This is a genomic window from Kocuria sp. CPCC 205297 (assembly GCF_040981035.1).
GTDB lineage: Bacteria > Actinomycetota > Actinomycetes > Actinomycetales > Micrococcaceae > Kocuria > Kocuria marina.
Window position 1 is genome coordinate 115343 of the sequence record NZ_JAVKPY010000006.1, and the last position, 56410, is coordinate 171752.

The 56410-nt window shown below is 67.0% G+C and carries 61 protein-coding genes (2 of these 61 cut by a window edge); 57 read left to right on the top strand and 4 right to left on the bottom strand.

What is annotated here, in order from left to right; genetic code table 11:
- The 46 genes from RF650_RS07135 to glmM all read left to right on the top strand — a co-directional run.
- Positions 1–301 carry the 3' portion of an alpha/beta fold hydrolase gene (locus tag RF650_RS07135; protein WP_368814506.1) on the top strand. The gene continues 413 nt to the left of window position 1, outside the view, so 301 of the gene's 714 nt are visible here — the last part of the coding sequence; its start codon lies beyond the left edge, outside the window; the stop codon is at positions 299–301.
- The gene (locus tag RF650_RS07140) at positions 288–482 is read left to right on the top strand and encodes a hypothetical protein (RefSeq protein WP_368814507.1); all 195 of its coding nucleotides are present in this window, start codon (positions 288–290) and stop codon (positions 480–482) included. The genes RF650_RS07135 and RF650_RS07140 overlap by 14 nt, the downstream gene beginning before the upstream one ends.
- Before the next feature lie 164 nt (positions 483–646).
- Entirely contained in the window at positions 647–1738 is a 1092-nt protein-coding gene (locus RF650_RS07145) for an AMP-binding protein (protein ID WP_368814508.1), read from the top strand.
- A 2-nt stretch (positions 1739–1740) separates the two neighbouring features.
- Positions 1741–3570, top strand: a complete 1830-nt coding sequence (locus RF650_RS07150; protein WP_368814509.1) for a hypothetical protein — start codon at positions 1741–1743, stop codon at positions 3568–3570.
- Positions 3567–5453: a TOMM precursor leader peptide-binding protein gene (locus tag RF650_RS07155; RefSeq protein WP_368814510.1), complete on the top strand. Its 1887-nt coding sequence runs from the start codon at positions 3567–3569 to the stop codon at positions 5451–5453. Before RF650_RS07150 ends, RF650_RS07155 begins: the two co-directional genes overlap by 4 nt.
- Positions 5450–6907, top strand: coding sequence for a hypothetical protein (locus tag RF650_RS07160; protein WP_368814511.1), 1458 nt, complete (start codon positions 5450–5452; stop codon positions 6905–6907). Before RF650_RS07155 ends, RF650_RS07160 begins: the two co-directional genes overlap by 4 nt.
- 41 nt (positions 6908–6948) lie before the next feature.
- A complete protein-coding gene (locus RF650_RS07165; RefSeq protein ID WP_368814512.1) occupies positions 6949–9462 on the top strand; it encodes a lantibiotic dehydratase in 2514 nt (837 codons plus the stop codon).
- The gene (locus tag RF650_RS07170; protein ID WP_368814513.1) at positions 9462–10466 is read left to right on the top strand and encodes a lantibiotic dehydratase C-terminal domain-containing protein; all 1005 of its coding nucleotides are present in this window, start codon (positions 9462–9464) and stop codon (positions 10464–10466) included. Before RF650_RS07165 ends, RF650_RS07170 begins: the two co-directional genes overlap by 1 nt.
- A gap of 37 nt (positions 10467–10503) precedes the next feature.
- On the top strand, positions 10504–11454 hold the full coding sequence (locus RF650_RS07175) for a hypothetical protein (RefSeq protein WP_368814514.1): 951 nt from the start codon (positions 10504–10506) through the stop codon (positions 11452–11454).
- Between the two features lie 63 nt (positions 11455–11517).
- The gene (locus RF650_RS07180; RefSeq protein WP_368814515.1) at positions 11518–12381 is read left to right on the top strand and encodes a BTAD domain-containing putative transcriptional regulator; all 864 of its coding nucleotides are present in this window, start codon (positions 11518–11520) and stop codon (positions 12379–12381) included.
- 122 nt (positions 12382–12503) lie between these two features.
- Positions 12504–13349, top strand: coding sequence for a TrmH family RNA methyltransferase (locus RF650_RS07185; protein WP_368814516.1), 846 nt, complete (start codon positions 12504–12506; stop codon positions 13347–13349).
- 435 nt (positions 13350–13784) lie between these two features.
- On the top strand, positions 13785–14093 hold the full coding sequence (gene rpsJ / locus RF650_RS07190) for a 30S ribosomal protein S10 (protein WP_003803825.1): 309 nt from the start codon (positions 13785–13787) through the stop codon (positions 14091–14093).
- Positions 14094–14109: 16 nt separating this feature from the next.
- On the top strand, positions 14110–14766 hold the full coding sequence (gene rplC / locus RF650_RS07195) for a 50S ribosomal protein L3 (protein ID WP_035959743.1): 657 nt from the start codon (positions 14110–14112) through the stop codon (positions 14764–14766).
- A 5-nt stretch (positions 14767–14771) separates the two neighbouring features.
- Positions 14772–15395, top strand: coding sequence for a 50S ribosomal protein L4 (rplD, locus tag RF650_RS07200; RefSeq protein WP_368814517.1), 624 nt, complete (start codon positions 14772–14774; stop codon positions 15393–15395).
- A complete protein-coding gene (rplW, locus tag RF650_RS07205) occupies positions 15392–15697 on the top strand; it encodes a 50S ribosomal protein L23 (RefSeq protein ID WP_035959727.1) in 306 nt (101 codons plus the stop codon). Before rplD ends, rplW begins: the two co-directional genes overlap by 4 nt.
- 31 nt (positions 15698–15728) lie before the next feature.
- Positions 15729–16568: a 50S ribosomal protein L2 gene (rplB, locus tag RF650_RS07210; protein ID WP_035959718.1), complete on the top strand. Its 840-nt coding sequence runs from the start codon at positions 15729–15731 to the stop codon at positions 16566–16568.
- A 12-nt stretch (positions 16569–16580) separates the two neighbouring features.
- Positions 16581–16862, top strand: coding sequence for a 30S ribosomal protein S19 (gene rpsS / locus RF650_RS07215; RefSeq protein ID WP_035959716.1), 282 nt, complete (start codon positions 16581–16583; stop codon positions 16860–16862).
- A gap of 52 nt (positions 16863–16914) precedes the next feature.
- Positions 16915–17280, top strand: coding sequence for a 50S ribosomal protein L22 (gene rplV, locus RF650_RS07220; RefSeq protein ID WP_012397693.1), 366 nt, complete (start codon positions 16915–16917; stop codon positions 17278–17280).
- Positions 17281–18105, top strand: coding sequence for a 30S ribosomal protein S3 (rpsC, locus tag RF650_RS07225; protein ID WP_035959714.1), 825 nt, complete (start codon positions 17281–17283; stop codon positions 18103–18105). It begins immediately after the preceding gene.
- Entirely contained in the window at positions 18105–18521 is a 417-nt protein-coding gene (gene rplP / locus RF650_RS07230; RefSeq protein WP_064845210.1) for a 50S ribosomal protein L16, read from the top strand. The genes rpsC and rplP overlap by 1 nt, the downstream gene beginning before the upstream one ends.
- A 3-nt stretch (positions 18522–18524) precedes the next feature.
- Entirely contained in the window at positions 18525–18821 is a 297-nt protein-coding gene (rpmC, locus tag RF650_RS07235) for a 50S ribosomal protein L29 (RefSeq protein ID WP_368814518.1), read from the top strand.
- Positions 18818–19105 carry a 30S ribosomal protein S17 gene (gene rpsQ / locus RF650_RS07240; RefSeq protein WP_368814519.1) on the top strand — a complete coding sequence of 96 codons (288 nt, stop codon included), beginning with the start codon at positions 18818–18820 and terminating at the stop codon, positions 19103–19105. The genes rpmC and rpsQ overlap by 4 nt, the downstream gene beginning before the upstream one ends.
- Positions 19106–19658: 553 nt before the next feature.
- A complete protein-coding gene (rplN, locus tag RF650_RS07245; RefSeq protein WP_035959693.1) occupies positions 19659–20027 on the top strand; it encodes a 50S ribosomal protein L14 in 369 nt (122 codons plus the stop codon).
- Between the two features lies 1 nt (position 20028).
- Complete coding sequence (gene rplX, locus RF650_RS07250) at positions 20029–20367, top strand: 50S ribosomal protein L24 (RefSeq protein ID WP_035959685.1); 339 nt, start codon at positions 20029–20031, stop codon at positions 20365–20367.
- Positions 20367–20936 carry a 50S ribosomal protein L5 gene (gene rplE, locus RF650_RS07255; RefSeq protein ID WP_035959679.1) on the top strand — a complete coding sequence of 190 codons (570 nt, stop codon included), beginning with the start codon at positions 20367–20369 and terminating at the stop codon, positions 20934–20936. Before rplX ends, rplE begins: the two co-directional genes overlap by 1 nt.
- Positions 20937–21010: 74 nt before the next feature.
- Positions 21011–21409, top strand: a complete 399-nt coding sequence (gene rpsH, locus RF650_RS07260; protein ID WP_035959672.1) for a 30S ribosomal protein S8 — start codon at positions 21011–21013, stop codon at positions 21407–21409.
- Positions 21410–21440: 31 nt separating this feature from the next.
- A complete protein-coding gene (gene rplF / locus RF650_RS07265; protein WP_064845209.1) occupies positions 21441–21977 on the top strand; it encodes a 50S ribosomal protein L6 in 537 nt (178 codons plus the stop codon).
- Between the two features lie 2 nt (positions 21978–21979).
- Positions 21980–22351, top strand: coding sequence for a 50S ribosomal protein L18 (gene rplR / locus RF650_RS07270; protein ID WP_098054387.1), 372 nt, complete (start codon positions 21980–21982; stop codon positions 22349–22351).
- The gene (rpsE, locus tag RF650_RS07275; protein WP_368814520.1) at positions 22348–23076 is read left to right on the top strand and encodes a 30S ribosomal protein S5; all 729 of its coding nucleotides are present in this window, start codon (positions 22348–22350) and stop codon (positions 23074–23076) included. The genes rplR and rpsE overlap by 4 nt, the downstream gene beginning before the upstream one ends.
- On the top strand, positions 23076–23282 hold the full coding sequence (gene rpmD, locus RF650_RS07280) for a 50S ribosomal protein L30 (protein WP_035959642.1): 207 nt from the start codon (positions 23076–23078) through the stop codon (positions 23280–23282). Before rpsE ends, rpmD begins: the two co-directional genes overlap by 1 nt.
- A gap of 2 nt (positions 23283–23284) precedes the next feature.
- Positions 23285–23752 carry a 50S ribosomal protein L15 gene (rplO, locus tag RF650_RS07285; RefSeq protein WP_064845207.1) on the top strand — a complete coding sequence of 156 codons (468 nt, stop codon included), beginning with the start codon at positions 23285–23287 and terminating at the stop codon, positions 23750–23752.
- A gap of 230 nt (positions 23753–23982) precedes the next feature.
- Positions 23983–25296, top strand: coding sequence for a preprotein translocase subunit SecY (gene secY, locus RF650_RS07290; protein WP_098054382.1), 1314 nt, complete (start codon positions 23983–23985; stop codon positions 25294–25296).
- Between the two features lie 78 nt (positions 25297–25374).
- Entirely contained in the window at positions 25375–25941 is a 567-nt protein-coding gene (locus tag RF650_RS07295; protein ID WP_064847280.1) for an adenylate kinase, read from the top strand.
- A 153-nt stretch (positions 25942–26094) separates the two neighbouring features.
- Positions 26095–26928 (top strand): type I methionyl aminopeptidase, encoded by an 834-nt coding sequence (gene map / locus RF650_RS07300; protein ID WP_368814521.1) that lies wholly within the window; start codon positions 26095–26097, stop codon positions 26926–26928.
- Positions 26929–27027: 99 nt separating this feature from the next.
- On the top strand, positions 27028–28176 hold the full coding sequence (rlmN, locus tag RF650_RS07305) for a 23S rRNA (adenine(2503)-C(2))-methyltransferase RlmN (RefSeq protein ID WP_368814522.1): 1149 nt from the start codon (positions 27028–27030) through the stop codon (positions 28174–28176).
- A 382-nt stretch (positions 28177–28558) separates the two neighbouring features.
- Positions 28559–28780 (top strand): translation initiation factor IF-1, encoded by a 222-nt coding sequence (gene infA, locus RF650_RS07310; RefSeq protein WP_012397711.1) that lies wholly within the window; start codon positions 28559–28561, stop codon positions 28778–28780.
- 89 nt (positions 28781–28869) lie between these two features.
- Positions 28870–28983 (top strand): 50S ribosomal protein L36, encoded by a 114-nt coding sequence (gene rpmJ / locus RF650_RS07315; RefSeq protein WP_012397712.1) that lies wholly within the window; start codon positions 28870–28872, stop codon positions 28981–28983.
- Between the two features lie 157 nt (positions 28984–29140).
- Positions 29141–29509 (top strand): 30S ribosomal protein S13, encoded by a 369-nt coding sequence (rpsM, locus tag RF650_RS07320; protein WP_035959599.1) that lies wholly within the window; start codon positions 29141–29143, stop codon positions 29507–29509.
- A 59-nt stretch (positions 29510–29568) separates the two neighbouring features.
- Positions 29569–29973: a 30S ribosomal protein S11 gene (gene rpsK / locus RF650_RS07325; RefSeq protein WP_012397714.1), complete on the top strand. Its 405-nt coding sequence runs from the start codon at positions 29569–29571 to the stop codon at positions 29971–29973.
- A gap of 149 nt (positions 29974–30122) precedes the next feature.
- Positions 30123–31142, top strand: coding sequence for a DNA-directed RNA polymerase subunit alpha (locus tag RF650_RS07330; protein WP_064847278.1), 1020 nt, complete (start codon positions 30123–30125; stop codon positions 31140–31142).
- A 71-nt stretch (positions 31143–31213) separates the two neighbouring features.
- Positions 31214–31978 carry a 50S ribosomal protein L17 gene (gene rplQ, locus RF650_RS07335; RefSeq protein WP_035959585.1) on the top strand — a complete coding sequence of 255 codons (765 nt, stop codon included), beginning with the start codon at positions 31214–31216 and terminating at the stop codon, positions 31976–31978.
- An 83-nt stretch (positions 31979–32061) separates the two neighbouring features.
- Positions 32062–33042: a tRNA pseudouridine(38-40) synthase TruA gene (locus RF650_RS07340; protein ID WP_368814523.1), complete on the top strand. Its 981-nt coding sequence runs from the start codon at positions 32062–32064 to the stop codon at positions 33040–33042.
- 237 nt (positions 33043–33279) lie between these two features.
- The gene (gene rplM, locus RF650_RS07345) at positions 33280–33723 is read left to right on the top strand and encodes a 50S ribosomal protein L13 (RefSeq protein ID WP_368814524.1); all 444 of its coding nucleotides are present in this window, start codon (positions 33280–33282) and stop codon (positions 33721–33723) included.
- 32 nt (positions 33724–33755) lie between these two features.
- Positions 33756–34256, top strand: a complete 501-nt coding sequence (gene rpsI, locus RF650_RS07350) for a 30S ribosomal protein S9 (RefSeq protein WP_064847346.1) — start codon at positions 33756–33758, stop codon at positions 34254–34256.
- A 184-nt stretch (positions 34257–34440) separates the two neighbouring features.
- Positions 34441–35481, top strand: coding sequence for a polyphosphate kinase 2 (ppk2, locus tag RF650_RS07355; RefSeq protein ID WP_131332474.1), 1041 nt, complete (start codon positions 34441–34443; stop codon positions 35479–35481).
- Between the two features lie 48 nt (positions 35482–35529).
- Positions 35530–36879 carry a phosphoglucosamine mutase gene (gene glmM, locus RF650_RS07360; protein ID WP_368814525.1) on the top strand — a complete coding sequence of 450 codons (1350 nt, stop codon included), beginning with the start codon at positions 35530–35532 and terminating at the stop codon, positions 36877–36879.
- 86 nt (positions 36880–36965) lie between these two features.
- Here the strand turns inward: glmM and mscL are convergent, their stop codons facing one another.
- Positions 36966–37433, bottom strand: a complete 468-nt coding sequence (gene mscL, locus RF650_RS07365) for a large conductance mechanosensitive channel protein MscL (protein WP_242670606.1) — start codon at positions 37431–37433, stop codon at positions 36966–36968.
- A 36-nt stretch (positions 37434–37469) separates the two neighbouring features.
- Positions 37470–38426: a type I pantothenate kinase gene (gene coaA / locus RF650_RS07370; RefSeq protein ID WP_131332476.1), complete on the bottom strand. Its 957-nt coding sequence runs from the start codon at positions 38424–38426 to the stop codon at positions 37470–37472.
- A gap of 75 nt (positions 38427–38501) precedes the next feature.
- On the opposite strand from coaA, the gene glmS reads away from it, so the two are divergent.
- The 10 genes from glmS (at position 38502) to RF650_RS07420 (ending at position 53268) form a co-directional block, all read left to right on the top strand.
- Complete coding sequence (gene glmS / locus RF650_RS07375) at positions 38502–40385, top strand: glutamine--fructose-6-phosphate transaminase (isomerizing) (protein ID WP_131332477.1); 1884 nt, start codon at positions 38502–38504, stop codon at positions 40383–40385.
- A 144-nt stretch (positions 40386–40529) separates the two neighbouring features.
- A complete protein-coding gene (locus tag RF650_RS07380; protein WP_131332478.1) occupies positions 40530–40901 on the top strand; it encodes a holo-ACP synthase in 372 nt (123 codons plus the stop codon).
- Positions 40894–42579, top strand: a complete 1686-nt coding sequence (locus tag RF650_RS07385) for a bifunctional ADP-dependent NAD(P)H-hydrate dehydratase/NAD(P)H-hydrate epimerase (protein ID WP_368814526.1) — start codon at positions 40894–40896, stop codon at positions 42577–42579. The genes RF650_RS07380 and RF650_RS07385 overlap by 8 nt, the downstream gene beginning before the upstream one ends.
- Positions 42580–42662: 83 nt before the next feature.
- Entirely contained in the window at positions 42663–44855 is a 2193-nt protein-coding gene (gene glgX, locus RF650_RS07390; RefSeq protein WP_131332480.1) for a glycogen debranching protein GlgX, read from the top strand.
- A gap of 166 nt (positions 44856–45021) precedes the next feature.
- Positions 45022–47385 carry a malto-oligosyltrehalose synthase gene (gene treY / locus RF650_RS07395; protein ID WP_368814527.1) on the top strand — a complete coding sequence of 788 codons (2364 nt, stop codon included), beginning with the start codon at positions 45022–45024 and terminating at the stop codon, positions 47383–47385.
- A 3-nt stretch (positions 47386–47388) separates the two neighbouring features.
- Positions 47389–49212, top strand: coding sequence for a malto-oligosyltrehalose trehalohydrolase (gene treZ, locus RF650_RS07400; protein WP_368814528.1), 1824 nt, complete (start codon positions 47389–47391; stop codon positions 49210–49212).
- A gap of 170 nt (positions 49213–49382) precedes the next feature.
- The gene (gene mgrA / locus RF650_RS07405; protein WP_368814529.1) at positions 49383–50474 is read left to right on the top strand and encodes an L-glyceraldehyde 3-phosphate reductase; all 1092 of its coding nucleotides are present in this window, start codon (positions 49383–49385) and stop codon (positions 50472–50474) included.
- Positions 50471–51295 (top strand): LysE family transporter, encoded by an 825-nt coding sequence (locus RF650_RS07410; RefSeq protein WP_311254076.1) that lies wholly within the window; start codon positions 50471–50473, stop codon positions 51293–51295. The genes mgrA and RF650_RS07410 overlap by 4 nt, the downstream gene beginning before the upstream one ends.
- Positions 51296–51473: 178 nt before the next feature.
- Positions 51474–52559 (top strand): inositol-3-phosphate synthase, encoded by a 1086-nt coding sequence (locus RF650_RS07415; protein WP_368814530.1) that lies wholly within the window; start codon positions 51474–51476, stop codon positions 52557–52559.
- A 361-nt stretch (positions 52560–52920) separates the two neighbouring features.
- On the top strand, positions 52921–53268 hold the full coding sequence (locus RF650_RS07420; protein ID WP_368814565.1) for a flavodoxin domain-containing protein: 348 nt from the start codon (positions 52921–52923) through the stop codon (positions 53266–53268).
- On the opposite strand, the gene RF650_RS07425 is transcribed toward RF650_RS07420, so the two are convergent.
- Both RF650_RS07425 and RF650_RS07430 read right to left on the bottom strand, forming a co-directional pair.
- Complete coding sequence (locus RF650_RS07425; protein WP_206399397.1) at positions 53228–54025, bottom strand: phosphatase; 798 nt, start codon at positions 54023–54025, stop codon at positions 53228–53230. The two genes, RF650_RS07420 and RF650_RS07425, sit on opposite strands and share 41 nt — an antisense overlap.
- A 10-nt stretch (positions 54026–54035) precedes the next feature.
- On the bottom strand, positions 54036–55271 hold the full coding sequence (locus RF650_RS07430; protein ID WP_368814531.1) for a glycosyltransferase: 1236 nt from the start codon (positions 55269–55271) through the stop codon (positions 54036–54038).
- A 114-nt stretch (positions 55272–55385) separates the two neighbouring features.
- On the opposite strand from RF650_RS07430, the gene alr reads away from it, so the two are divergent.
- Positions 55386–56410, top strand: the 5' portion of a protein-coding gene (gene alr, locus RF650_RS07435; protein WP_368814532.1) for an alanine racemase. Its footprint extends 928 nt past the window's final position; only the first 1025 of its 1953 coding nucleotides appear in the window; it begins with the start codon at positions 55386–55388; the stop codon falls past the right edge of the window.

Consider the following 56410-nt stretch of genomic DNA (forward strand, 5'->3'; position numbering starts at 1 on the left):
ACAGACACTTCGGCATTTTGCCGCGGACCCTGGACTCGTGGCTGCCATGAGTGAGGTGAACACCAGCAGGCTTGCTTCGCTGGGTCTCCCCGTCCTGATCTGTAACGGAGACCTCAAGCAGGTCGAGCGCGAGTCGGTCGAACGGCTTGTCTCGGAAGAACGCGACATTGAAGGCCGGGTGGTCGCCGGGACGGGACACCTGCCATCCGTGGACAGGCCGGAGAGATTTGCCGAGATCGTGGAGGAATGGCGTGCACGGTCCGGGAGGCCAATGTTGGCGGGGCGCCATGCGCGATCTTGAGTCGGAGCTCATGAAGGCGATTGGTGAGGAGGATCCGGAACGTCCCCTGGACTCGCTCGAGGCAATGGTCCTGCACACCCGGCTCGTGGAGCACGGGTATCCCGAGGTGCCCTACACGATGAGACCGAACACATTGAAGGAGTGGTTCCGATGGGCAGCCGAGCATTCACCGGATTCCTGAGGGAAGCTCACGAACCGCCCGGCCTGGTCACCTGGGGCGGAGAGCAGTCGGGTTGGGACGAGATCGCGCACAAGGCACACGGGCTCGCCTCCCATCTGGAACCGGGGGGCACTTATCATGTGGACCCCCGAGAGGGACTCGCCTCCCTCGTGGGACTCATGGCCGTGAGACAGGTCGAGCGCACACGGATCCTGTGGGTCGCGGCCGATCTGGGTGGGTCCGCCCCCGTCAGCGGCATCGCAGAGCTCAACGTACCGGGCATGCCGGGGGTGGACCGGCCGCTGTGGGGCGTTGCCACGTCAGGGACCACCTCTTCCCCGAAGATTGCTCTGGGATACAGTGACGAGTGGGAGGACATCGTGCGCTTGCAAGCGAAGGGCATTTACGATCCAGCGTTCCCCTCCGGTGAGTACGGTTTCGCGACTCACCTGCCGATACAATTCTCGGCCGCTTTTTTCATGCTCGTCCTGCCGGCCATGCTCCTGCGCAGGGATCTCACCGTGACAACTCCTGTGGATTGGGCACCGGTGCTAGCGGCCCAGGATCGCGCTGAGCTATTCTTTCTTTCTGCGCCATCGGTGATGGCAGCAGCATGCTCGAGCGAAACGAGTTCCCCGCAGCTGCACCGGACCGTAGTGGTGCTCGGTGGGGGCCACCTGGGGCGGGGGAGGGTGCAGATGATCCGGGAACACACTGGGGCGAAACGGGTGTGGAACATCTACGGGACTGCGGAAACCGGGTGCTTGAGCATCGACGAGGACCCCGGGCACGGTACGCACGTGGGTCGGCCGATTCCGGGGAAGAAGATTTGGGCGCATGGGGACGGGCAGGACTCACGAATTGCCGCAGAAGGAGCCGACTGTTGCGCCTTCCTCTGGACTCCGGGTACGGAAGTAACCGCTGTCGACCTGCCGGTGAGCGCGGATCTGGGACGGCTCGACCCGCACGGCCATATCGTGCTCGAAGGCCGCGTGGACGGAACCGTCAAACTACGAGGGCGGCTGGTGGACTTGCGGTCCATCGAGCGCCACCTGCTTCGTCTCGAGGGCGTCCACGATGTGTCCGTCAGGGTGGTTGAACGCGCCGATGGACTTGACGGCCTGGCCGCCCGCGTCGTCGGGACGGTCACGTCCAAGAACATCTGGGCTCATGGGACCGGAACCGATGGCGTGGTGCTCAACGAGATCGAGTGTCTGGCGGAGCGGGACGCCGCGCATCTCTATTCCGACAACGGCAAGTTGCAGAGGAAGGCATAGGGATGGTCGTCGGAGATGTACACATCGAGTCGGAGCGCAGCGAGGAGATCATACTGGTCCGCTCCGATGCCTACTACGTCAGAGAGGGAGCCGGCGTCAGGCTCACCAACCGCGACGGGACGTTCACACTCAGTGGCGATGGTGCCTACGGACTGGTGGAGGCCTTGTTCAACGGCTTGGAGAACCCCTGCCGGCTCAGCGATCTGTGCCGCGGTCTGACCCCCCAGGCTGCGGCGTCGGTCGAGAGGCTCGTGGATCTGCTCAAGGACAGGGGGGTCGTCCGGGGCCGTCATGACGCGGACGACGACATCCTCCCGCCGTGGCAGGCGGAGCGTTATGCGGGGCAGATCGCCCTCCTGGACCGGGAGGGGGACTATCCGGTGCGACGATTTCTGCGAGCACGTGCCACTCCGGTCCACTGCATCGGACGGGGTCCGCTGCTGCGTGCAGTTTTGTCCGCGCTGGCCGACTTTGGGTTCCGGGACGTCACAGTCACCACACCGGGCCCCGAGATCGTGGGAGTCAGACAACTGGTCAGAGATGTCACCGAGCGCGACGCGGAGATGTGGTGGGCCGTCCACGATGCGGGCGCCGTCGCCATCGTGGAACCTAAGGACGGCGCCCACATCATCCTGGCGGGGGCGATGCAGGACGACGACGTCGGCTCCGCACCGGGCAGAGACCATGCCAGGCATGTGCTCGCAGCCGTCGGGGATGTTCTGGTGGCCATGCCCCACGCGGATGGCGCAGATGGGGTCCGCGGATGCTGGAGGTGCCTGCAGCTGGGTCCACTCGGATCCGCGTCACACTGTCCCCAGGATGCGCCGGGTGAGGTCGCCGCAACGCTCGGGGCGCTGAACCTTGCGCAGGAGATCTTCCTTTCGACCGCAGATGGAACGGTGCGGCAGCGGACGGTGACCGTGGACTGCTCGGCACCTATTGTCCGGTCCCACAAAACACTACGGCATCCGGTCTGTCGGGAACACGCATCGGTGGTCATCGGTGATCACCATCCCACCCACGTGTACGGTCCTGTTCGTCCGGATATCGGCTCCGCCGAGGACCCGGCCCTCCTCACCGAGGAGTACGACCGAATCGTCCAGGCCACGCGCCACCTGACCGACGCACTGGTCGGCCCTCTGTTCTATGTGGGGGAGTCGGATGATGATCAGGTTCCCTTGGCGTCCAGCACGTGCCGAATCACTGACCCCTTGGTCTCGGGTGACCGTGGAGGCCGCGCGTTCAGGTGCCTGGGGATCGCACCACGGGAAACACGCAGCCAGGTGGTCCTACAAGCACTGGAGTGGGCGGCCCAGTCCGTCTTAGGCCGTCATGATGCGTCTCGACCGGTGATCGTCGCGGCCGGGTGGAGCAGGGACGAGGCGTTATGGCGCCTCGCGCTGCGGGCGGCGACCGGTGGAGGTCCCACACAGGCGTGGCGGCCAGTACACATGGCAGACGAACTGCCGTGTGGAAGGTTCTTGCGGGAGGCTCTGGCAGCAGAGGGCGCTGAGGTGGTGGCCGCCGAGGCTGCGCCGACATCGGTGGACGGGGTGGCCATCGCCCGCCTGCGTTTGGCCTCGGGGTCCGTGATTCGGGGGGTGGGGCGTGGGGTGGCCCATGCTGTGGCGCAGGCTGAACTGTCCGCCCTCGTCGAATGCATTCCCGGACGGTCCTCGGCGGCGCTCTTGGCGCCCGAGGGGGATGCCTGGTCTGACCTGACGGGCGCTTTCGCACCCAGAGGTCTGATGGACGTGACGCGGTGTCTGCCCTGGGTGGACGGCTCCGTGCATCTGATCGCGGTCCCCGTGGAGAGGAGGCGGACGGTATGAACCTCTCGGATGAACTTCGCATCGAACGGCCCGGTGCGGCACAGCTCCTGGGGCAGACCCTCCCTCGTGACGCCCAAACCTCCAGAGGCGTGGTGCGAGTGGTGTGCCGTGAACTCAATGGTCTGGGTATCCACGACGAAGATCTCGTCGACGCGGTCGCTGGTGGCCGCCACGTGCTGTTCATCGGTGTATGGCGTGATGCGGTGCTCGTGGGCCCCACATGGTCGCCGCAGGGAACGGGATGTCCGCTGTGTCTTCTGACGCGGATAGCCGATGCCTCGACAGGCACTGCTGGAGCCCCCGGGTCGTCCACACCCGCCCACGGCCCCGGTACTAGCGGCGACACGTTCGGGCCCGCAGCCCTCGGCATCGCCAAGTCTCTGGTGGAGGATCGTCTCAAGCGCACCCGTGGTTCGGACCTCACGGTCCTCGTCGTGCAGGACCAGGGCCGAACCGTCACCAGCCACCAGTTGCTGCCCGACTCGACGTGCCGTCTCTGCGCCCCCACACTGCCGTCCGAAGTTCCTCCCCTGATACCGTCCGACGTCCGGCTGACCAAACTCTCAGCGCGTACGCTGCGCACACGTACCCTGGACAGCGCCCGGTTGCGTCAGGACTACATGCACCCGACCCTCGGACTTTTCACCGAGATGAAGCAAGACCTGCAGAGTCCCTTCGGGGCCTGTTCGGTGGACCTGCGGTCCCGATCGGGGCGCCGTGAGCCGGGAATCGGCCGGGCAATGTCATATGACGCGAGCCAGGCTGTAGCCATCCTGGAAGGACTGGAGAGGTACGCGGGGTTCCACCGAGGCGGTCGAGCTGCGGTGACCCGGGCTTCTTACGGGGATGTCGAGGAAAGGGCCGTGGACCCGCGCAGTATGGGCACCCATCCGGAAGAGAGCTACAACATTCCGGGTTTTCCTCACCGACCCTTCGACCCCGACACCGTGGTGGACTGGACACCGGCCATCTCCCTGTTGGACGGGCGTGAGCGGCTCATCCCCGAACGCGCCGCGTTCTGGGGACCCCGTCACGACGGCGAACCGTCCTTCTTCTACGATACGTCCAACGGGTGTTCGCTCGGGTCGAGCACGGAGGAGGCCGTCATCCACGGTCTGCGTGAAGTGGCCGAGCGGGACGCATACCTCATGACGTGGTACCGGGGATTGAGGCTACCCGAAGTCGATTGGAAGGGCAGGGACACCGAACTCGACTCACTCGTGAGCAGGTCCCGGCTGTTCACGGGCTTCGACGTCAGGGTCTTCCTCGCAACCATGGAGTACGGGATCCCGAGCTTTCTGATAGTCGCACAGCGGCCGGACAGTAGCCATGAGCGCCCGGTGACGTTCATGGGGGCGGGTGCCCATCCCGATCCGATCCAGGCGATCGTGGGGGGACTTTATGAATTGATCGGGACCATCATGGCAACGAGTTACGCGTTCGAGTCCAGTAGACCCGAAGCTTTAAAGATGTTGAGAGAACCGTGGCTCATGCGACGGATGGAGCACCACTCGATGGTCGGGGCGCTACCCGAGGCGCGGGAGCGGTTCGATTTCCTCCTCGCCCATCCCCCCGCCATGGTGGCTCTCGAGAACGTGCCGTGCACCCGTTCTCCAGAACCGGATCTGAGGGCGGACCTGCGCATCATGCTGCAGGGCATGCGATCAGCGGGCTTGGACGTCCTCGTGGTGGATCAGACCATGCCTGAGTTGCAGCGGGCCCAGGCGCATTGCGTGCGTGTGCTCGTTCCGGGGCTGCTTCCCATGACATTCGGCCATTGGAACCGCCGCACCGAGGGCCTTCCTCGGCTGCACTCACCAGCCCCTTACGCCCACTCTGTGAGTGGATCGGCCGTGGGCGCGACTCCCCATCCCTTCCCATGAACTCCGCCGATGTGGCGGATTACCTGGAACGCCTTCGCACGGCTTCGACATCCGTAAATCCGCCAGGGTGGGAAGTGGATTGGAATGCAGCACCGTGGACGACAACGGTCCTCCACGGAGGCACCAGAATTCCGCTGAAATCCCTGATGGGGACGCCCGCGCGTCCGCTCGCGGAGACGCTGTATGCAGCGGTGTGCATCCACCGTGTGCGTGTGGGACGCCTGGCGAATGAGGCGCGGGCGCATGCCAAGACGTCGTCGGTGGCTTCTCCGCCGTTCACTTTGAGGCGCCCGGTGGCGTCCGGGGGCGCCCGTTACCCGGTGGATGTGTATGTTGTGGAACTGTCCACTGGCACTGCCTGGCTGGTGGATCCGTACCGGCATGAACTGGTATGTGCGACTGCCGATAGCAGGGGGGGGGCTGCTCCCTCGGGAAACAGCCCGGTAACCCTGATGCTGGTTGTTTCCTTCTGGAGAAGTGCCTGCAAGTACGGAGAGTTCTCCTATCGACTCACCGCCGTCGACGCGGGCCTCATGATGGGTCGGCTTCGACGGCTCGTGGCCGGGGCGCAGGGTGACGCACATGTCCTGATGAACATCGAAGAGGACGAATGGGCTGCACGGCTGGGATTGACTCAGGACGAAGATATCTACGCGAAGGTTGACGGCCTGGTCTGTCCCGCCCTCGAAGACCCGTTCGGGGGGCCGCCCCAACCTGCGGTGGGCCGTCGGGAACGCGACGGTGTTCGCCCGGTCGAGTTACCTTTTCTTGCAAGCGCACGAAAGGCGGCGGCGGAGAGTCGATTGCCACCGCCCCTCCACGAGGGAGTGGGGCAGGCAGCCGCGGAGGTGACTCCGGAGGTAATTCCGGTTCACGCGCCCGCCCGGCGCTCGGCCATCACGGACATGCTGCCCCACCCGGTGCAGAAAAACACGGCGATCCGGATCCTCGCTGCCATGTCGACCGAGGCGGAGGCAGTGCGGCGCAGCACAGATAGCCGACTTCCAGAGGTCGAATTGCACTGTTGTGTGGTCCGGGTACACGGCGTGCCCGCCGGATGGTACCGGTTTGATGCTCAGCGCTCGCTCCTGGTGCCTGCCGGGGATCCGGGCGACGGTTACGTCTCTGCTCAGCTCCAGCGGGCGCAGTTCAGCACCACTGTGAATACGGAGCTTGCCGCCTTGACCATCCATCCCGTCTCCGATGTGGCTCCGTGGGAGTCACCCGGTGGGGTCCGGTTGTACCGGGCCCAGCAGCTGCTCATCGGAGCGGTTGTGGACGCCTGCACTGTGGTGGCGGTGAATGAGGGACTGGGCAGCCACATATTTCTGGGCGTGGATGCGACTGCTCTTGACCACCACTACGGGGTGTCGACGAGTGGCCGTGGAGTGCAGGCACAGGTGTGCATCGGCCCGGTGCGCTCCTGCCCGGACCCCGAGATCACGGTGAGGTGAGGCCAATGATGTCCCCCTACGTCCTGTGTCGACGCGGTGCTGTGAGCATCGATGCCTTGGAACAGTTGAGGTACAGCTCTGCCTGGGACACCGCTGTGCGGGCGTCCGAGCTCGACCGTCAGGCGCAGCTGATTCTTTCCGGGGTACTTGATGATCTCCATGACAGGGTCCCGGCATTGGCTGGAACAGCGCGCAGGGCGGCCGTTGAGACCCATCGGAGGCTGCGTCGGGGTCTCTGTCCGCCCGACGACCTGAATCCGGAAGTGGCGGAGGTGGTGCGACCCTATATGGAGGTGCGCGCGCTGGCCGAGCACACTCGGAAGGAGGCCGGTGTTCGCGCGAGGGAGGAGCTCTGCCTGGCGCGGGACTCGTTGGTGCGTTTGGGGAAAACGGAGCCGATCCGAAAGGGCATGCAGCTCTCCGGTCAGGCCCAGTACCGGGAGGCAGCGGCTCACGTCCAGGACCCCAACCGCAGGGTGAAGAAGAGCAGGCAGCGCAGGATCGAAAGTAGCTTGACCAGCTACGCCCTGCGGGCTGCGCTCAAGCCTTCCCCTTTCGGTGCCTTCACAGAGTTGTCGGCCTTTCCTCCGGGCTGTCCAGACTTCGGGCCTCGAGATGCTCGTTCGCTCGTGCGACTGAACGTGGGGCTCGTGGACTGGCTGGCCGCGATCGCGGCTTCGCGCCACGAGGACCTGCACCACCTGTGGATTACGGGAGCCGCCCACCGGCGGGCGGGGAATGTGGCTGTGGTGACCCGAAACCTCTCCGACCCCGATGGATATCTCTCCTCCGAACGGGTACGCGAGCTGCCTGAGAACGACCTGTTCGGTTTCCTACTGGACACCGTGCCCCCGGCGGGATGTCCGGTGGACCACGTGGTTTCGACACTCACCGAGGTGGGTCTGTCGGAACTGGACGCGCAGCGTGCGTTGAGGATCGCTTGCGCGGCCGGGCTATGCCGTCGTGGCTTGGATCTACCGGACCACGACCCGGGCCGGATTGACTCGCTGGCCAGGTTGCTCGAACGGCAGGGGGATTCTCTGGCGAACCCTGCGCGACGGCTGGCCGACGTGGAGCGAAACTTCGGTGCGGCGCCGGCCGCTGAGCGTGAGGCGCTTCTCGACGAGGTGGACCGGAGCATTGCCGCCGTCGTGGAAGAGTCAGGTGCGGAACGACCCACGGAGCACATGATGAAGTCGCCGCTCTTCGAAGACGTTCGAGCGAGGAGTGGTCCCAGCACATGGGAGTGGCGACCGCCCGAGATGGAGTCCGCCATAGCGACGTACGCCTCCTTCATCCCACTTGTCGATGAGGCCGTCATGGCCAAAGTGGGGCTCCACGATTTCGCCATCCGTGCGCTCGGCCTGCGGCAGCGCGGGGCCGTTCCCGTCCTCGAATTGTTCGAGACTTTCTGTCGTCTGGATCCCGGAGCTCAGGGCGCGGTCATGATGGCGGACGGGAGCACGGTGGGTACGGCCGTCCGGGACCTCCGGGCCAGAACATGTCGATGGCTGGACGACGCAGCGAGACAGGCATCCGAATCACTCGACCTGACGAAGGACGACCTGGATCGGTGGTCGAAACGCCTACCCGAGGAGACCCCGCGTTGGTCGGCGCTGTCCGCCCGGTTCCAGACGACGCGGGACGGGTTCGCCGTATTGAACGGAGTGAGCACGGCTGGTGGGGTGTTTTTCTCCCGGTACGGCGACCTCTTGAGAAACTCGGAGGGATGGGATTTGACGGAGGCTGTTCGCTCGCATCTACGGGCCACCACCCCGCGTCTGACGGATCTGAGCGCAGTACTGGGTCTCAACTTCAACCTGCACCCGGTCTTGGCGCCACGTGAAATCGTCTACCCGGGCTGCTGGCGGCGTACCCAGGGAGCGCTCGGCCTCGAGGACCTCGATGCGGTGGAGGCTGAGGGGCGCGCGGAACTTCTGCTGGTAGAGCGGCGGACGGGGCAGGTCGTTGATCTGGTGCCCCAGAATTTCCTCTTCCCCGTAGCTGCTCCCTCCCTGTACCGGTTCCTGTGTGTGTTCGCGCCGCCGCGGACCTTTCGTGGCGGGCTCTGGGATCAGATGGACCGGGTGGGTGCGGCGGCCGGCTACCGTCCCCGTGCCGTCCTCAACGGACTCATCCTGGACAGGCGCTCCTGGCGCGTGGCCGGAGACGGTCTGCCGTCGGACTCTTCTTTGGACCCGGAGGACCTGGATGGGCAAGTGCGGCTGGCCGAATGGCTCGATGGCCAGGGTGTCCCGCCGCAATCCTTCTTTCGGGTCGAGCGAGTACTGGAGGCGGAAACCGCCGGAACGGCCACGGACGTCAATCTCAAGTGGGTGGAAAACGCACGCGCCGCCCGACTGCACAAGCCGCACTATCTCGACGTCAGGAATCCATTCACCGTGCACATCTTCAGTAAGCAGGTCGCCTCAGCCCCCGAGGCTGTTGTCCGGTTCCAGGAGTGCCTTCCGGATCCCCGGGAACTGCTCGGTCTCGGCCACGGTGCGGAGGAGTTCATGGTCGAGTTCGACCTGCCGCGGACGGAGGTGTCCTGATGGACGCACGGGAGGGCCGCTGGGCCTCAGTACACGTTTACCTTCGGGAACAGCAGGACAAATTCCTTTGCAGCATTGCGGCCCCTGCTCTTGATGGGCTTCAGTCCCAGGGCATGATCGATGGGTGGTTCTTCCTCCGCTACTGGACCGGCGGCCCGCACATCCGGATTCGGGCCCGCGGAGTCAGCGGGGCCGAAGACAGGGTCGCGGACCACATGGCGTCCCTGTTCCGTGAAGGGCTTTCCGATTGGAGTCCGGCCCCGCTGCCGGACGACTTTCCATCGGAGGTGCAGCCGGCGTTGGCGGCATTAGAGGATGCTGTGGTAGTGCCGATCCGACCACCCCTCACCGTGGAGCGGGACCGCTATTGTCCAGAGACGACCAAGTACGGCGGCGCTTCCGGGGTCCGGGTGGCCGAGGAAGTCTTCTGCGCCAGCACGACGGAAGTCATGGCCTGTCTGGGGGGGTCGCCAACGCCTGCCCAACGGCTTGGGCGTGCCCTCGTGGATATGTTGCGAGGTGTTCGCGCATGGGGGCTCGAGGAGGATGAGCGTTCGGCGTTCTTCGCCCGGTATGCGGCGCTCTGGTCGCCGTACGTTTTCGACTCTTTTCTGGACACCTGGGTGGACCTGTGGGACGCGCGTTCCGTGTCTGTGAGCCGTGTGGTCGCCGCGGAGGCAACTGAAGCCGGTGGTGGGTCGCTCGCCTTGGCCCTTCATGCAGCTGGCCGCGCCCGGGATGAGGACCCCTCCATTCTCCAGCATGTCACTCTCGGCGGGGCGGGGTTGTCCACCACCGAGCGAGCGGCGGTGGTTGCATCCAGCCTGCTTCATACTCACAACAATCGGTTGGGGCTCATCCCCGAGCAGGAGGCCTTTGTCGGTTATCTATTGGCTCTCGGGACAGCGCGGGACGGCTCTTTGGACCCATCCCGGCTTGTCAGTAATGTGTCGAGTGCTCGGTCGAAAAGGCTTGACGCTGTTTGGGGGACAAGCCTAATCTGACGCCATGAAGCCGACCTGTGAGGTTACTGACGGAGCTGTGGGTCTCGCTCTGCTGGCTGAGCGCGCGGTCGTGACCATGCAGCCCGATCAGGTGCTTTCTACGGCACCCGGGGACGTCCCGGATCTCTTCGGGTTGATGGCCCGCTGGTATTCGGTTCGACCAGATCACGCTGAGATTTCCGCACGGCTCAGGCGGGCTTTCACCCCGCGTCAGATGGAGCGACATCGTTCGGAGTTCACGGTGCGGTTTCAAGACCGTCTCTCGAATCTCCCGCCGGAGGGGGATCTGGTGAAGCAACTGCTCCGGCCCTTCTGCGACGAGGTGTTGTTGCACCAACTGGGAGTCCCTGTGCGGCTCTGGGACGATGCCTTGCGGGCGGCCGTACTCCTGGAGATGGCCCTGGACGGAGTGCCGATCAAGGCGAAGGTGGCCACGTGGACCGTCCACATGATGGCCGATGTGGCGGCAGAAACGATGACCGCCGGCATGTCCCCCTTTGCCAAGTCGCTCCAGGAGATCTGCGCCCACCCCTCGCAGCGTTGGGACGCTGCAGCAATCCTCAGCCAAGTTCTGGTTGCAGGTCGAACCCCCACTGTTTCACTGGCCGCGGCTGCGTGCGAGGTGGCGGCACACCGGGCGGGTGATGACGATGCACTGTCGGCCGTCGCCCGCGCCGAGTTCGAGACGCCGCCATTTCGATACCTCCGCCGAACAGCCACGCGAGAAGGTGCGGTTGCGGGGTGCCCTGCAGGAGCAGCGGTGAGCATCGACATTCGTGCGCTCCACGAGGCGGAACCTGCTGGGCGCAGCCATGCCTTTGGGATCGGGACCCACCGGTGCTTGGGATCAGCATTGGCCCGGATGACGGCCGCGATCGCCGCGGCAGCCGTATCCGGGACTGCGGGACTGTCCGTGGGCAGCGCGACTCGCCGGCGCACTGATGACATGCATTTGACGGATTGTCTGCCCTACCGACGCGTGCCCTGACCGGCCCGCGGTAGCAATCAACCAATTCAGAACTGTGTTCGAAGAAGAACAAGGGGAAAGACCATGGCAGAGATCATGAGGCGGCCGGTTGCGGTGAGTGTCCACGTGCTGGGAAGTTTCACTGTTTCCGTGGAAGGGGCAACGGTGCAGGAGCTGGCGCGCCTACCGACGAGCGTGCTGGCGCTGTTGAGCATGGGTCACGACAACGTTGTCGCGACGAGTGACCTGATTGAGGAGATATGGCCCCGGGATCCCTCCAAGAACACCAAGAACACGCTTCAGGCGTACGTCATGCAGATCCGGCGAGCGCTCGACCGGGCGCTGCGCACTGCCGGTTCGACAGGGGGATGCACGGACATCCTTACCACCGTCGGCGAGGGTTACCGCCTCAACACTTTCGGTGGTGAGGTTGATTTCCTGCAGTTCCGGGAGGATCTCGGTAACGGTCGTCGCGCTCTCAGTCGTGGAGCGGTGGAAACCGCCTCCGCACATTTTCGTGACGCACTGGATCGCTGGAAAGGGACTCCCTGGGCAGGGGTGTCAACCACCCCCAAGCTCGACGCCAGTGCATCCCGACTGCATGAAGAGCGGCTTTTGTGCGTGGAGTCCTGGGTGGAATGCGAGTTCCGGAGGGGTCGCTACCAGGAGATCCTGCCGCTACTCGCGGAATGTTTGGTCCAGTACCCCCACAACGAGACCTTGTGTTCCCGGTATATGTGGGCATTGAATCGAGCGGGACGCCGCGTTGAAGCCAAGGGCGCTTATGACGCGTTGCGTATGGCGCTCGCACGGGAGGATCTGAAGCCGTCTGCCGCCCTGTCTCGTCTGTTACGCAGTATCCGCGATGAGTCCGCGTCAGTGGGGACTGCGAGCGGGCCGCTGACGGAGGAGCTCGCCTGCGGTGATTGGTCATTGCACTCGGCCTGATGCTCCAGGCGCAGGACCACCAAAGCTTCGGACGTGCCGGGGATCGCCACGCTATACTTCGCTGGTGGCGTGCAACTCTCGGAGGTTGCGGCGCACCAGGGACCGGCCTGCGGGAGGGTGGTATGAAGCAGCACGAGACGACACAGCAGACTTCCGTGATCGACGACCGTGGTGACGAACGGATCTTCAAAGTCAATGAGTTGCTGCAGGGGAAGAACAAGCGTTCGCGGGCGATGATTGTGGATGACGACGAGAACATCGCCGAGGCGGTCCGGCAGGACATCACGGTGTTCACCCTTTTCGTATCCGAAAACGCTGAGCTGTCCGAAGAACTCACCTCTGTGCTGCCGGAGGACACGGACGTGCAGCGCGTCTCGACGCGCCTGTGCAAAGAGCTGTTCGGCGTGGACCGACGCTCCCGGGTTTTCGCGCTGGCTCGCAAGCCGCGTCCCTGGGATCTGGAGGAACTTCTGGACCTGCCCGGCGACATCGTCGTCCTGGATGGTGTCCGGCTCATGGGAAACATCGGCGCCATCGTGCGAACCAGCCGCGCGCTGGGCGCGTCGGGGATCGTCCTCATGGGTAGCGCACTGGACAGTGTGGTGGACCGTCGCCTCGTGCGTGCCAGCCGTGGAGGGGTGTTTTCCTTACCGATTGCCTTGGCTGATGCCGAGACCGTGCTCCCAGCCTTACACGAACGTGACATCCGGGTGGTAGCTCTCGACCCGCGCGCCGAGCATGAGGTCTCCAGCTTGGCCGGGCTCTCAGGTCGGATTGCTCTTTTACTGGGTAGTGAGAAGGACGGGCCGTCGGCGGCAATGAGCGAGGCGGCCGATGTGTCGGTGCGGATCGAGATCCATCCGGATGTGGAGTCCCTCAACGTCTCGGTCAGCGCGGCGCTGGGCCTATACGAGCGACGGCCGACTGCGCCAACCCTGACCGCTCGGGTGGACTCCACCGCGTCCTGACTTCCCCGACCGCACCCGAGACGGAGCAGCACCGCCACGTTCGCAAATCCAGTGGGAACTGGCTGGGCGACACACCCGGGTTGCGAATAAGTTAATGCGCGTGGCAGGATGGACCCCGTTGTTCACGTGTCGGCGTGTGCTCATGTTCGGGCCCCGACCTCGTCGGGCGAACCGGTACACCGAAGCAGCCGCAACGAGCCATGGATGTCCATGGGCACCGTGTAGACGACCATCCAGCTGGCACCACAGGAATTTTGTACGGACTCGTGTCTGCAGAATATGCGACACGCCCGAGTTCGGGTGCCAGTGCTTCAGCAGGGTGAGGAACCCGGTTCCGCCGGATTCAGTCTGCGTGAGGTGGCGATCACATCGCCAAAACACAAGGAGCCGACGCTCCACACAGGGAAGTACTTGAAGAAAGAGAGTCACGACGCCATGGCGGGACAAAAAATCCGCATCCGGCTGAAGTCCTATGACCACGAGGTCATCGACGTCTCGGCACGGAAGATCGTTGAGACGGTGACGCGCGCAGGCGCCACGGTGGTGGGACCCGTCCCGCTGCCCACCGAGAAGAATGTGTACTGCGTGATCCGCTCGCCGCACAAGTACAAGGACAGCCGTGAGCATTTCGAGATGCGCACCCACAAGCGGCTGATCGACATCATCGACCCCACGCCCAAGGCCGTCGACTCGCTCATGCGTCTCGACCTGCCCGCTGACGTGAACATCGAAATCAAGCTGTAAAAAGGATCGCACCCCAATGACTACCACTTTCGAACGCCAGGTGAAGGGCCTGCTGGGCACGAAGCTCGGCATGACCCAGGTCTGGGACGAGAACGGGAAGTTCGTGCCGGTGACCGTGGTCAAGGCCGACTCCAACGTCGTGACGCAGCTGCGCAACGAGGACAAGGACGGCTACAACGCCGTGCAGATCGGCTTCGGTGCGATCGATCCCCGCAAGGTGACCAAGCCACTGGCCGGTCACTTCGCCGCTGCAGGCGTGACGCCCCGTCGTCATGTCGTCGAACTTCGTACTTCCGACGCCGCTGAGTACGAGCTGGGACAGGAACTGTCCGTGGAGCTCTTCGAGGCCGGTGCCAAGGTCGACGTCGTCGGCACCACCAAGGGCAAGGGCACCGCGGGTGTCATGAAGCGCCACGGCTTCGCCGGTGTGGGCGCCTCCCACGGTGCACACAAGAACCACCGCAAGCCGGGTTCCATCGGCGGCGCATCGTACCCCGCTCGCGTGTTCAAGGGCATGCGCATGGCCGGCCGGATGGGCAACGCCCGTCACACGACCATGAACCTGACCGTGCACGCTGTCGACGCCGAGAACTCCCTGCTGCTCATCAAGGGCGCCCTGCCGGGCCCCAAGGGATCGGTCGTCCTCGTCCGTTCCACCGTGAAGGGAGCCTGATACTCATGGCAACTGAAACCGTCAACGTCGAGCTGCCCGCTGAGATCTTCGACGCCCAGACCAACGTGGCGCTGCTGCACCAGGTCGTCGTCGCCCAGCTGGCCGCCGCCCGTCAGGGCACGCACAAGACCAAGACCCGCGCGGAGGTCTCCGGCGCCGGTCGCAAGCCGTTCAAGCAGAAGGGCACCGGCCGGGCTCGTCAGGGCTCCATCCGCGCCCCGCACATGACCGGCGGTGGCGTGGTGCACGGCCCCACGCCGCGTGACTACTCCCAGCGCACGCCCAAGAAGATGAAGGCTGCCGCCCTGCGTGGTGCCCTCTCGGACCGGGCCCGTAACGGCCGCATCCACGTGGTCGCGGACCTGGTGAGCGGCGAGCAGCCGTCCACGAAGGTCGCCAAGGAGGCGCTGCGTTCGCTCACCGAGCGCAAGAACCTGCTCGTGGTGCTGAACCGTGGCGAGGACAACGCCGCGCTGTCTGTGCGCAACCTGGTCAACGTGCACGCCGTGTACGCCGATCAGCTCAACACGTACGACGTGCTCGTCTCGGACGACGTGGTCTTCACCAAGGCCGCTTACGACTCGTTCGTCGCAGCCGCGTCCGGTAGCAAGCAGGAGGACGCCAAGTGAGCGTTATCTACAACAAGGACCCGCGCGACGTCATCATCCGTCCCGTGGTCTCCGAGAAGTCCTACGGTCTGATCGACGAGGGCAAATACACCTTCCAGGTGGCCCCCTCCGCCAACAAGACCGAGATCAAGTACGCGATCGAGCACATCTTCGGTGTCAAGGTCGCGTCCGTGAACACCCTCAACCGTCCCGGTAAGCGTAAGCGCACGCGCTTCGGCTGGGGACAGCGTAAGGCCACCAAGCGTGCCATCGTGTCCCTCCGGGAAGGCTCCATCGACATCTTCGGCGGTCCGCTCTCTTGAGCGGAGACCACTTTAACGAGGAACTCAAAACATGGCTATCCGTAAGCACAAGCCGACAACCCCGGGCCGTCGTGGCTCGTCGGTTGCGGACTTCGTAGAAATCACGCGCACCACGCCCGAGAAGTCCCTGGTGCGTCCGCTGCCCAAGAAGGGCGGTCGTAATAACACCGGCCGCATCACCACCCGTCACAAGGGTGGCGGGCACAAGCGCCAGTACCGCGTGATTGACTTCCGTCGTCACGACAAGGACGGCGTGGACGCGAAGGTCGCCCACATCGAGTACGACCCGAACCGTACGGCTCGGATCGCGCTGTTGCACTACGTGGACGGCACCAAGCGATACATCATCGCGCCGAACCGCCTGCGTCAGGGCGACGTCGTGGAGTCTGGCCCCAACGCCGACATCAAGCCGGGCAACAACCTGCCGCTGCGCAACATCCCCGTGGGTACCGTGCTGCACGCGGTGGAGCTGCGTCCGGGCGGGGGAGCCAAGCTCGCCCGTTCCGCCGGCGCATCCGTGCAGCTGGTCGCCCGTGAGGGCAAGTACGGTCAGCTGCGCCTGCCCTCCGGTGAAATCCGCAACGTGGACGTGCGCTGCCGCGCGACCGTGGGCGAGGTCGGCAACGCCGAGCAGTCCAACATCAACTGGGGCAAGGCCGGACGTAACCGTTGGAAGGGCATCCGCCCGACCGTCCGCGGTGTGGTCATGAACCCCGTGGACCACCCGCACGGTGGTGGCGAGGGCAAGACCTCCGGTGGTCGTCACCCGGTCAACCCCAACGGTAAGCCCGAGGGACGCACCCGTCGCCCCAACAAGGAAAGCGACAAGCTCATCGTGCGTCGTCGTCGTACCGGCAAGAACAAGCGCTAAGGAGCCTGACTAATGCCACGCAGCCTCAAGAAGGGCCCTTTCGTTGATCAGCACCTCTTCGTGAAGGTCGCCAAGGAGAACGAGAAGGGCACCAAGAACGTCATCAAGACGTGGTCCCGCCGCTCGATGATCGTGCCCGACATGCTCGGACACACGATTGCCGTGCACGACGGACGCAAGCATGTCCCGGTGTTCATCACTGAGTCGATGGTCGGGCACAAGCTCGGCGAATTCGCCCCCACCCGCACGTTCCGCGGCCATGTGAAGGACGACAAGAAGGGCAAGCGTCGCTGACCCTCGCGGTCGCAACGCTGCACTTCTTCGACAAGACGAGAGAAGGAAAGCAATGGAAGCCAAGGCATCTGCGCGCTACATCCGCGTGACGCCTATGAAGGCCCGGCGCGTCGTCAACCTGATTCGTGGCCAGCAGGCGAATGAGGCGTTGGCGATCCTGAAGTTTGCCCCGCAGGCAGCTTCAGAGCCGGTGTTCAAGGTTCTCGAATCCGCCGTGGCCAACGCCCGGCAGAAGGCCGACCGCGAGGGTCTCGCGTTCAAGCCGGAAGACCTCGTGGTATCCGCGGCCTTCGTGGACGAGGGACCCACCATGAAGCGGTTCCAGCCGCGTGCCCAGGGCCGTGCGTTCCGCATTAACAAGCGCACGAGCCACGTGACCGTGGTCGTGGCGACACCGGAGAAGGAGGAGGTCCGCTAAGTGGGACAGAAAATCAACCCCAACGGATTCCGTCTGGGCATCACCACCGACCACGTCTCGCACTGGTACGCGGACTCGAACCAGCCGGGTCAGCGCTACAAGGACTACATCCGCGAGGACGTGAAAATCCGCGAGCTCATGTCCACGGGCATGGAGCGCGCCGGCATCGCCAAGGTCGAGATCGAGCGCACCCGTGACCGCGTCCGCGTGGACATCCACACGGCGCGCCCGGGCATCGTGATCGGCCGCCGCGGCGCCGAGGCGGACCGGATCCGCGGTGAGCTCGAGAAGCTCACCGGCAAGCAGATCCAGCTCAACATCCTCGAGGTCAAGAACCCGGAGACCGACGCCCAGCTCGTCGCTCAGGGTGTCGCCGAGCAGCTGGCCTCCCGTGTCGCGTTCCGTCGCGCCATGAAGAAGGCCATCCAGTCCGCGCAGCGCGCCGGTGCCAAGGGCATCCGGATCCAGTGCGCCGGCCGCCTCGGCGGCGCGGAGATGTCCCGTTCGGAGTTCTACCGCGAAGGCCGTGTGCCTCTGCACACCCTGCGCGCGAACATCGACTACGGCTTCTTCGAGGCCAAGACCACCTTCGGCCGCATCGGCGTGAAGGTCTGGATCTACAAGGGCGACCTCACCGATAAGGAACTCGCCGCCCAGCAGGCCGCTGCTCCGTCCTCGCGCGGACGCAACGACCGTCGCGGCGGTGGCGAGCGGCGTCGTCGCAATGACCGTAACGACCGTGGTGGACGCCGTGAGCGCGACTCCGCCGCAGCCCCGCAGCAGAACACCGCTGCGGAGGCGACCAACGCAGAGGGTGGTAAGTAATGCTCATCCCACGTCGTGTGAAGTTCCGTAAGCAGCACCACCCGCGTCGTCGGGGTCAGGCGAAGGGCGGAACCCAGGTCACGTTCGGCGAGTGGGGCATCCAGGCGCTGAGCCCGGCGTACGTCACGAACCGTCAGATCGAGGCCGCGCGTATCGCCATGACCCGTCACATCAAGCGTGGCGGCAAGGTCTGGATCAACATCTACCCGGATCGTCCCCTGACCAAGAAGCCCGCCGAGACCCGCATGGGTTCCGGTAAGGGTTCCCCCGAGTGGTGGATCGCTAACGTCAAACCCGGACGCGTGTTGTTCGAGATCTCCGGCGTGAGCGAGGACGTGGCGCGTGAGGCGCTGCGCCTGGCCATCCACAAGCTCCCGATGAAGGCACGCATCGTGCGTCGCGAAGGCGGTGAATGATCAATGGCTATTGGATCCAAGGATCTGAACATGGAGAACCTCGCGGCTCTCGACACCGGTGCCCTCACCGACCAGCTGCGCAAGTCCAAGGAAGAGCTGTTCAACCTGCGCTTCCAGGCCGCGACCGGTCAGCTCGAGAGCAACGGGCGTCTCAAGTCCGTCAAACGCGACATTGCCCGGATCTACACCGTGCTGCGTGAGCGCGAGCTCGGGATCCGCGAGGACGTGGCGCCGGCTGCTGAGATGACCGAGAAGAAGGCCTCGAAGAAGGCTGCCAAGTCTGAGGATGATGCCAAGTGAGCGAGCAGGTTAACAACGAATCGGCCGCGGCCGAGCGCGGTGACCGCAAGACCCGCCGGGGCTACGTGGTCTCCGACAAGATGGACAAGACCGTGGTCGTCCAGGTCGAGGACCGCGTCAAGCACGCCCTGTACGGCAAGGTGCTGCGCAAGTCCAAGCGTGTGAAGGCCCACGACGAGCAGAACACCTGCGGCGTCGGGGACCTCGTGCGCATCGCCGAGACCCGTCCGCTGTCCGCCACCAAGAACTGGCGGATCGTGGAGATCATCGAGAAGGCCAAGTAAGTCCTCCTCGACAGCGTCAAGGGCCCCCGACCGGTTGCGGTCGGGGGCCCTTGCGCGTGCACGACCGCGCTGCCCGGCGCCGTTCCCGCGTCCACCCGCGCCCCGGCCGCCGGCCTGGACATCGATTGGCGTTACCCGCCGGGGCGCGGTAGAGTAGATCAGTACGCGTGTCGACACACGTGTGCCCACTCTGACTTCGACCCTGCTGAGTCAGAATCCACGTCCGCCCCACGTGCGCTGTGCGCACCGTACCGGGACGGCGGCAAGCCCCACGGTGCGTCCGTGGGCGGCTCCGCGCGTTGCACGCCGCGGTTGCTGCCACAACTTGCTCGTTGATTCTGCATTCAGCCACGAATCCGAGCAGGGCAGCACGGCGAACCCGTTCGCTATCCATGTGTGAGCGATCATCGCGTACGAACTCCGCGCACGCCCCGGACCCCTCCTACGGTCACGGGGAACACCGTGGCGTGGAGCGTTCACACGACCACCGTTCCGCAAGGCTCGGCATTCAGCACCATCGGATGAGAACCAGCGCGACGACAGGAGTAAATCAGTGATTCAGCAGGAATCGCGGCTGAGGGTCGCCGACAACACGGGTGCGAAGGAAATTCTCACCATCCGTGTGCTCGGTGGATCCGGACGCCGTTACGCAGGCATTGGCGACATCATCGTCGCCACCGTCAAGGACGCCATCCCCGGCGGCAACGTCAAGAAGGGTGACGTCGTCAAGGCGGTTGTGGTCCGTACCAAGAAGCAGAGGCGCCGTCCCGACGGTTCCTACATCCGTTTCGACGAGAACGCCGCAGTGATCTTGAAGAACGACGGGGACCCCCGCGGCACGCGCATCTTCGGCCCCGTGGGCCGCGAGCTGCGCGACAAGAAGTTCATGAAGATCGTCTCGCTGGCCCCGGAGGTGCTCTGACATGGCGAAATTCAAGATCAAGACCGGCGACCTGGTTCAGGTCATCACCGGTAAGAACAAGGGCGAGCAGGGCAAGGTCCTGCGCGTGATCACCGAGACCTCCCGCGTGGTGGTCGAGGGCGTCAACGTCGTGACCAAGCACAAGCGCGCCAACGCCCAGGGCGAAGCCGGCGGCCTCGTCAAGTCCGAGGCTCCGATCCACATCTCCAACGTGATGCTCGTGGACCCGGAGACCGGCAAGCCGACCCGTGTGGGCTACCGCACCGAGACCGTGGAGCGCAACGGCAAGCAGAAGACCGTCCGCGTTCGCGTGTCCAAGAGCACCGGCAAGGATCTGTGATGAGCGAAACCACCGAAACCAAGTTCACCCCCCGGTTCAAGACCAAGTACCAGGAGACCGTCGTCCCGGCCCTGCAGGAGCAGTTCGGCTACGCGAACGTCATGCAGATGCCGCGCGTGGTCAAGGTCGTGGTCAACATGGGTCTGGGCGAGGCGGCCAAGGACTCCAAGCTGGTGGACAACGCCATCAAGGACCTCACCGCCATCACCGGTCAGAAGCCCGTGGTCAACCGGGCCAAGAAGTCCATTGCGCAGTTCAAGCTGCGTGAGGGAATGCCCATCGGCGCGCACGTCACCATGCGTGGCGAGCGGATGTGGGAATTCCTGGACCGTCTCGTCACGCTCGCGCTGCCGCGTATCCGTGACTTCCGTGGTCTGTCCGACCGTCACTTCGACGGCAACGGCAACTACACCTTCGGTCTGACGGAACAGTCCATGTTCCACGAGATCGATCAGGACAAGATCGATCGCGTGCGCGGTATGGACATCACCGTGGTCACCTCCGCCAAGACCGACGACGAGGGTCGCGCGCTGCTCAAGGCGCTCGGTTTCCCGTTCAAGACCAACTGATTCCATCGACGTCAGAAGGTCCCTGCGGGCTGCAACCGGCAGGGAAACCCTGACGAGGAAGGGCTGAAGCCCACATGACAATGACAGATCCCGTCGCAGACATGCTGACGCGGCTGCGCAACGCGAACTCGGCCTACCACGACACCGTGAGCATGCCGTACTCCAAGCTCAAGGCTCGGATCGCGGACATCCTCAAGGCCGAGGGCTACATCGCCGACTGGTCCGAAGAACCCGCACGGGTGGGCAAGACCCTGACCCTGTCGCTGAAGTTCGGTTCCAACCGTGAGCGCTCGATCGCCGGTGTCCGCCGCATCTCCAAGCCGGGCCTGCGCGTGTACGCGAAGTCCACCGAGCTGCCCCGCGTGTTCGGCGGCCTCGGTATCGCGATCCTCTCCACGTCCTCCGGGCTGCTGACCGACAAGCAGGCCGGCAAGAAGGGCGTGGGCGGGGAAGTCCTCGCGTACGTCTGGTAACCGGTAGCACAGAAGAAGAAAGGAAGAAGACATGTCACGTATTGGACGTCTCCCGATCTCTGTGCCCGCCGGTGTGGAGGTCTCCGTGGACGGTTCCGTGGTGCAGGTCAAGGGCCCCAAGGGCGAACTGACCCACACCGTGCCCGCGCCCATCACCGTGGTCGTCGAGGACGGCACCGTGCAGGTGTCCCGCCCCAACGACGAGCGCGAATCCCGTTCCTTGCACGGCCTCACGCGCACCCTGATCTCCAACATGATCCAGGGTGTCTCGCAGGGCTACGCCAAGCAGCTGGAGATCGTGGGCACGGGTTACCGTGTCCAGGCCAGGGGTGCCAACCTGGAGTTCGCTCTGGGTTACAGCCACCCGGTGCCCTTCAACGCTCCGGACGGCATCACACTGTCCGTCGAGGGCGCCAACAAGGTCACCGTTTCCGGTATCGATAAGCAGCAGGTTGGCCAGGTCGCCGCGAAGATCCGCTCCCTGCGTCTGCCCGATCCCTACAAGGGCAAGGGCGTGCGCTACGCCGGCGAGCAGATCCGCCGCAAGGCCGGAAAGGCTGGTAAGTAATCATGGCTCTCGTAATCAAGGGAAAGTCGAAGGCTGCTCAGCGGGCACGGCGTCACCGCCGTGTGCGCAAGCACATCGCCGGAACCGCGCTGCGCCCCCGTCTGGTGGTCACGCGTTCCACCCGCCACATGGTCGCCCAGGTGATCGACGACGACAAGGGTTTCACCCTGATCTCGGCGTCCACCATGGAAAGCGATCTGCGTGCGTCGTCCGACGACAAGACCGCCAAGGCCAAGCGCATCGGTGAGCTGATCGCCGAGCGTGCCAAGGCTGCGGGGATCGAGACCGTCGTGTTCGACCGCGGCGGCAACAAGTACCACGGCCGCGTGGCCGCGGTGGCCGAGGGTGCCCGTGAAGGAGGTCTGGCGCTGTGAGCGAGCAGAACAACGAGAAGGAAACTCAGGTGAGCGAAGCCACCAACGGTTCCAACACGACGACCGAGGCGAACACCTCGGAGCGCCAGGGGACCGACGAGAATCGCGGTGGCCGCGGCGGTCGTAACGACCGGGGCGGTCGCAACGAGCGCGGTGGCCGCAACGACCGTGGTGGTCGTGGGGGCCGCGGCGGGCGCGACGACGACAAGGACAAGTTCCTCGAGCGCGTCGTGACCATCAACCGTGTGTCCAAGGTCGTCAAGGGTGGTCGTCGCTTCAGCTTCACCGCTCTCGTGGTCGTCGGTGACGGCAACGGCATGGTCGGCGTGGGCTACGGCAAGGCCAAGGAAGTTCCCGCCGCGATCTCCAAGGGCGTGGAGGAGGCCAAGAAGAACTTCTTCCGGGTCCCCCGGGTGGAGAACCGCACCATCCCGCACCGTGTGCAGGGTGAGGCCGCGGCTGGCGTCGTCATGCTGCGCCCGGCGACCCCGGGTACCGGTGTGATCGCCGGTGGTCCGGTGCGTGCGGTGCTCGAGTGCGCCGGTATCCACGACGTGCTGTCCAAGTCCCTGGGCTCGTCCAACCAGATCAACATCGTGCACGCGACCATCCAGGCGCTGCGTGAGCTCGAGGAGCCCGCCTCCGTGGCGGCCCGCCGTGGCCTGCCCATGGACGAGGTCGTTCCCGCGCCGTTGCTGCGTGACATCCAGAAGGCAGGTGCCTGATGAACGGAAAGCGCATTCAGGCCACCGGCGCGTCCCTGCGCGTGAAGCAGGTCCGCTCCGTGGTCGGTCAGAAGCAGAACATGCGCGACACGCTGCGTTCGCTCGGTCTCAAGCGTCCGGGCCAGGTCGTGGAGCGCAAGGCCGATGCCGCCACCGTGGGCATGATCAACACGGTGTCGCATCTCGTAGAGGTTGAGGAGGCCTGAGCATGGCTGAAAACACCGAGAGCAAGCGCCACGCTCTGAAGGTCCACCACCTGCGTCCCGCCCCCGGCTCGCACCAGGCCAAGACGCGTCTTGGCCGTGGCGAGGCCTCGAAGGGTAAGACCGCGGGCCGTGGTACCAAGGGCACCAAGGCGCGTTACCAGGTCAAGGCCGGTTTCGCGGGCGGTCAGCTGCCGCTGCACATGCGCCTGCCCAAGCTGCGCGGGTTCAAGAACCCGTTCCGCGTGGAGTACCAGGTCGTGAACTTGGACCGCCTGGGCGAGCTGTTCCCCGAGGGTGGCACGGTCACCGTCGCGGACCTGGTCGCCAAGGGTGCGGTGCGCAAGAACCAGCCCGTGAAGGTGCTCGGCAGCGGGGAGATCTCCGTGGCGCTGAACATCACCGCGGACAAGTTCTCCGCGTCCGCGTCGGAGAAGATCGCCGCGGCTGGTGGGTCCACGCAGAACGCATGAACCGATCCCAGTGTTCGGTTGTAGGGTGAATCCCTGAACTGGAACGGGCCCCGTGCCGGATTGCCGGCGCGGGGCCCGTTGCGTTACCCCCACGACGACGCCCGGACCGCGTCGCCGGAATCGCTTTACCAGGATGTCGCAAGACCGACCGCCGGGGTCGCGGCGGATCCTTCGCTAGACTTGCCCGGGGTCGGAACCCACCGGGCCACCACGTTTTTGGAGGAGGACCTGTGCTCAGTGCTTTCGCACGGGCGTTTACCACGCCGGAGCTGCGCAACAAGCTGCTGTTCACACTGGGGATCATTGTGATCTACCGGTTGGGGACGTTCATCCCCGCACCGGGTGTGGACTACGGCAACGTGCAGCAGTGTCTCGCCCTGGGCAACACCACGGGTGGCGCGTACGACCTGGTCAACCTGTTCAGCGGTGGGGCCCTGTTGCAGCTGTCCATCTTCGCGCTGGGCGTGATGCCCTACATCACCGCGAGCATCATCGTGCAGTTGCTGCGCGTGGTGATCCCGCGGTTCCAGGAACTGCACGAGGAGGGTGCGCAGGGGCAGACCAAACTCACGCAGTACACCCGCTACCTCACGATCGGGCTGGCCGCGTTGAACGCGACCACCGTGATCTCCCTGGCGCGTTCGGGCAACCTGCTCGGTAACTGCCCCCTGCCCGTCATCCCGGACGACTCCCTCTTGGTGCTCGTGATCATGATCCTCACGATGACCGCGGGCACCACCGTGATCATGTGGCTCGGTGAGCGCATCACGGACCGCGGCGTGGGTAACGGCATGTCCCTGCTGATCTTCACCTCCATTGCGGCCACGTTCCCGTCCGCGCTCGGTGACATCCTGCGCACCCGCGGTTGGGGCCTGTTCCTGGGCGTGTGTGCCGTGGGACTGGTGGTCATCACATGCGTGGTGTTCGTGGAGCAGTCGCAGCGCCGGATCCCGGTGCAGTACGCCAAGCGCATGGTGGGCCGCCGCACGATCGGCGGGACCAGCACCTACATCCCGCTCAAGGTCAACATGGCCGGCGTGATCCCCATCATCTTCGCGTCCTCCATGCTCATGCTGCCCACGATGATCGCGCAGTTCGCGATGCCCGACGACGGCAGCCCCGTTCCGGGGTGGGTCAACTGGATCAATACGTACCTGGCCCGCGGTGACCACCCGATCTACATGACGGTCTACTTCCTGCTGATCGTGGCCTTCACGTACTTCTACGTGTCCATCACGTTCAACCCCGAAGAGGTCTCCGACAACATGAAGCGCTACGGCGGCTTCATCCCGGGGATCCGCGCGGGCCGTCCCACCGAGAACTACCTGCGCTACGTGCTCTCCCGGATTACGCTGCCCGGTGCGCTGTACCTGGGCATCGTGTCCATGATCCCGCTCGTGGCGCTCGTGCTCTTCGACGCCAACCAGAACTTCCCCTTCGGTGGCCCGTCGCTGCTGATCATGGTGGGCGTGGGTCTGGACACCGTCAAGCAGATCGACGCCCAGTTGCAACAGCGCCACTACGAGGGTCTGCTGCGCACCTGAGCCCGTGCACGGCCACGGCAGGCGGGTCCACCGCCCGGTAGAGTGGGGGAGAACCTGACGTTGACGCAAGGAGAGAACATGACCCGCATGTTGATCATTGGACCGCCGGGCGCGGGCAAGGGCACCCAGGCCGCGCGGATCTGCGAGCGACTAGGCGTTCCCGCGATCTCGACCGGTGACATCTTTCGCGCCAACATCAAGGAACAGACCGAACTCGGCAAGGAAGCCCAGCGCTACACGGACGCCGGGAACCTGGTCCCGGATTCCGTGACCAACAACATGGTGCGTGACCGGTTGTCGCACGACGACGTCCGCGACGGTTTCCTGCTGGACGGGTACCCGCGCACCGTGGCCCAGGTCCGTGAACTGGACCGGATCCTCGAGGCCAACGGGGTCTCCCTGGACGTGGTGCTGCTGCTTACCGCGGACAACGAGGAACTCGTCTCCCGGTTGTTGGGCCGCGCCCAGGACCAGGGCCGCACGGACGACACCGAGGACGTCATCCGGCACCGTCTGGACGTCTACGACGAGCAGACCGCACCGGTCGTGGAGCTGTACGAGGACCGGGGCATCGTCACGCGCGTGGACGGACTCGGCGGCATCGACGAGGTCACCGAGCGCATCCTGGCGGCATTGCCCGCCTGAGCCGCAATCCACACGAACGGCGCCGCTCGGCCGCGGCCGGGGGTGCGCCGTCGATCACCAGACCCATCACGAGCCCCCAGACCGGCGCGACGCGTCGGTCCGGGGGCTCGCCCGTCAGACGAACATCAACCATCAGGGGAGGTCCCGAGCACCGTGTTCGGACGCCGCAAGATCCAATTGAAGTCGGACGCCGAGTTGGCGGCCATGTCCCGGGCGGGCGTGGTCACGTCACTCGCGCTCGACGCCGCGGTCGCGGCCGCCGTCCCCGGGGCTACCACCGCGGACCTCGACCGTGCATTCCGCGAGATCCTGGACGAGTACGACGCGCAGTCCAACTTCCTGGGCTACTACGGCTACCCGGCCACGGTGTGCACCTCCGTCAACGACGAGGTCGTGCACGGAATCCCCGGGCAGCGCGTCTTGGCGGACGGTGACATCGTATCGATCGACGGCGGTGCGATCGTGGCCGGTTGGCACGGGGACTCCGCGCGCACCGTTCTCGTGGGGACGACCCACGACCCCGCCGACCAGGAACTGTCGGACGTCACGCGTGCGGCCATGTGGCGCGGCATCGCCGCGATGGCCACCGGTACCCACGTGGGGGACATCGGCCGCGCGGTCGAGGACCACGTGCGGGACACCGTGGGCGGGCGTCTCGGGATCCTCGAGGACTACGTGGGCCACGGCATCGGCACCGAGATGCACATGGCCCCGGACGTCCCCAACTACGCGGTCAGCAATCGCGGGCCCAAACTCGTCACGGGCATGGCTCTGGCCATCGAACCGATGCTCGTGCGCGGCGGGATCGAGACCCGCGTGCTCGAGGACGAATGGACGGTCGTGACCACGGACGGCTCGCGCGCGAGCCAGTGGGAGCACACCGTGTGCCGCCACAGCCAGGGCGTGTGGGTGCTCACCGCGGAGGACGGTGGCCGCTCCGAACTCGAACCCTTGGGGGTCCGCCCGGTCCCGATCCCCGCTGCCTGACGGCCTGCCGCCGCAGGTCCGATCGTCACAGCTCGTCCCGCAACGTCCACCCGACCCCTGACACCACAGAACCACCCCGAGAACAGGGAGAGGATTCCCATGACGGCACAACCCGTTGAGATCACCCCGAAACCCAAGACCGGCCAGCTCGTGTTCAAGCCCGCGCGGCGCGGCAAGCCCCCGCTGCACCTCGCGGACTTCGACATGGCCGGCCGCAAGCAGTTCCTGCAGGACGCGGGCTACCCCGCGTTCCGGGCGTCGCAGCTGTCCAAGCACTACTTCGAGCGCTTCGAGGCGGACCCCGCGGCCATGACGGATCTGCCCGCCGCCCAGCGGGACGAGCTCGCGACCAAGGCCCTGCCGCCGCTGTTGACCACCGTGCGGCAATTGCGCGCGGACCAGGGGATGACCGTCAAGTCCGTCCACCGGTTGTTCGACGGCGCCATGGTCGAGTCGGTGCTCATGCGCTACGACAAGCGCGTGACCATGTGCATCTCGTCCCAGGCGGGGTGCGGGATGAACTGCCCGTTCTGTGCGACCGGCCAGTCCGGCCTCACACGCAACCTCTCCGCCGCCGAGATCGCCGATCAAGTGGTCCAGGGTGTGCGGGCGCTGCGCGACGGCATGGTGGGGGACCCGGAGGACGTGCCCCAGCGGGTGTCCAACATCGTGTTCATGGGCATGGGGGAGGCCCTCGCCAACTACAAGGCCACCATGGGTGCCGTACATCGGATCATCGACCCCTCCCCGGAAGGACTCGGGATCTCCGCGCGCGGGCTCACCATGTCCACCGTGGGTCTGGTTCCCGGGATCCGCAAGTTCACCCTCGAGAAGCTGCCCATCACGCTGGCGCTGTCCCTGCACGCCCCGGACGACGAACTGCGCGACGAACTGATCCCCATCAACACTCGCTGGAAGGTGGACGAGGCGCTCGACGCCGCGCGCGACTACTACGACGCCACCGGCCGGCGCGTGTCGATCGAGTACGCGCTGATCCGTGACATCAACGACCAGGGCTGGCGGGCGGACCTGCTGGGGGAGAAGCTCAACAAGCGTGGTGCCGGGTGGGTACACGTGAACCCCATCCCGCTCAACCCCACCCCCGGCTCCAAGTGGACGGCCTCGCGCCGTGGCGTGGAGCAGAACTTCGTGGAGCGCTTGCGCGCCCACGGCATCCCCACCACGGTGCGGGACACTCGCGGCTCCGACATCGACGGCGCGTGCGGCCAGTTGGCCACGGACGTCTGAGCCGGCGCGGGGCCACCCGCGTCGTGAGGGGTGGGCCCAGCGAACGGGCGGCCCGGTGTCGGCCGACGGGACCAGGCTCAGGGACTAGCGGGACCACACTCACGGAAGAGCACCACACTCACGGAAGAGCACTACCGCGGTGTCCGGGGGCTGACGGCGGGGCAGCGCGGCGGCGTCTGGCGCTGCCCTCCAGCTTGCGAAGACGGGCGAAACAGCGTAGTGTCGTGCGTTGGTTGTTTGTGCTCGCAGACCGAGCCGTGCCCACCCATCCTATGACCCCCACTGCGAATCGTAGTGCGGGGTTGTTCGTCTGGGGGGACTACCGGTCCGGGCACCGCCGTCCGGTAGGACAACCGGACCCCTCGAGAAGTTAGCGGAGGATATGGCCAAGAAAGACGGAGTCATCGAGATCGAAGGCACTGTGGTCGAGGCACTGCCCAATGCGTCGTTCCGTGTTGAGCTGACCAACGGTCACAAGGTGCTCGCCCACATCTCTGGCAAGATGCGCCAGCACTACATCCGGATCCTCCCTGAGGACCGCGTCGTGGTGGAGCTCAGCCCCTATGACCTTTCCCGAGGCCGGATCGTCTACCGCTACAAGTAAGACCCAGAACCACCGTGCACGGCCGGTACCCCCGGCCCGGGCGCGGTGTCTCCGGTGCACACGCCATTACTAGTACGCGAAGGAATGCGATGAAGGTCCAACCGAGCGTCAAGCAGATCTGCGACAAGTGCAAGGTGATTCGCCGTAACGGGCGGGTCATGGTGATCTGCGAGAACCCCCGGCACAAGCAGCGCCAGGGCTGACGGGAACGCCCCCACGCAAGTGGATTGACAGAACGGGCACTGCAGCTGGCACCCACAGGTGCGGCAACCCCCGGCACGGAGGCCGGAGACCGGATGTGACGAAACATCCGGGACGCAGTGTTCAAGACCTCCGGACAGTACAAGGAGAACCGCCGATATGGCTCGTCTCGCAGGCGTCGACCTCCCCCGCGAAAAGCGGCTGGAAATCGCGCTGACCTACATCTACGGCGTGGGACGCACGCGCGCTCTCGCAACCCTGGATGCCACCGGCATCTCGGGCGACGTGCGCGTCAAGGATCTCACCGACGCCCAGCTCGTGGAGCTGCGCGACTACATCGAAGGCAACTACAAGGTCGAAGGCGATCTGCGCCGCGAGGTTGCCGCCGACATCCGCCGCAAGGTCGAGATCGGCAGCTACCAGGGACTGCGTCACCGCCGTGGCCTCCCGGTCCACGGCCAGCGCACGAAGACCAACGCTCGCACCCGCAAGGGTCCCAAGCGCACGGTCGCCGGCAAGAAGAAGTAATCGTGGTCGCCACCGCCGCCGGTGGCTGATCTACGTCGAAGATCTTTGTAGGAGAATTCATGGCTCAGAAGACTCGCGCGACGGCTGCTCGCAAGCCGCGTCGCAAGGTTAACAAGAACGTGACGCAGGGCCAGGCCCACATCAAGTCCACGTTCAACAACACCATCGTTTCCATCACCGACCCCTCGGGTGCGGTCCTGTCGTGGGCCTCGGCCGGCGGCATGGGCTTCAAGGGTTCGCGGAAGTCCACCCCGTTCGCCGCGCAGCAGGCCGCCGAGGCCGCTGCCAAGGGCGCGCAGGAGCACGGCATGCGCAAGGTGGACGTGTTCGTCAAGGGCCCCGGTTCGGGCCGCGAGACCGCGATCCGCGCACTGCAGGCCACCGGGTTGGAGGTCGGGTCCATCCAGGACGTCACCCCGTCCGCGCACAACGGCTGCCGGCCCCCCAAGCGCCGCCGCGTCTGACACGTCCCGCGTGGTCGCCCGTGCCCCCTGGGTGCGGGTGACCACGCTTCGACGCGGTGTTTCACGCCTGCTCACCGCGGCACCCACCCATTTTGTTTTCCACCACCTGCGTGCGTCATATGGCGGAGGCACGCTGAAAGGAAACATCAGTGCTCATCGCACAGCGCCCCACCCTCACGGAAGAGGCTGTGGCCGAGAACCGTTCCCGGTTCGTGATCGAACCGCTGGAACCGGGTTTCGGTTACACCCTCGGTAACTCCCTGCGCCGTACGCTCCTGTCCTCCATCCCCGGGGCCTCCGTGACCAGCATCCGCATCGACGGTGTGCTGCACGAGTTCTCCACCGTGGAGGGTGTCAAAGAGGACGTCACCGAGCTCATTCTCAACATCAAGAAACTCTCCCTGTCCTCCGAGGAGGACGAGCCTGTCACCGCGTGGCTGCGCAAGCAGGGCCCGGGCGAGGTCACCGCAGCGGACATCTCCGCCCCGGCCGGTGTCGAGGTCCACAACCCCGATCTGCACATCGCGACCTTGAACTCCAAGGGCCAACTCGAGATCGAGTTGACCATCGAGCGCGGGCGCGGTTACGTCTCGGCGTCGCAGAACAAGTCGGGTGACGCGGAAGTCGGTCGGATCCCCGTGGATTCCATCTACTCCCCCGTCCTGAAGGTGACCTTCCGCGTGGAGGCCACCCGTGTGGAACAGCGCACCGACTTCGACAAGCTCATCCTGGACGTCGAGACCAAGGAAGCCATCTCCCCGCGTGACGCGGTGGCTTCGGCGGGCACCACGCTGGTCGAGCTGTTCGGCCTGGCGCGCGAGCTGAACTCGGCTGCCGAGGGCATCGAGATCGGGCCTTCGCCCACGGACGCCGCGGCTGCCGCGGACATGGCGCTGCCCATCGAGGACCTCGAGCTGTCCGTGCGTTCGTACAACTGCCTCAAGCGCGAGGGCATCCACAGCGTGGGTGAACTCGTGGGCCGCTCCGAAGCGGACCTCATGGACATCCGCAACTTCGGTGCCAAGTCCATCGATGAAGTCAAGGAGAAGCTCGGTGAGCTCGGTCTGGCCCTGAAGGATTCCCCTCCGGGTTACGACCTCGCCGCCCACGCGGCGTCGCTTGAGGACGAGGACGAGAACAACAACCCGTTCGACGTCGATCTCGACTGACGCCCACACCACTTTCCGTGCCCCGCGGCCGCTGAGCGGACCGCACGGGCCCGATCATCAGGAGACCTACTATGCCTACCCCTACCAAGGGACCCCGTCTCGGCGCCGGGCCGACCCACCAGCGCATGATCCTCTCGAACCTGTCGCAGCAGCTGTTCGAGCACAAGCGCATCACCACCACCGTGACCAAGGCCAAGCGCCTGCGTCCCGTGGCCGAGCGCCTGATCACGTTCGCCAAGCGCGGTGACCTCGCGGCCCGCCGTCGCGTCATGCGTCAGCTGACGGACAAGTCCGTGGTGCACGAGCTGTTCACCAGCATCGCGCCCGCCATGGAAGGCCGCGACGGCGGGTACACCCGCATCACCAAGATCGGCAACCGCAAGGGCGACAACGCCCCCATGGCCGTGATCGAGCTCGTCATGGAGCCCGTGGCCAAGCGGGAGACCGTGGCCGAGGCCGAGCGCGCCACGACCAAGGCCGCCGCCGAGCCCGCCGCTCCCGTGGACACCCCCGCCGGTTCTACCGCCGAGGACGTCAAGGAGAACGAGATCCCCGCCGAAGAGCAGGCTCCGGCCATTGGCTCCGAGGAGGCCGCCGAGGTCGCCGAGGAGAACCAGGACGCCGAGTTCGCCGGTTCCCACGCGCCGCTCGAGTCCGGCGAGGCCCCCGAGGGCTTCACCGTCAAGGGCAACCGCAACTCCATGAAGTACCACGTGCCTGGTTCGCGCTGGTACTCCGGCACGACCGCCGAGATCTGGTTCGACTCCCCGGCCAATGCCGAGGCAGCCGGCTTCCAGCCCGCCGGCGGTGCCGCCGCCCAGAAAATCTCCGAGTGATCGGGACTTCTGAATAGCACGACCGTCACGACGCCGCCGCAGGTTCCTGCGGCGGCGTCGTCGTCCTCGGGAGGAACGCACAGATGACGGGGGAGACCCTCAGACTGCGGGTGGAACTGGGCTACGACGGCGCCCCATTCAAGGGCTGGGCCCGGCAACCCGGGCTACCGAGCGTGCAGGGCGCGCTCGAGGACGCGCTCGAGCTGATCTTCCGCGCGCCGTGCGCCACGGTCGTGGCCGGGCGCACGGACACGGGTGTGCATGCGCGTCGGCAGACCGTCCACGTGGACGTTCCCGAGCCGTTGTGGGCCCGGTTCGCGTGCCCGCGTCCCCGCGGTCCCCTGGCAAGTGATGCCGACACCGGCGATCTCAGCGCAAGCGGTCCCGCCGACGTGCAGGACGTCGCGGCCCGCGATGCTGCCGCCGCGGGGCTCACGCGCAAGCTCAACGGCGCCCTCAACCGGGTCCTGGGTAAGGACCGTGCGGCCCACGGCTGGGACTCCGCCGTGGGCGCGATCGTGGTGCACGACGTCGTCGTGGCCCCCGAGGGTTTTGACGCCCGGTTCTCCGTGCTCTCCCGCGGCTACGCGTATCGCGTGGCGGACGCCGTGACCGGCCACGACCCCCTGACGCGCACGTTCTCGTGGTGGGTCCCCTGGCACCTCGACGTGCCCGCGATGGACCGGGCCGTGCGCGAACTGCTGGGGCTGCACGACTTCCTGAGCTTCTGCAAACCCCGCGAGGGCGCCACCACGATCCGCGACCTGCAGCGCGCGGGCGTGCACCGCGACGAGAGCGGCATGATCACGATCGCCCTGCAGGCCGATGCCTTCTGCCACCACATGGTGCGCTGCATCGTGGGCGCGGTGGTCCGCGTGGGGGAGGGGCGGTACGACGCCGCGTGGCCGGGTCAGCGGCTGCGCGCCCGGGTCCGGGACGCGAACGTCCTCATGGCACCCGCGCACGGTCTCGTCCTTGATGCCGTGCGCTATCCCGACCCATCCCAGCTCGCCGAACGCGCCCGGCTCACGCGCGCTCGGCGCCCCGCCCAACACGACGAATAGCGCCCCACGACTGGCGGGGCGGGCGGAGATCCGGTAATATGGAATGCTGTTGTGCGTGTTCTGCCCCGGTTCACGTGTACCCGCATCGGTCGCTCATGTTGCAGAGCGCAGGGCCGTGCGGTGCACCGGGTTGTGGACGCACGGATGCCGCCCGGATCTCACCCGGGCCCCGAAGCACAGCGGAACCATCGGACACGAGCATTCGTGTCATCAGCAGACAAACGAAGGCAGATCAACGTGCGTACGTACACTCCGAAGCCCGGTGACGTCCAGCGTCAGTGGCACGTCATCGACGCCACCGACGTCGTCCTGGGTCGTCTTGCCAGTCAGACCGCAACACTGCTGCGTGGGAAGCACAAGCCGACCTTCGCTCCCCACGTGGACACCGGCGATTTCGTCATCATCATCAACGCGGAAAAGGTCGCCCTCACGGGTGCCAAGCTCGAGAAGAAGCGCGCCTACCGTCACTCCGGCTACCCTGGCGGGCTCAAGTCCACCAGCTACGCCGAGCTGCTCGAGAAGAACCCCACGCGCGCCGTGGAGAAGGCCGTCAAGGGCATGCTGCCCAAGAACAAGCTGGCCGCTCAGCAACTGTCCAAGCTGAAAGTCTACGCCGGTGCCGAGCACGCGCACCAGGCTCAGCAGCCCAAGCCCTACGAATTCACCCAGGTCGCCCAGTAATTCGGGCCAACGAATAACACATAAGGAGAATCGTGGCTCAGAACACTGAAGAGCAGATCACCGAGGACGTGGAGCTGACCAGCTACACCTCCGAGTCCACCGAGCCCGTCGCCGGTGCCGCCCTGTCCGACCGCCCCGCCCTGACCGTCTCCGGCCAGGCCGTGGGCCGCCGCAAGCAGGCCATCGCCCGCGTGCGCGTGGTCCCCGGTTCCGGGCAGTGGAGCGTCAACGGTCGCAGCCTCGAGGAGTACTTCCCCAACAAGCTGCACCAGCAGGAGGTCAACGACCCCTTCCGCCTGCTCGAACTGCAGGGCGCGTACGACGTCATCGCCCGCATCAGCGGCGGCGGCCCCTCCGGCCAGGCCGGTGCGCTGCGCCTCGGCGTGGCCCGCGCGCTCAACGAGATCGACGCCGAGCACAACCGCCCCGCCCTCAAGAAGGCCGGCTTCCTGACCCGTGACGCCCGCGTCATCGAGCGCAAGAAGGCAGGCCTCAAGAAGGCCCGCAAGGCTCCGCAGTACTCCAAGCGCTAAAACGAAGCAGCCCAAGCCTCGGCCGGGCGTTTTCGTGCAGGGTCCCGTTCCTCGGTTTCGGCCGGGGAACGGGACCCTGTTTCGTTGCCCGGGCGTTGCCATGCGGCCATCCGCCGCGGTGACGGACGTAACATGAAGGTGTGGAGCGACGTCGCTCCCGCCGTACCATCGAGAGAGGGCCCGTATGAGCAAGCAGTCGGAGCAGAAGTCGGGGAACGCCGTCGTCGAGGAGCAGCAGGCCGAGACGGAACAGCGCACAGAGCAGCGGGTGGCGGTGGACGAGGCCCTCAAGAAGGAACAGCACCGGGTCTCCGTGGTGGAGGACTACGCGGCCGAACTCGACGAGATCGCGGAGCTCGGGAAGAAACTCCACGACGTGAGCGGGGCGGAACCGTCCACCGCGTGGAAACTGGGCTACCCGTACGACGAGAAGCTGCCCCGCAAGGACTACGAGCGCACCAAGCGGGCCCTGCAGATCGAACTGCTCAAGCTGCAGTTGTGGATCAAGGAGACCGGCCAGAAGCTGCTCATCATCTTCGAGGGCCGGGACGCCGCGGGCAAGGGCGGGGCGATCAAGCGGTTCACGGAGCACCTGAACCCCCGTGGTGCGCGGGTCGTGGCGCTCGAGAAGCCCACGGACATCGAGCAGACGCAATGGTACTTCCAGCGCTACGTCAAGCACCTGCCGTCCGGTGGGGAGATCGTGCTGATGGACCGCTCGTGGTACAACCGGGCGGGTGTGGAACGGGTCATGGGCTACTGCACGTCCCAGCAGTATTACGAGTTCATGCGTCAGGCGCCGGAATTCGAACGGATGCTCGTGAACTCGGACACGCACCTGATCAAGTTCTGGTTCTCCGTAACGCGCGCGGAGCAGCTCGCGCGGTTCCAGTCCCGCCGGACGGACCCGGTGCGGCAGTGGAAGCTCTCGCCCACGGACGTGGCATCCCTGGACAAGTGGGACGACTACACGGAGGCCAAGGAGGCCATGTTCTTCTACACGGACACGGGGGACGCCCCGTGGACCGTGATCAAGTCCAATGACAAGAAACGCGCGCGGCTCGAGGCCATGCGCTACGTCCTGACGCAGTTCGACTACCCCAACAAGGACCACTCCGTGGTGGGCACGCCGGACACCAAGATCGTGGGTGGGGCGGCGGATCTCACGGAGGACAGCAACGAGAACCCGGACGGTTTTCCGGTGGTCCGGCCTGGGAAGGGCTGAGTCGAATGCGCAGGGTTTGCGCGGGCGTTGGTCGTAAGATGACTCTCGATGTCTAGAATCTTTGGAACGGACGGCGTTCGCGGTCTCGCGAACGGCCTCCTCACAGCAGAACTTGCCATGGAGCTGTCCCAGGCGGCGGCGATCGTCCTGGGCCACGGCCACGCGGAGGACGGGAAGCGACCCACCGCCGTCGTGGCACGGGACGGGCGCGCGAGCGGGGAATTCCTCGGCGCGGCCGTGATCGCGGGTCTCGCGAGCTCCGGTGTGGACGTCTACGACGCCGGGATGCTGCCCACACCGGCAGCCGCCTACCTGGTGGGGGACATCGACGCCGATTTCGGCGTGATGATCTCCGCGTCCCACAACCCCGCGCCGGACAACGGCATTAAGTTCCTGGCGCACGGGGGCAAGAAACTGCCGGACTCGATCGAGGACACTATCCAGGAGGTCTACGAGGCCAAGGATTTCCGCCGCCCCACGGGTGCCGAAGTGGGCCGCGTGACCCGCTTGTCGGACGCCGAGGACCGCTACATCCTGCACCTGGTCGGTGCCATCCCGCACCGTCTGGACGGGCTGTCGATCGTGCTCGACTGCGCGAACGGCGCGGCGTCCGGCGCCTCACCGGACGCGTTCCGCGATGCCGGTGCCAAGGTGCACGTGATCGGTGCGGAACCGGACGGGCTGAACATCAACGACGGCGTGGGCTCCACCCACCTGGGTCCGCTCAAGCAGGCCGTGCGTGAGCTGGGCGCGGATCTGGGCATCGCACACGACGGCGACGCAGATCGCTGCCTGGCCGTGGACCACACCGGCACGGAGGTGGACGGCGACCAGATCATGTGCATCCTTGCCATGGCCATGAAGGACGCGGGCAGGCTCAACCAGAACACGCTCGTGGCCACGGTCATGAGCAACCTGGGTCTGCAACTGGCCCTGGACGAGGCCGGGATCCAGCTCGTGCGCGCCTCCGTGGGGGACCGCTACGTCCTGGAATCCATGGTGGCCAACGGCTACAACCTGGGTGGCGAACAGTCCGGGCACGTGATCATGGCGGATTACGCGACCACCGGCGACGGTCTGCTCACGGGTCTGATGCTCGCCTCACGGGTGGCTCAGACAGGCATGCCGTTGCAGGAGCTCGCCAAGTCCATGACGCGCATGCCCCAGGTGATGATCAACGTCAAGGGCGTGGACAAGGCGGCGGCCAAAACGAGCGAACCGGTGCTCGACGCCGTCGCCCGCACGGAGGAGCGGCTCGGCAGCGAGGGCCGGGTGCTATTGCGCCCCTCCGGCACCGAACCCGTGGTGCGGGTCATGGTGGAGGCGGCTTCGCAGGACATCGCCCAGCGCGAGGCGGAAGAGCTCGTGTCCGTGGTGGAACAGCACCTCAGCCTGTAGCGTCACCGTAGGGACCAACGGCGAGGCCCCGCACCGGAAGTGGTGCGGGGCCTCGCCGTTTCCTGACGTCGAAGGGGTGGTGGGTGTCAGCGGATCGTTCCTCCGGTGGTACCGGGCTGCCCCGAGAGGCCGGTCTGCGTGCCGTCCGTGCGCAGCGCGTCGGTGTTGTGCCCGGTGAGCGCGTCGCGGATCTCGGTGAGCAGCACGGTGTTGGGGTCGGCCGGCTCCTCGGTGGGCTCGATGCCCAGCCGGCGGTTGCGGCGTTCGATCATCTTGTTCATGGGCAGCACGATGCAGAAGTACACAGCGGCGGCGATGAGCAGGAAGTTCACGATCGCGGTCAGCAGCACACCGAACTTGACCTGGTTGCCGTTGAACGTGACGGCGGCGAAATTGTCGAAGTTGGGCGAACCGACGAGTCCCGAGATGGCGGGCATGAGGACGTTCTCGACGAGAGCATTGACGATCTTGGAGAAGGCGGCGCCAATAATCACGGCAACGGCCAGATCCATCACGTTGCCCTTCATGATGAATTCTTTGAAACCACTGAGCATGGCGCTCATCGTACAGTGAAAACGGGCCGGAAAATATCAGTTCTTTCGCAGCAGCACCCTGCGGATCTTGTGATCGTGGTCTTTGGAGAGGATCAGCCGGGCGCGGCCGCGCGTGGGACGCACGTTCTGCTCCAAGTTGGGTTCGTTGATCCGCCGCCAGATGTCCGTGGCCACGTCCTGTGCCTGCTCGTCCGTGAGGTCCGCGTAGCGGTGGAAGTAGGACTCGGGGTCCGAGAACGCGGAGGAGCGCAGGGCCTGGAAGCGCTCCACGTACCAGCGTTCGATGTCCTGGGTGCGGGCGTCCACGTAGATGCTGAAGTCGAAGAAATCGCTCAGCGCGAGCGCGGTGCGTTTGCCGCTCTCCAGCTTCGCGGGCGCGAGCACGTTCAGGCCCTCCACGATCACGACGTCTGGGCGGGTCACTACCACTTCTTCGTCCGGGAGGATGTCGTAGGTGACGTGGGAGTACTTGGGGGCACGCACCTCGGGTGCGCCGGACTTGATCTCGGAGACGAAGCGCAGCAGCCCGCGCCGGTCGTAGGACTCGGGGAAGCCCTTGCGGTCCATGAGTCCGCGCCGTCGTAGTTCGGCGTTGGGGTAGAGGAAACCGTCTGTGGTCACGAGCTGCACGTTCGGGGTGGACGGCCAGCGGGCCAGCATCTCGCGCAGCAAGCGGGCCGTGGTGGACTTACCCGCCGCCACGGACCCGGCGATCCCGATCACGAACGGGGTGCGCGCGTGATGCTCGCCCAGGAACGAGTTGGTGGCGGCATTGAGCTGCGTGGAGGACATGTCGTACAGCGTGAGCAACCGCGAAAGGGGCAGATAGACCTCGCGGACCTCGTCCACGTCCAACCGGTCACCGAGACCGCGCAGGTTCTCGATCTCCTGCGCGGTGAGCGGGACCTCGATCTCGTGCGAAAGCCTGGACCAGGTCTGACGATCCAACTCCACGAAAGGGGAGACGCGGTGGGTTATGGGCTGTGTGCTCATGCTCGGACCAGTGTAGGCCCGGGCCCCCTCGCGCAAGGCATTAGGGCGCGTAGCGTTTCCGGTACAGTATTTTTCATGTGTGGAATTGTGGGATATGTGGGCTCGCACCGTGCTGACGGGCGACAGCAGGGTGCGCTCGAGGTGATCCTCGAGGGGCTTCGTCGACTGGAATACCGCGGGTACGACTCCGCGGGCGTCGCAGTGATCGCCGACGGTGCGGTGGAGTACCGCAAGAAGGCCGGGAAGCTGAGCAACCTGATCGGTGAGCTCGAAGCGCACCCCCTGCCGGAATCGAACATCGGGATCGGCCACACCCGCTGGGCCACCCACGGAGGCCCCTCCGACGTCAACGCGCACCCCCACGTGGTCGACGGCGGCAAGCTGGCCATGATCCACAACGGGATCATCGAGAACTTCAGCGAGATCAAGCGCGAACTCAGCGCCCAGGGCGAGAGTTTCACGTCCGAGACGGACACCGAGGTCGCCGCGGTGCTGCTGGCCCGCACGTACAACGCGCAGGGCGCGGACGAGAAGGACCTCACCGTGGCCATGCAGGACACGTGCCGCCGCCTCGAGGGCGCGTTCACGCTGCTGGCCGTTCACGCGGACCACCCGGACCGCGTGGTCGCTGCGCGCCGCAACTCGCCGCTCGTGATCGGGCTGGGCGACGGCGAGAACTTCCTGGGCTCGGACGTCTCCGGTTTCATCGACTATACCAAGCGGGCCGTGGAGATGGGCCAGGACCAGATCGTGACCATCACCGCGGACGACTACACGATCGTGGACTTCCACGGCAACGCCGCCGAGGGCAAGCCCTTCGACATCGAGTGGGACGCCGCCGCCGCGGAGAAGGACGGCTACCCGTCCTTCATGGAGAAGGAAATCCACGACCAGCCCGCCGCCGTGGGCGACACCCTGCTGGGCCGCCTGGACGAGAACGGCCGGCTCACGCTGGACGAGATCAAGATCGACGAGACCGTGCTGCGCTCGATCGACAAGATCGTGGTGATCGCATGCGGTACCGCAGCATACGCCGGGCAGGTCGCGCGCTACGCGATCGAGCACTGGTGCCGGATCCCCACCGAGGTGGAGCTCGCGCACGAGTTCCGCTACCGCGATCCGATCGTGAACGAGAAGACCCTGGTGGTCGCGGTCTCCCAGTCCGGCGAGACCATGGACACCCTCATGGCCGTGCGTCACGCGCAGGAGCAGGGCGCCAAGGTCGTGGCGATCTGCAACACGAACGGTTCCACAATCCCGCGCGAGGCGGACGCCGTGCTCTACACGCACGCGGGTCCCGAGATCGCGGTGGCCTCCACCAAGGCGTTCCTCGCCCAGATCACCGCGGCGTACCTGCTGGGCCTGTACCTGGCCCAGTTGCGCGGCAACAAGTTCAAGGACGAGATCTCCACCATGCTGGCCGAGCTTGAGGCCATGCCCGCCAAGATCCAGCGCGTGCTGGACGAGGTGGAGCCGCAGGTCAAGGAACTCGCGACCGGGATGAAGGACGCCGGCTCCGTGCTGTTCCTGGGCCGTCACGTGGGCTTCCCCGTGGCCATGGAGGGCGCCCTGAAGCTCAAGGAGATCGCGTACATCCATGCGGAGGGCTTCGCCGCCGGTGAGCTAAAGCACGGGCCGATCGCGCTGATCGACCAGGGCCAGCCCGTGTTCGTGATCGTCCCCTCGCCCAATGGCCGGGACTCGCTGCACGCCAAGGTGGTCTCCAACATCCAGGAGATCCGCGCTCGCGGTGCCGAGACCATCGTGATCGCTGAGGAGGGCGACGACACTGTGCGCGAGTTCGCCAACCACGTCTTCTACGTCCCCGAGGCGCCTACGCTGCTGCAGCCGCTGCTGGCCACGGTGCCGCTGCAGATTTTCGCGTGCGAACTCGCCGGGGCCAAGGGCTACGACGTGGACCAGCCGCGCAACCTGGCCAAGTCCGTGACCGTGGAGTAATCATCCGGTTCGTCCGTCCGACGGCGGGTGACGCTTCCCGCGGGAGCGTCGCCCGCCGTCGTCGTACCCGGGCATGCCGCGACGCCCATGGGGGCCGTGCCGCGGCGCCCGTGAGGGGTCGGGCGGCGCCGGTAGGCTGGCGACATGATTGTGGGCACCGGCGTGGACATCGTGGACATCGCGCGTTTCGAACGACAGCTGGAGCGCACGCCGCGATTGCGGGAACGCCTGTTCGTCCCGCACGAACGGGAGCTGCACCCGCGCTCGCTGGCCGCGCGCTTCGCGGTCAAGGAGGCCGCGGCCAAGGCGCTGCTGGCCCCGCCGGGGATGATCTGGCAGGACTGCTGGATCAGCAACGACGCCCACGGCGCTCCCCGTCTGCACACCGCGGGCACCGTGGCCGAGCAGGCGCAGCGCAGGGGCGTGGAAACATGGCACGTAACGATCTCCCACGACGGCGGCATGGCCGTGGCGTTCGTCGTGGCCGAGGGACAGGGAGGACACCGCGATGATTGAGGCGTACTCGGGCGAGAGTATCCGGGCCGCGGAACAGCCGCTGCTGGACGAGGGCTACGGGGACGTGCTGATGCGTCGTGCGGCCCTGGGACTGGCCCGCGGCTGCGAAGCGCAGTTGCGCTTGGCCAACCGGAGAGGGTTGTTGGGTGGCACCACGGCGGTGCTGCTCGTGGGCTCGGGCAACAACGGCGGGGACGGACTGTGGGCGGGCGCGTTCCTGCGCCGCAGCGGCGTGAAGGTCGTGGCCATCCTGACCGGCACGCGCGTGCACGAACAGGGCCTGCGGGCGCTGCTCGCTCGCGGCGGCACCGCGCTGCGGCTCACCGACCAGGACGGCGAGGAGCGCGAACTCTCGGACGCCGTGGCCGCCGCGCACCCGGTGGAGGTGTCCCGCGCGGTCTCCCTCATGGCCGACGCCCACCTGATCGTGGACGCCGTGCTCGGCACCGGTGCGCAGGGCGGGCTGCGGGGTACGGCCGCCGAGCTCGTGCGGGCGTTCACCGAACGGCAGCGGGATCCCGCCGCCGCGCGTGAACGGCGCTTCCCACGGATCGTGGCGTGCGACCTCGTCTCCGGCGTCAGCGCGGACACCGGCGAGGCTCCCGAGCCGGTCCTGCATGCCCACGCGACCATCACGTTCGGCGGGGCCAAGACGGGCCACGTGGTGTCCCCGGGGGAGCAGGCCACGGGGGCGCTCACGGTGGTGCCCATCGGGATCGAGGACCGGCTGAGCGACCCCGCCGTGCACCGGCTCGAACCGCGTGACGTGCTCGCCGCGTGGCCGCGTCCCGGTGCGACCGACACTAAGTACACCCGAGGTGTGCTGGGCGTCGTGGCCGGCGCGTCGAGCTATCCGGGCGCGGCGATCATGTGCACCCAGGCGGCGGTCAACGCTGGCGCGGGGATGGTCCGCTTCCTGGGGGATTCGACCACGCGCGGCATGGTGCTCGCGCGCAGTCCGGAGGTCGTGTGCTCGGACGACCAGCCGTGGGACGTCCACGTCCAGGCGTGGCTCGCGGGCCCCGGCGTGGTGGGGGACGAGTCCCAGGCCGCGCGCGTGCAGGCAATCATCGAGGCCCAGGAGCCGGCTGTGCTGGACGCAGGTGCGCTCGACGCCGCTGCGCGATCCGTGGTCGACGCCGCTCTGGGCCCCCATAAGATCCTCACGCCCCACGCGGGGGAGCTGTCCCAGGTCTTCGAGTGGCTCCACGGTTTCGGGGTGTGCGATTCCACGGTGGAGCGCTCCGAGATCGAGGCCAACCCCGTGCACTGGGCCGGTGAAGCCGCGCGCCTCACGGGCGCCACGGTGTTGCTCAAGGGCGCGTCCACCGTGATCGCGTCCCCCGTGGGACGGAACGGGGACGCATGCGAGGACGGGAACGCTTCCGGGCGCGACGAATGCCTGTGCCTGAGCATCGGCCACGCGAGCCCCTGGCTGGCCACGGCGGGTTCGGGGGACACCCTTGCCGGGATCCTGGGCACGGTCGTGGCCCACGTGGCCGAGCACCCGGACGCGCTCGCGGTCCTGGGCGACTGGGCCCGCGGGGACGGTCGCTGGGCGGCCGCCGCGGCCCTCGGGGCCGGTCTGCACGCGGTGGCCTCACGGGCGGATGGGGAGGGCCCCGTCCCGCCGTCGGTGCTCGCGGAGAACGTGCGCGCGGTGCTGACCCGTCCGTGAGCCGCGACCCGAACGACTATTGTTAGTGGCTGGCTGTGAGCGGGGATCCGCTCACAGCCCCACGACACGCTGAGGAGAAGTACATGGAAGTTTGGCCAGGACAACCGTACCCGTTGGGCGCCACGTTCGACGGCACGGGGACCAATTTCGCGCTCTTCTCCGAGGTCGCGGACCGTGTGGAACTGTGCCTGTTCGAGGAGGACGGCACGGAGACGCGCGTGGAGGTCACCGCCGTGGACAGCTACGTGTGGCACTGCTACCTCCCCCAGGTGCAGCCCGGTCAGCGCTATGGGTACCGGGTGCACGGGCCGTGGGATCCGTCCCAGGGGTTGCGGTGCAACCCGGACAAGTTGCTCCTGGACCCCTACGCCAAGGCCGTGGAGGGCGGGATCGACTGGGACGAGTCCCTGTTCTCCTACAACTTCGGCGACGAGGACTCCGAGAACCACCAGGACTCCGCGGAACACATGATGAAGGGCGTGGTGATCAACCCGTTCTTCGACTGGGAGGGTGACCGCACCCCGCGCACCCCGTACCACAAGTCCGTGATCTACGAGGCCCACGTCAAGGGCCTCACCATGCAGCACCCGGAGGTCCCGGAGGAACAGCGCGGCACGTACGCCGGTGTGTCCCACCCCGCGGTCATCGAACACCTGCAGAAGCTGGGTGTCACCGCGATCGAACTGATGCCCGTGCACCAGTTCGTCCAGGACTCCACGCTGCTCGAGAAGGGGCTGCGCAACTACTGGGGGTACAACACCATCGCGTTCTTCGCGCCCCACAACGAGTACAGCGCGGCCTCCCACCTGGGCAGCCAGGTCCAGGAGTTCAAGGCCATGGTGCGCGCACTGCACCAAGCGGACATCGAGGTCATCCTGGACGTGGTGTACAACCACACGGCCGAGGGCAACCACATGGGCCCCACACTGTCCATGAAGGGCATCGACAACACCGCGTACTACCGCACCGTGGACGACGACCAGAAGTTCTACATGGACTACACGGGTACCGGTAACTCCCTGAACGTGCGTCACCCCCACTCGCTGCAGCTGATCATGGACTCGCTGCGCTACTGGGTCACCGAGATGCACGTGGACGGTTTCCGTTTCGACCTCGCCGCCACGCTGGCCCGTGAGTTCTACGACGTGGACAAGCTCTCCACGTTCTTCGAACTCGTCCAGCAGGACCCTATCGTCTCGCAGGTCAAGCTGATCGCCGAGCCCTGGGACATCGGTCCCGGTGGCTACCAGGTGGGCAACTTCCCGCCGCAGTGGACCGAGTGGAACGGCAAGTACCGGGACACCGTGCGTGATTTCTGGCGCGGGGAGCCCTCGACCCTGGGGGAGTTCGCGTCCCGTGTCACCGGTTCCGCGGACCTCTACGAGAACAGCGGCCGGCGCCCCTTCGCCTCGGTGAACTTCGTGACCGCCCACGACGGCTTCACACTGCGGGACCTCGTGTCCTACAACGAGAAGCACAACGAGGAGAACGGCGAGGACAACAACGACGGTGAGTCCCACAACCGCTCGTGGAACTGCGGTGAAGAGGGGCCCACGGACGATCCCGAGGTGCTCGCGATGCGTGCGCGTCAGCAGCGCAACTTCATCGCCACGCTCATGCTGTCCCAGGGCACGCCCATGCTGCTGCACGGTGACGAGGCGGGGCGCACCCAGAAGGGCAACAACAACACGTACTGCCAGGACAACGAGCTCACGTGGATCAACTGGGAGAAGGTGGATACCCCGCTCGTGGAGTTCACCTCGGTGATCACCCACCTGCGCCACGAACACCCCACGTTCCGCCGCTCGGAGTTCTTCGACGGGCGTCCCGTGGACATGGGCGAGCGTGCCGAGGGCGATCCCATGCCGGACATTGCGTGGCTCAACACGGACGGCACGCCCATGGTGCCCGCCGACTGGGACGAGCCCCTGGCTCGTGCCGTGGGCATGTGGCTCAACGGTCAGGGCATCACGGGAGTGGATATGCGCGGTCGCCGGATCACGGACGTGAACTTTATCGTGTACTTCAACTCCAACCCCGAGCCCGTGGACGTCACACTGCCCCCGGCCGGCTACGGCATGAAGTGGGAGGAGATCGTGGACACCGCCGGCGAGCATGCGGACGGTGCCGTGCGCGGGCACTCCTCCACGTTGCGGATGGCAGGCAAGTCCACGGTGCTGTTGCGCGCGTGGGAGGCCCCCGAGGAAGAGCCGGACGCCTCCGTGGCCGCGTCCGTCGCGGCAGCGGTGTACGCGGCGTCGTCCGACGACGCTTGAGCGCCCCGCGGTGCGTGACCGGGCAGATCGCCCGCAGCCCGCGCCGCGCTGAACATGACTGCGGACGCGTCACCCCACACGGGTGGCGCGTCCGCCGTTTACGTCACGGTGCTCGTTGAGCGCGGAGTGACTGGCCCGAGCGCGCGCATTCGGCCAGACTGTAAGGGTGCTGACACCCACTTCAACGTACCGGTTGCAAATCACGACCCAGCAGGACCTGCATCGCGCGGCGGAACTGGTCCCCTACATCAAGCGTCTGGGGGCGGGGTGGGTGTACCTCTCGCCCATCCTGCGGGCCACGAGCGGCTCGGACCACGGGTACGACGTCGTGGATCCCACCGAGGTGGATCCCGAACGCGGGGGATCGGAGGGTCTGAAGGCACTGTCCGATGCCGCGCACGAGGCCGGACTGGGCGTCGTCGTGGACATCGTGCCCAACCACCAGGGCGTGGCCGCCCCGCAGGAGAACCCGTGGTGGTGGTCGCTGCTCGAGAAGGGGCAGGACAGCCCCTACGCGGACGCGTTCGACGTGGACTGGCAGGCCGGCGGCGGCAAGATCTTGATCCCGGTGCTCGGCGACGGTGACGAGGACCTCTCCGCGCTCACCGTCCAGGACGGGACGCTGCGCTACTACGACAACGTCTACCCCCTGGCCGAGGGCACGTACCGCGAGGGCGACGATCCCGCCGAGGTGCACGGGCGGCAGCACTACGAACTGATCAACTGGCGCCGCGGTGACTCCGAGCTGAACTACCGCCGGTTCTTCACCGTGGCCACGCTCGCCGGGGTGCGGGTCGAGGACGCCCGTGTCTTCGAGGAGTCCCACGCGGAGGTCGCGCGCTGGTTCCGCGAGGGACTCGTGGACGGGCTGCGCATCGATCACCCGGACGGGGTGCGGGACCCGCAGGACTACCTCGGGAAGCTGGCCGTGCTCACGGACGGCGCGTGGACCGTCGTCGAGAAGATCTTGGAACCGGGGGAGTACCTGCCCGAACAGTGGCGCACGGCCGGGACCACGGGCTACGACTCGATGGGCTGGATCGACCGGGTGCTCACGGACGCACGCGGGCACTACGAGCTCGCCTCATTGGACACCAAGCTGCGCGGTGGTCAGCCCGTGCGCTGGGACCCGCTGATCCACGAGACCAAGCGCCGGATGGCGGACGCTGGCCTGGCCGCAGAGGTGCACCGCCTGGTGCGCGAACTGCCGGCCGACTTCCCGCACGGGGCCGCGGCGTCGTACGACGGTCTCGCCGAGATCCTCGCCAACTTCCCGGTGTACCGCACGTACCTGCCCGAGGGCGCGCAGTACCTGCGCGACGCGGTCGCCGCCGCGCGGCGGTGGCGCCCCGAGCTCGCGGACGTGCTCGACGACCTCGCACGTGAACTCGGCGGGGACGTGAACGGCACCCTGAGCGGAGTGGCGCAGCGTTTCCAGCAGACCTCGGGCATGGTCATGGCCAAGGGCGTGGAAGACACCGCGTTCTACCGATACCCCAAGCTCTCCTCCCTCACCGAGGTGGGCGGTGACCCCTCGGTCTTCTCGCTCACGCCCGAGCAGTTCCACGCGGAGGCGGCGCGGCGGCAGCGTGAATCGCCCGCGACCATGAACGCACTGACCACCCACGACACCAAGCGCTCGGCATCGGTGCGTGCGCGGATCACGGTGCTCTCGGAGCAGCCCAGGGCCTGGTCCGAGACCGTGGCCACGCTCGTCAACCGCGCCAAGGACGCGCAGATCGAGCTGGCGGACGGACCCGCCGTGAACCTCGTCCTGCAGGCCGTGGTGGGTGCGTGGCCGCTCGAGCGCGATCGTGCCGTGGACTACGCGATGAAGGCCGTGCGCGAGGCGTCCGTGTCCACCGCGTGGGTGGACGGGGACGAGCACTTCGAGGCGGAGCTGACCCGGTTCATCGACTTCCTCTTCAGCAACCCGCGCGCCCGCGGCATCGTGGAGGGGTGCGTGGAGCGCGTGAGCGCACCGGGGTTCAGCAACGCCCTGGCGGCCACCGCGCTGCAGCTGACCCTGCCGGGCGTCCCGGACGTCTACCAGGGGCAGGAGTTGTGGGAACCGTCGCTCGTGGACCCCGACAACCGTCGGCCCGTGGACTTCGCGGCGCGCGAGCAGATGTTGGCACGGCTCGACGCCGCTCGGCCGGGTTCCGCGGACGCCACCCCGCCCGTGGACGGCACGGGGGCGGCGCGCATGCTGTTGACCTCGCGCGCCCTGCGGCTGCGCGGCGAGCACCCCGAGCTGTTCACGGAGTACATACCGCTGGAGTTCCGGGGCGCGCTCGCCGAGCACGCCCTGGGCTTCGACCGCGGCGGCGTGGCCACCGTGGTCACCCGCTTCCCCGCGACCCTCGCCCCCGAGGGCGGCTTCACGGACGAGACCGTGGTCCTCGCGCCGGGGACGTGGCAGGACGTCCTCACGCACCGCGAGTACACCACGGACCAGGACGGCGCCCTGCGCCTGGCCGACCTCCTCTTCACCTACCCCGTGGCGATCCTGCGCCGGAAGGACGGCTGAGACATGACCCAGGACCATCGTTTCGACGTGTGGGCACCCCACGCCCGCAAGGTCACCGTCCGCATCGACGGTGTGGACCACCCCATGCAGGGCCTGGGCGATCGCCCCGGCTGGTGGACGCTGCCCGACGACGCCGACGTCCCCCGGGGCACCGTGCGCTACGGCTACCTGCTGACCAAGGTCTTCGACGAGGGCACGGACAAAGAACGCACTTCGGTGTCCGAGGTGCTTCCAGACCCGCGCTCACGCCGCCAGCCGCAAGGTGTGCACGATTTGTCCTGCACGTTCGACCCGGACGCCTTCGAATGGCACGACGCCGCGTGGCGGCCGCGTCCGCTGCGGGACTCGGTGCTCTATGAACTGCACCCCGGGACGTTCACCCCGGAGGGCACGCTCGATGCGGCGATCGGCAAGTTGGACCACCTCGTGGACCTCGGCGTGGACGCCGTGGAACTGTTGCCCGTCAACGGGTTCAACGGGGACCACAACTGGGGCTACGACGGCGTCGCCTGGTACACCGTGGATGAGTCCTACGGTGGGCCTGAGGCCTATCAGCGGTTCGTGGACGCGTGCCACACCAAGGGCATCGCCGTGATCCAGGACGTGGTCTACAACCACCTGGGACCCAGCGGGAACTACCTGCCGCTCTTCGCGGAGTACTTCAAGCCCGGGGCCTCCAGCTGGGGGGACCTGATCAACCTGGACGGGTGGGGTTCGGACGGGGTGCGTGAGTACATCCTGGACAACATCACCATGTGGCTGCGCGAGTACCACGTGGACGGGTTCCGCCTGGACGCCGTGCATGCGCTCGCCGATTCCCGTGCCACGCACATCCTGGAGCAGATCGCCCAGCGCATCGCGGCGGAGTCCGAGCGCACGGGTAAGGAGCTCGTGGCCATCGCGGAATCCGACCTCAACGATCCCCGCATGATCGCGGGTACGGAGGGGCACGGTCTGGGCATGGACGCGCAGTGGCTCGACGACGTCCACCACGCCGCGCACGTGGCGTTCACCGGGGAGACCCACGGGTACTACGGGGACTTCGCATCCCTGCACGCCCTGGAGAAGACCATGCACACGGCGTACTTCCACAACGGGACGTACTCCACATTCCGTGGCCGCTCGCACGGCCGCGAGATCGATCCTGCCGAGCAGCGGCCGTGGCAGTTCGTGACGTTCCTGCAGAACCACGACCAGGTGGGCAACCGCGCGGCCGGGGACCGGATGAACCACGGCATGAGTGTGGACCGGGCGATCGCGGCCGCCACGTGGCTGCTCACCCAGCCCTACACGCCCATGCTGTTCATGGGCGAGGAGTTCGGGGCCAGCACGCCGTGGCAGTTCTTCACGGCCCACCCCGAACCCGATCTGGGGGAGGCCGTGGCCGCGGGCCGCAAGGCGGAATTCGCCGCGATGGCCTGGGATCACGCGACCGTCCCGGATCCCCAGGACCCGCAGACGTTCGAACGTTCCAAGCTCGACTGGGGCGAGGTGCGCGAGGGTGAGCACCAGCGCATCCTGGACGCCTACCGAGAGCTGATCGCGCTGCGCCACGACACCCCGGAGCTCACCGATCAGAACTGGGCCACCGTGGCCACCCAGGCGAGCGATTCCGAGCAGTGGTTCGTACTCAAGCGGATGAGCGAGCCGGAGTCCGAACACGGCGTGGTCGTGGCCGTGAACCTCTCGGACTCCGAACGCGAGCTGCCGCTCATGGGCGGTGACGCCCCGCGGGTGCTCTTCGCGAGTGGCACGGACCCTGACATTACGACGACGCCGGGCGCGGTGCGGCTCGCGCCGGAGACGGCGGTGGTGCTGCGCGTGTAGCTATGCGTGTGGCGTCGTTCTGCGCGGCGTCGGTGTGTGCGGCCGGATTCCATGCGGGGCCCGCGCGGGCCCCGCCGCGGCGTCGTCGTGCGGGCTGCTGCACCGGGCCCGGGACGTGACCGTTACCTGCTTCGAGTCAGCCCCACCCGCAGGGTGGCACACTGGACCCCATGCTGACTTTTGGTGAGAACACCGTTTGGACCGCGGCCGAGGATCGCTACGAGACCATGCCGTACCGACGGGTGGGCAACTCCGGGCTGAAGCTGCCCGCGCTGTCCCTGGGGTTGTGGCATAACTTCGGCGATGACACCCCGCTCGCGACCATGCGGGCCACGCTGCGCCGGGCGTTCGACCTGGGGATCACGCACTTCGACCTGGCCAACAACTACGGCCCGCCCGCGGGCTCCGCGGAGCTGAACTTCGGGCGCATCCTACGGGAGGACTTCGCCCGGTACCGCCAGGAACTTGTGATCTCCACGAAGGCCGGGTGGCAGATGTGGCCCGGCCCGTACGGCGGTGTGGGCGGTTCACGCAAGTACCTGCTCGATTCCATCGACCAGTCGCTCGAACGCATGGGCCTGGACCGCGTGGACATCTTCTACCACCACCGCCCGGACCCGGACACTCCCCTCGAGGAGACCATGGGTGCCCTGCACCATATCGTGCGCTCGGGCCGCGCGAGCTACGTGGGGATCTCGTCCTACAGCGCGGACCTCACGCTCGCCGCGCAGGGGATCATGCGGGAGCTGGGCACTCCGCTCCTCATCCACCAGCCCTCGTACTCCATGCTCAACCGCTGGGTCGAGCAGCCGGACGAGCACGCGGACGGGAAGAACCTGCTGGGCGCGCTCACGGAAGCGGGCATGGGCTCTATCAGCTTCTCCCCGCTGGCCCAGGGCATGCTCACCGACAAGTACCTGAACGGTGTACCCGAGCACTCCCGCGCGGCCGCTGGGAAGTCACTCAACCCGGACTGGTTGAGCGAGAACACCCTGGATCAGATTCGGGAACTGAACGCGATGGCCCGGGACCGCGGGCAGACGTTGGCCCAGATGGCGATCGCGTGGGTGTTGCGTCCGCAGGCGGGGGGACAGGTCACGACGGCGCTCGTGGGCGCGTCCTCGCCCGAGCAGATCGCCGATTCCGCCCGCGCCGTGCAGAACCTGGACTTCTCCGACGATGAACTGCAGCGGATCGACGAGCTGGTCTCGGACGCGGACATCAACATCTGGGGGGCGGCCACCGAGTCCAAGCACGTATGACCGCGGCGCAGTACGCCGCGCTGCTGGGGCTGTGGATCGCGGGGATCATCTCCCCGGGTCCGGACGTCCTGGTGATTCTGCGCAATGCGTTCCTCACCACCCGTGGCAAGGCCATGCTCACGGCGGCGGGGGTGATGGTCGGCAACCTCATGTGGATCACGCTCTCGCTCACGGGCGTGACGCTGGTGATCAACAGCAATCACGTGCTCAAACTCGTGATCCAGATCGCTGGTGCCCTGTTCCTGGCGCGCATGGGCTACGGATCCCTGCGCGCCGGGCTGGCCACGCGCGTGCTGAATCGCGGTGGAACGGGTCACGCGGAGACCTCGGATCCCGATGCACGAGCGGGCCTCGCCGCACGGGTCTGCACCGACGGGCAGGACGGCCCCGGCGGTTCGGCCGGATTCAGCGGACCAGTGGACCCCGACGTCGCCGCGAGCCCCGCCGCACCCGCGGGCACAATCGGGGGTCCCGCGTTCTCCAAGGCCGGAGGTCTGCTCGGGACCCGCCACCTCACATCGGGCAAGGCCCTGCTCCAGGGGACGATCACCAACCTGGCCAACGCCAAGGCGATCGTCTTCTTCATCGCCCTGTTCGCGACCGTTGTCCCCGCGGACATCCTGTGGTGGGAGGGATTGATCGCCCTGGCGCTTCTCATGGCCGTGGGCCTGGCATGGTTCCTGGCCGTCGCGTGGTTCGGTTCCGTCCCCGCGCTGGCGCAGCGGTTCCAAGCGCGTTCGGCCGAGGTCGAGATCGCGGCCGGGGTCGTGTTCCTGCTGGTCGCGGTGTTGTTGCTCGTGGAGGTCGTCCTGGCCGGGTGACCGTGCAGCGTGAGGGCGGCAGCGGCGTCGTCGTCACGGCGGTGCCCGGGCGAGGCACGTCCGAGCGCGTGGCTAGACTGTGGAGTCGGTTGCGTGCGGCGTGGCACGGCGGGATGCGGTGCCCACGCACGAACGCGCGAGGTGCGCGTGGCCGTCATCACCCGAGCTGAGGAGAACCGTGTCCGAAAATCCCATCCGAGTGGCCATTGCCGGTGTGGGCAACTGCGCCACATCGCTCATCCAGGGCGTCCACTTCTACCGGGACGCAGACCCCTCCGAGACCGTGCCCGGGCTCATGCACGTGCGCTTCGGTGACTACCACGTGGGGGACGTGCAGTTCGTGGCCGCGTTCGACGTGGACGCCGCCAAGGTGGGCTTGGACCTCTCCCAGGCGATCCTGGCCTCCGAGAACAACACCATGGAGATCGCAAAGGTCCCCAACCTGGACGTGAACGTGCAGCGCGGACCCACCCTGGACGGGCTGGGCCAGTACTACCTCGAGACCATCACGGAATCGGACGCCGAGCCCGTGGACGTCGCGCAGGTGCTGCGCGAGCGCGAGGTGGACGTGCTCGTCTCCTACCTCCCGGTGGGTTCCGAGGAGGCCGACCGCTACTACGCGCAGGCCGCGATCGACGCCGGTGTGGCGTTCGTCAATGCCCTGCCCGTGTTCATTGCCGGGACCGACGAGTGGGCGCAGAAGTTCACGGACGCCGGCGTGCCGATCGTGGGCGACGACATCAAGTCCCAAGTGGGCGCGACCATCACCCACCGCGTGCTGGCCAAGCTGCTCGAGGACCGCGGCTACGTCCTGGACCGCACGTACCAGCTCAACGTGGGCGGGAATATGGACTTCAAGAACATGCTCGAGCGCTCGCGGCTCGAGTCCAAGAAGATCTCCAAGACACAGGCGGTGACGTCCAACGTGCCGCACGAGATGCGGGCCAAGGACGTGCACATCGGCCCCTCGGACTACGTGGGGTGGCTTGACGACCGCAAGTTCGCCTTCGTCCGCCTCGAGGGCCACGGCTTCGGCAACGCCCCGATCTCGCTCGAGTACAAGCTCGAGGTGTGGGACTCGCCCAACTCCGCCGGTGTGATCATCGACGCGATCCGCGCTGCGAAGATCGGCCTGGACCGCGGCATCGGGGGACCGCTGACCTCGGCGTCCTCCTACTTCATGAAGTCCCCGCCCGAGCAGTTCGACGACGACACCGCCCGCGAGAACGTGGAGAAGTTCATCCGCGGCGAGGTCGAGCGCTGATCGTCTCGTAGCACCGCACGACGCCGCCGCGCGGGCCGTCCGGCACGTACCGGGCGGCCCTCGGTCGCGTCCGGGGGCGCGCGTCCTGCCGCTGGCCCGGGCCCGCGGGTGCGGCGGCCCGGGTCCCTGCGGGCGGGGGTGCGGCCCGGCTCTCGCGCGGTTCAGCGAAAGATCGCCGAGCCCTCGGCGGACGCGCGCGCCAGGTCCGCGACCGCCCGGACCCGCCGGGGCACGGTCACACCCCGCGGCCAGGCCAGCACGACCGACTCCCGTTCGTTCCCCGGGGACACTGGGCGGCACACCACGGGTAGTCCCTCCCGACTCAGCTCCGGCCCCACGCCCAGGAACGGATCCCGCCGCGCTGGACACCTCCCACCCGCACGTCGTGGTGTGTTCCACGTACGGGGGTGGCGAGCTGCCCACGTCCGCGCGGGCCTTCGCGACGGCGGTGGCCGAAGGAGCCGCGGATCTGAGCAGCGTGCGCTACGCGGCGTTCGGCCTCGGGAACGGCACGTACGGGGAGGCGTTCTCGCGCGGCGTCGTCGTGCTGGACGAGACCCTCGCGGCAGCGGGCGCGTCCCGGTTCGGGGACGCGGGTCGGCACGACGCCGCCGAGGGCCGACCGCCCGCGCGGCAGGCGTGCGAGTGGCCGGACGGGATCGCCGAACTCAGCCGCGTTCCTGCCCCGCGAGCCCCGCACGGGAAATGATGTAGTCCACCACGGGGTCGTAGAGGTGCGGGGGGACGTTGTCGTCCAGCGGGACCACGACCTCCACCTGCCCCTGGGCCTCAGCGACGAAGATTCCGGGGTCGTTGCAGTCACCCATCGCGATGGTGGACAGCCCCGCCCGCGAGCCCGCGTACCCGGCCATCCCGTGATCGGCGATCACGAGGTCCGGCGCCTCGCGGCCCTGGTCCCGCAGGTGATCGAGGACCAGCTGCATGGGCTCGGGGGAGTGGGTGTGGCGCAGGCCGCCGTACTGCTCGACCATCACGACGTCCTCGATCTGGCGCACGTCCCCGTCCTCGAACGGCAGGGCCTCGTCGAAGCGCAGCACGCGCGCCCCGGACTTGCGTGCCACCCGCGCGAGCCGGGCGTACACGGGCGCGAGGCCGGAGGGATGACCAGTCGCGAACAACAACCGCTTGCGGCCCTGCACCGCGCGGCTGAACAGCTCGGCGTAGCGGTCCAGTCCGGCCACGCACAGCTGAGCGGAAATGGAGTCCTGGCCCTCGGCGTACTCGGGGTCGTCGTTGATCCCCACGCGGTCGCGCATGAGCTCGAAGACGGAGTCGAAATCCCAGTCCCTGATGCGCTCGACCCCCATGTGCTGGTGCTGGTCCCCGTCCAAGAAACCCTGGATGTTGCGGAGGTTGGCTTCACGGGGGGTCGCGACGGCCCCGGTGATCCGGGAGCGGTCCAGGTAACGGGCAAGGGAATCACGGCTCAGGTACGCGGTGGTCACACGGGAAAGTTTAGGCGTCGTGCTCGCGCGCCGCACAGGCGAGGTAGGCCGCAGCGTGCTGCGCGGCGACGTCGTCCCACGTCAGCTCGCGCGCTCGCAACCGAGCAGCGTGTGACAATGCTCGCCACGCGCCCGGGTCCCGGGCCGCGCGGTACAGTGCGTCCGCCCAGCTCGCGGGCTCGCGGTCCGGGACGAGCCGGCCGGTCTCACCGTCGCGCACGGCGTAGCACAGTCCGTCCACGTCCGTGGCCAGGACGGGCGTCCCGCACGCCTGGGCCTCGACCGCCACGAGCCCGAACGTCTCCGACGATGACGCCACGGCCACCGCGTCCACCCGGCCCATGAGTCGGGCGAGGTCCTCGCGGGGCAGGGAGCCGCGGAAGTCGACGGCGCTCGCCACGCCCCCTGCGTCCGCCAGCCCGCGCAGGTGGGCCAGGAAATCGGGGGAGCCCACACCGGCCAGGATCAAGCGAACGGGAACGTCGGGGTGACTGCGGTGCAACTCTCCGAGCGCGCGGACCAGGATCTGCTGTCCCTTGAGGGGTTGCATGCGTCCCGCGGACAGGACGGTGAAGGGCCCGTTCCGTAACTCGTCCCGTTCGTCCGGGACCGGCGGGTGGAAGACCTCGGGGTCCACCCCGGGCGGGATCACGACCACGCTCGCCGGATCCGCGCCGTACAGCTCCACGACCTGCCGCTGTTCCGCGGGGGTGTTCACCACGGTGCGGCAGGCGTGGGCGATCAGTTCTCGTTCGGCGGCCTCCCGCTCGGCCGGTTCGGGGGACTCGTCCGATCCGGCGCGCAGGTTCTTGGCGGCGGCGGAGGTGTGCAGGGTCAGGACGAGGGGAGCCCGGAGGAAGCTGGCCACGTGGAGCCCGGCCACGCCGGAGAGCCAGTAGTGGGCGTGCACGACGGGCGCGGCGTCGTCGGCGTAATGCTGTGCGAGGGCCTCGCCGAAGGCACGAGCGAACCGGGGCAGGCCCTCCTTGGGGACCTCTGCGGCGTCCGCGAGCGCCACGGTGAGCAGCCGCACGCCCGGGGCGAGGTCCGTCGTGCGAATGCCGGGGGAATGGGACGGATCGCGATCGAGGGTGGCCATGTCCGCGGCCCAGCCCGCGTGGGCGAGCGCGTGGGCTAGGTGCCACACGTACACGTTCATGCCACCGGCGTCCCCGGTCCCGGGCTGGTCCACGGGGGACGTGTGCATGCTCAGCAGCAGGACACGGGGCCGATCGGGAGAGGACACGCGACCAGCCTACTGGGGCGGCGTACCGGGACCGCCCGCCCGGGAACGAGTGCGCGTGGCTCGGGCGGGGCCGGGCGCGCCGGCGGCGCAGGGCACAATGGAATGGTGAGTGCGATGACAGACCGACAGCCCCGGCAACCCAGCGAACGCAGCGCGGTGGTGGACCTCTCCGCCGTGCAGCACAACGTGCGGCGCCTCGCGGAACTCGCCCGGGGGCGCACGCTGATCGCCGTGGTCAAGGCAGATGCGTACGGCCACGGGGCGGTTCCGGTGGCGCGCGCGGTGCTCGCCGCCGGCGCCCATATGCTCGGCACGGCGCACGCGTCCGAGGCGGTGGCCCTGCGCGACGCGGGCATCACCGCCCCCGTGCTCGCGTGGCTGCACACCCCTGCCACGGACTTCGAACAGGCGCTGCGACGCGACGTCCGCCTGGGTCTCAACGGGTGGGAGCTCGACGCCGTTCTGGCCGCCGCCCGCGACACGGGCACCCCGGCCACGGTGCACCTGAAACTCGATTCCGGGCTCGGCCGCAACGGTGCCACGGTGGAGGAGTGGCCCGGGTTCGTCGAGCGCGTGGTGGCCGCTCAGAACGCCGGTCTGCTGAGCGTGGAAGGGATCTTCACGCACCTCGCCGTCGCGGACGAACCGCAGCGCGAGGCCGAGACCGTTGCGCAATTGCACGCACTCAGCGATGCGGTGCGGATCGCGCGCGACGCGGGCCTGGACCCCACCCTGATCCACGCGGCCAACACCCCCGGATTATTCGGGGCACAGGACATGGCGGACCCCGATCTCATGCTCCGCGACGCCGTGCGGGTGGGGCTGGGCCTGTACGGGCTGAGCCCGTTCGCGGATCGCACCCCCGAGGACTTCGGCCTGCGCCCGGCCATGACCCTGCGGGCCCGTGTGGCCAACGTCAAAGCCGTTCCCGCGGGCCACGGGGTCTCGTACGGTTTCGCGTACCGCACCACCGGGCCCACGCACCTTGCGCTGATCCCGCTGGGCTACGCCGACGGCGTTCCCCGGGTAGCCACGGGCGCCCCCGTGCGGATCGGGGACCGGGTGTACCCCGTGGTGGGGCGGATCGCGATGGACCAGTGCGTCGTGGACCTGTCGCGGGGCGGGGAGCCCGCGGCGTC

What these genes read in the sequence shown, in the direction of transcription:
- RF650_RS07140 (WP_368814507.1), top strand. Translation starts at nt 288, where the DNA reads ATGCGCGATCTTGAGTCGGAGCTCATGAAGGCGATTGGTGAGGAGGAT.
- RF650_RS07150 (WP_368814509.1), top strand. Translation starts at nt 1,741, where the DNA reads ATGGTCGTCGGAGATGTACACATCGAGTCGGAGCGCAGCGAGGAGATC.
- RF650_RS07155 (WP_368814510.1), top strand. Translation starts at nt 3,567, where the DNA reads ATGAACCTCTCGGATGAACTTCGCATCGAACGGCCCGGTGCGGCACAG.
- RF650_RS07160 (WP_368814511.1), top strand. Translation starts at nt 5,450, where the DNA reads ATGAACTCCGCCGATGTGGCGGATTACCTGGAACGCCTTCGCACGGCT.
- RF650_RS07170 (WP_368814513.1), top strand. Translation starts at nt 9,462, where the DNA reads ATGGACGCACGGGAGGGCCGCTGGGCCTCAGTACACGTTTACCTTCGG.
- RF650_RS07180 (WP_368814515.1), top strand. Translation starts at nt 11,518, where the DNA reads ATGGCAGAGATCATGAGGCGGCCGGTTGCGGTGAGTGTCCACGTGCTG.
- RF650_RS07185 (WP_368814516.1), top strand. Translation starts at nt 12,504, where the DNA reads ATGAAGCAGCACGAGACGACACAGCAGACTTCCGTGATCGACGACCGT.
- rpsJ (WP_003803825.1), top strand. Translation starts at nt 13,785, where the DNA reads ATGGCGGGACAAAAAATCCGCATCCGGCTGAAGTCCTATGACCACGAG.
- rplC (WP_035959743.1), top strand. Translation starts at nt 14,110, where the DNA reads ATGACTACCACTTTCGAACGCCAGGTGAAGGGCCTGCTGGGCACGAAG.
- rplD (WP_368814517.1), top strand. Translation starts at nt 14,772, where the DNA reads ATGGCAACTGAAACCGTCAACGTCGAGCTGCCCGCTGAGATCTTCGAC.
- rplB (WP_035959718.1), top strand. Translation starts at nt 15,729, where the DNA reads ATGGCTATCCGTAAGCACAAGCCGACAACCCCGGGCCGTCGTGGCTCG.
- rpsS (WP_035959716.1), top strand. Translation starts at nt 16,581, where the DNA reads ATGCCACGCAGCCTCAAGAAGGGCCCTTTCGTTGATCAGCACCTCTTC.
- rplV (WP_012397693.1), top strand. Translation starts at nt 16,915, where the DNA reads ATGGAAGCCAAGGCATCTGCGCGCTACATCCGCGTGACGCCTATGAAG.
- rplP (WP_064845210.1), top strand. Translation starts at nt 18,105, where the DNA reads ATGCTCATCCCACGTCGTGTGAAGTTCCGTAAGCAGCACCACCCGCGT.
- rpmC (WP_368814518.1), top strand. Translation starts at nt 18,525, where the DNA reads ATGGCTATTGGATCCAAGGATCTGAACATGGAGAACCTCGCGGCTCTC.
- rplX (WP_035959685.1), top strand. Translation starts at nt 20,029, where the DNA reads ATGGCGAAATTCAAGATCAAGACCGGCGACCTGGTTCAGGTCATCACC.
- rplE (WP_035959679.1), top strand. Translation starts at nt 20,367, where the DNA reads ATGAGCGAAACCACCGAAACCAAGTTCACCCCCCGGTTCAAGACCAAG.
- rpsH (WP_035959672.1), top strand. Translation starts at nt 21,011, where the DNA reads ATGACAATGACAGATCCCGTCGCAGACATGCTGACGCGGCTGCGCAAC.
- rplF (WP_064845209.1), top strand. Translation starts at nt 21,441, where the DNA reads ATGTCACGTATTGGACGTCTCCCGATCTCTGTGCCCGCCGGTGTGGAG.
- rplR (WP_098054387.1), top strand. Translation starts at nt 21,980, where the DNA reads ATGGCTCTCGTAATCAAGGGAAAGTCGAAGGCTGCTCAGCGGGCACGG.
- rpmD (WP_035959642.1), top strand. Translation starts at nt 23,076, where the DNA reads ATGAACGGAAAGCGCATTCAGGCCACCGGCGCGTCCCTGCGCGTGAAG.
- rplO (WP_064845207.1), top strand. Translation starts at nt 23,285, where the DNA reads ATGGCTGAAAACACCGAGAGCAAGCGCCACGCTCTGAAGGTCCACCAC.
- RF650_RS07295 (WP_064847280.1), top strand. Translation starts at nt 25,375, where the DNA reads ATGACCCGCATGTTGATCATTGGACCGCCGGGCGCGGGCAAGGGCACC.
- rlmN (WP_368814522.1), top strand. Translation starts at nt 27,028, where the DNA reads ATGACGGCACAACCCGTTGAGATCACCCCGAAACCCAAGACCGGCCAG.
- infA (WP_012397711.1), top strand. Translation starts at nt 28,559, where the DNA reads ATGGCCAAGAAAGACGGAGTCATCGAGATCGAAGGCACTGTGGTCGAG.
- rpmJ (WP_012397712.1), top strand. Translation starts at nt 28,870, where the DNA reads ATGAAGGTCCAACCGAGCGTCAAGCAGATCTGCGACAAGTGCAAGGTG.
- rpsM (WP_035959599.1), top strand. Translation starts at nt 29,141, where the DNA reads ATGGCTCGTCTCGCAGGCGTCGACCTCCCCCGCGAAAAGCGGCTGGAA.
- rpsK (WP_012397714.1), top strand. Translation starts at nt 29,569, where the DNA reads ATGGCTCAGAAGACTCGCGCGACGGCTGCTCGCAAGCCGCGTCGCAAG.
- rplQ (WP_035959585.1), top strand. Translation starts at nt 31,214, where the DNA reads ATGCCTACCCCTACCAAGGGACCCCGTCTCGGCGCCGGGCCGACCCAC.
- RF650_RS07340 (WP_368814523.1), top strand. Translation starts at nt 32,062, where the DNA reads ATGACGGGGGAGACCCTCAGACTGCGGGTGGAACTGGGCTACGACGGC.
- ppk2 (WP_131332474.1), top strand. Translation starts at nt 34,441, where the DNA reads ATGAGCAAGCAGTCGGAGCAGAAGTCGGGGAACGCCGTCGTCGAGGAG.
- glmM (WP_368814525.1), top strand. Translation starts at nt 35,530, where the DNA reads ATGTCTAGAATCTTTGGAACGGACGGCGTTCGCGGTCTCGCGAACGGC.
- mscL (WP_242670606.1), bottom strand. Translation starts at nt 37,433, where the DNA reads ATGCTCAGTGGTTTCAAAGAATTCATCATGAAGGGCAACGTGATGGAT.
- coaA (WP_131332476.1), bottom strand. Translation starts at nt 38,426, where the DNA reads ATGAGCACACAGCCCATAACCCACCGCGTCTCCCCTTTCGTGGAGTTG.
- glmS (WP_131332477.1), top strand. Translation starts at nt 38,502, where the DNA reads ATGTGTGGAATTGTGGGATATGTGGGCTCGCACCGTGCTGACGGGCGA.
- RF650_RS07380 (WP_131332478.1), top strand. Translation starts at nt 40,530, where the DNA reads ATGATTGTGGGCACCGGCGTGGACATCGTGGACATCGCGCGTTTCGAA.
- RF650_RS07385 (WP_368814526.1), top strand. Translation starts at nt 40,894, where the DNA reads ATGATTGAGGCGTACTCGGGCGAGAGTATCCGGGCCGCGGAACAGCCG.
- glgX (WP_131332480.1), top strand. Translation starts at nt 42,663, where the DNA reads ATGGAAGTTTGGCCAGGACAACCGTACCCGTTGGGCGCCACGTTCGAC.
- treZ (WP_368814528.1), top strand. Translation starts at nt 47,389, where the DNA reads ATGACCCAGGACCATCGTTTCGACGTGTGGGCACCCCACGCCCGCAAG.
- mgrA (WP_368814529.1), top strand. Translation starts at nt 49,383, where the DNA reads ATGCTGACTTTTGGTGAGAACACCGTTTGGACCGCGGCCGAGGATCGC.
- RF650_RS07410 (WP_311254076.1), top strand. Translation starts at nt 50,471, where the DNA reads ATGACCGCGGCGCAGTACGCCGCGCTGCTGGGGCTGTGGATCGCGGGG.